Here is a 46,139-nt window from a genome sequence, read left to right as displayed (position 1 = left end):
ATGATGGATTGGACGGACTAGTGGAAAAACGTAAGCTCGGCTATGGGGTTAGCCGGGCTTCGCTTGGTAATGTGATATAGATGTGTACACCGCGCGGATTGGACCGATAGGGCACTGCCTAGAGGAAGTCCGGTTCGATCTCGTAGTACACGCCGCCACACCCACGCTTGTAGAGGCGTGGCCGGCGCTCCGGGTGGATCACGATAAGGGTGCGGTTCTGGTAGACGGTCCATTGCTCGCCGTCCTGCAAGTCCGTCACATAGCCAAACTCTCGACGGAGAGCTGCGGATATCTCGGGCTCAATCTCCTTGGCCGCTTTGATAGCGGCGTGGGCCGCATCGTCGATGTCGGTTTCCGCCAGAGGCTCGCCGAGGTTATCCAAAATCGCCTTCCTTACTTTGCCGAAACTCGCGCTCATGATCGCCTTCCTTCCAACTTTACGGGCAGGCCGCGGTAGCGGGCGAGCCCCGATCGAATGTCGATCTCGATTTCTGCTGACGTCGGCCAGCCATCGCGGGTCATGCCGGCAAGGGCCGTTGCAAGCGACTGAACCTCATGCTCGTATATAACCAGGGCGGCCGGGTTCTCGCGAACGCGGCGGTCACAGACCTTCAAGATATCGAGCGGAAGTGCCCGCAAGATCGGATCGTCCACGGTGATCCTGTTCCCGCACTCGCAAACGAAGGCGTGGGGAATGGTCTCGGGCCGCTCGGAGAAGAAATGCGGACGGCCGCACCTTCCGCAATTGTAGGTCGCGGCGGCTATGTCGGCGGCTCCCCAGTCAACGCCGATGATTGTGAACTCTGCGGCTGGGAGCTTCGTTCGCACCTTGTAGGTTAGCAGGTTGCCGCTGACTTCCTTCAAGGGAACGCCAAAAAGCTTATCCCACATCGTCACCGTCTCCCTTGTCGCTGGTCGTCTCGGATTTCCGCCGCAAGCTCGGCCCGGCCCTCGGTGGTGGTTTCGCGGAACGCCTCCGCGATCCGAGCACACCGTTCGCGCTCGGCAAGAATCGCCTTCGCGAACGCCTCGGTCGTCTCGCTGACGTGTGTGTCGGCATAGTCGCAGTCGCCAGCCAATTCTTTGTAGGCGGCCTGGGCGGCCTCTCTCACGCTGACCGGAAAGTCATCAAGTCCCACTATCGCCGTCCCTGTAACTGGGCGACCACGTAGTTGTAGCAGTCCTTTGAAGAATGCTCGGTGCAGCGCGTCTCAGAAACTTGCTGATGGCAGTGCGGGCATTCGACGGCAAGAGAGCCGGGCTGCGGTTTGAGAACGACGTACTCTCGCCCATCTTCATTGCGGACGGTCTGGGCGACCGCCCCGCTCAGTGTCGTGGTTTCCTCAAGAACTGTTTCGGGCATCTCTACCGTCTCCCCTGTAGCTGCTCGCATTCCTTCCGAGCTGCTGCGCGCCGCTCGTCGATCCACCGGGCGAGGTCGGCCAGATGCACCCCCCGCGCGGCCTTCTGGCTGGTCTCGATCCGGACCACGGGCAAATCGATCTGGCCCGCGGTAGCCTTCCGCGCAAACTCGACGGGCGTCAAGTGGCTGAAATAGTCACGGCACACCGCCTCCAGGGGGATGACGGCTGCGCCGTTGTACTGCGCCATGAGCAGGAACGCGGTGTTCATTCGATCCATCCTCGCCGAACTGCAATGGCTGTGAGATGTGACGTGTTCTTGGCGCTCACGACACGCCGCGCAACCTTGATCCTGGTCGTGATCGAGCATGCCGTAAATCCCGTCTTCCTGGCGATCTGCTTCGCGGTCAGGCCGTCCGCGAGGTGGCGGACAATCTCAACCTCGGTCGCGCTAAGCGGACACTGTTCCTGGGTCATATCTCACGCCTGTAGATTACACCGTTGATTTCGAGAACGTCGGGCATCGCTGGCGGGGCGGCGCTCGGGTCAACTCCGAGCTCCGCGAGGCAGGCCGCGAGGTGCGGGGCTTTAAGCGCCTCGGCATGGTCAAGCCGGTACTCGACCCAAGGACGGTCTTGACCGTTGACCGTGGCGCGCTCGGCGATCTGGATTGCGCTTCCGGACTGTTGAACCAAAACGATCTTGGTCAACACGTCCGCCCCGCCGATGTTGCCGCGCCAGAACCGAGACGCGGATTTCCGCGCCTGGGTCTTGTGGCCGCTTGGCTCCTTGCGAGGGGCTTTGAACACGGTTGCGCCGTCTCGGCGGAACAGTGCGACGGAGGCGAACGGGGTCATCGGATGTCCTGCCAATCACGCGCGCATCGGCATGAGGACGCGCGTCATCGTCTTGTCTTCGTCGAAAATCGAGAACGGCGCTCCGGGCTCGGTCATGCGCATTTCGATCGCACCCTGACAGCCGGCGGCGACGTCGCGCAAATAGCGGCTGTTGAACGCGAACGGCTGCGGCTCAACTTTGCCGGCCGGCCAAGGCGTCGATGTCTTGACCTTGGCATTGCCGAAATCGCCGCTGCGGCGCTCGATCACAGCGCGGCCGTTCTGGTTGCTGAACTTGATCGCCGCTCCGCGCTGCCCTCCGGTCGCTGTCGCCTGATCGATTGCGGCGATGATCTCGTCCCGCTTCAAGTCCAACGTGAAATCGTGCCTGCTCGGCAGGACGCGGCTATAGTCGGGATAGGTGCCATCGATCAGCTTGGTGCGGATCGTGATGCCTGGAGCGACGATGTCGAGCTTCCCGGTATCAACGTCGTAGATCTTCAAGTTCTGGTTGGCGAGGTGGTTGGAAATGATCTTGACCGTTTTGCGCGGAATGATGCGCGAGGCGGGCTCGCCACCTTCGGGGGTGTAGGTGCAGAGCGAAAGCCGGTGGCCGTCCGTCGCGACAAATCGGCGGTCCTGCTTCGTGATGTGCCAGCATACCCCATTGAGGTAATAGCGCGTCTCCTCGGTGGAGATGCTCCCGGACACCTTGTCCAACGTGGCAGTGAGCATGCCATTCGTGAACATCTCGATGAGGTCGCCTTGCTTCCCGCCGATCTCTGGAAAATCGTCCTCGGGCAGGATCTGCAATTCGTAGAAGGCTGCGCCGTCGCCAACGCTGATCCTGGCTTCCATGGCATTGTCGGCCCGCTCGATCCGGACGTCCATCACTCCGGCCGCACGCGCGATGCCGGCGAGCGCCTGCACGCCGATGCAGACCGACCAATCGCCCCCGCCACCGTCGACCACGTCCAGGTCAATATGCGCCTCGATGTCGAGGTCGGTTCCGGTGATCCTCAAGCCTTCGGCCCGGTGCGTGATCTTCGCGTGGCTGAGGATTGGGATCGTGTTGTAACGCTCGACGATCGCGCTGATGATCTTCATGGCCTGCTTGAGCGTGCGGCCTTCGACGACAACGAACTTGGTCATGTGATGCCTGAGGTTAGAGGTGGGCGGAAAGAGTGATTAGGGCGGCGATGGGATTGCGAGGCTGCTGGGCCTGATCGATCAGCACGTCCCATGCGAGCGACGTCGCGTCGGAGATTTCCCCGTCGCGCATGAGTTCATCGGCGGTGATGTTGAACAGATCGCGCGCCGCGGCCGTGGTGCTCTGCCACTCGGCATCTGCGGCGGCGCGAATGTCAGCGGCCCGCTTGTCGTAGAAGGCATTGCCCTGGAATTTGGCGGCGGCGTTCATTGCGGCCTGCCAGATCTCCAGCTGCGGGGCAGTTGCCTGGGCGAAATACCAGAATGCGTTTTCCTCGGCGGACTCGACGCGATCGGCGTGTTCCTGGGCACCTTCGTATCTGCGCCAGTGATTGCGCGCGTAGTCGGCTGATGCGGTCATGTTGCGTCCTGTTGCAGACGTTGTGATAATCACAACACTATGGACGCGTTTAAAACCCTGTCAAGTGGGTGGGTTTATTTTTGGTCGGATCTCTGCGCCTGCTCGGCGCGCGCGAGCTGCTTTGCCTGCTCCTCGGCGGCCTCGGGCGAAAGCCGCCCGGTGATCGCGCGGCGGCCTTCGTTCTCGTCGAAATAGATGAAGGTCGAAACCCTCACCTCGTAGCTTTCTTCGTGCTTGATCAGGCGGACGATTGTTTGCATCCGTCAATCATGCCGTTGCACCGCGGGCAGGGCAACCCCCGCTTTGCCTTGGCCAAGGTTTCGAATATCAGCCACCCTGACAGGTACCCGCATCTCTTGCATCGCATCTGGCATGCCGGCTTTGAGCCGTCACCTGGGCCGGCGTCGACAACGTGCATGAGCCACCGATATGGACGCGGTGGCTTCGGGAACATTTCGAACTGCCGGGCGCGGGTCACCCGCATTCTCCGAAACCTGCCTTGCACATGTCGCTGAGGAACGGCATCACCCATTGGTACAGCTGATAAGCTGCGATCGAGAAGAGTATTCCTCCGACGAAGTAGGCAGTGCGGCCGTCTTTCATATCGCGCCTCTCTTTCTCCTGGCTCTGGTGGTCGGCCGCTGAGCCAATCCGGCGGCCTCAATCTCGGCGATGGTTATTGGCTCGTCGTTCAACGCGTACTCGCTCGCCCATGCGATCCGGCCGGTGCTCCAGCGGCGACGCCATGTCGTGCATCTGAAGCGCCCAATCGGGGTGTCGATGCCAGCAGTGGCGTCATAGGTCGGACCTATGCAGTGTTCGCCGGGGTTGCTTAAAATCTCCCGCTTGATCTGCCACTCGCGGCGCGCTTCGTGCTGAAGTTGGGCGAGGTAGTTCACCCGCGACAGCGCCGCGACCTTGACCGGCTCGGCGGACCGCAAGAGTTTAATCGCGGCGATAATGCGGAGCGCCTGAGCGGTCGGCTGCTCGTCGCCGATCGCATCATTGGCGACGCGAAGGGCGTCTGTGATCGCGTCCTCGCGCGCTATACGGGCAGTGGCGCTCATTCGTCGACCACGCAAGGTTGGGGCTCAAAGCCAACAAAGACGATCTCATAGGTCGAGCCGTGAACACGGGTGATCTGGAACAGCCGGCCCGGCTCGTTGGTCGCGAACCATTTGCTGATGATCTCGCCAACGGCCATCGGTTCGCCGGCCTCGGTCAGGATCGGCGCGTCTAGGATCATGGTCCACGGGTCGCCCGGAGCGAGCGAGCGGAATGCGTATTGAGTGCGGCAGGCTGCGGTCATCGCTTGGTGCCCTTCTGATCTGCCTTGTGCAACTGGATGAGCCACGCCACGGCCTGCCGCCGCGTCGCGAATCCCTGCTTGCGATCGTTTGAGGCGTACGCGAACCAACGCGTCGCGGGCGGCTCGCCTTCGATCTTCATGATGGTGCCGATCCTGACGTTACCGATGAAAATCCCGATCATTGCCGCGTCCTTTTTGCCACCCAATACCGGGCGGTGAATTTTGTGTCCTCGTCCATGTCGCTCTTGTCCCTGATCCACTCCAGGTAATCGAGCGGCGCGGCTTCAAACGTCATCCCCTTGTGCTTGCCGAAATTCATGATCTTGAGCAAGGCAGGGTATTTCGAGATGTGAACCATCTCGTCAGCCGTCTTGAGGTCCAGGAGGCGGACAAACAGATGCGCCGTCACGTAGGCGTCGGGCAACGCGCGATGCGGCGGCGTCGCCCTGGTCGCGTCAAGGTCCAGATCCAGCCAATATCGCAGACCCTGGTTGCTGTGCGTTGGCGCATCCGGCCAGACCACGCGCGCGACCTTGTACGTGTCGATCCAGGCGCGGCCTTCGTCGGGCGTGAAATGCTGCTCAAACTTAGCGTTGTGAGCAACGAGGATATCCCCTGGCGACAGCCCTTCCCAAAACTGGCCCCACACTTCGCGGGCCTCTGGTGCGTCGGCAACGTCGGCCTCGGTGATGTGGTGCACGGCCTTGGTCACTGCCGGGATCGGCCCGCGCGGGCGGCAAAGCGACGTCCAGGGATTGCCGATCCAGCGCGAGGCAATGTGCACGTCGATGCGGCCGAACTCGATGATCTCGGCGTGCTCGTCCTCGGGCGTGCCCGTGGTCTCGTAGTCTATGACGCGAGCGAGGCGGGCGGTCACTTCGCTGCTCCCGGATGATCGGGGAAGATGCGTCTAAGGGCGCGCCTGATGTCTCGATAGAACCTATCCTCCTCAACGTCGTAGAGGTCTCGGATCATGCACGCTGAGACGGATGGGATGGGTTGATCGTCTGCCAGCCAATAGCAATCATCATTGCCCGCGAGCCATTCGACGGCCTCGCGATAACCTGGGCGTCTCATGCGAATAGCTCCCCATGCTCTCTGACGTCTCCGCCCCACTGCCACGCCATGGCCTGGGCGATGCCCTGGTAAGTGCGGCTGCGAATCTTCCACCGGTCGGGGCTCTGGCTTGCCCGGTGGACGTGTGACCACGTCTTGTGCTCGGCGGTGCCCTGCCTTGGCGGCGTGAGCCGGCGCGTCGGCACGAGCGGCGGGAGGTTCTTCAGGTACAGCCCGGTTGCCTTGAAAGCGGGATCTCCGAACCACCATGGCTGAACGGTCTGCGTCGCCGGCTGATAATTCGCGATGCGCTCCTTGGCATGGCGGTGCATCACCGGGTTCTCGACGGCGATCCGCTCGATGGGCGCGTTCCAACACGCGGAGAACAGCGCCGCGCCTTCGTCAAGCTCTGCCCACATGTCCGCCAGCGTGCGGCCGGGCGGCGGCACGGAAAGCCAGCGCACGCCGCTGTTGCAAAGTCGGGTGCAGGGCGGATGCATGACCGCGAGGAAGTCCCACCCCTCGGCGAGGTAGTCGCGGACGTCGCCGATGATATGGCGGTTGCTGCCGTCATCTGCCGGTAGCAGATCGCAGGACCAGACGTCATGTCCGAGCGCGGCGAACGCGCGCCGCACCACACCGGACGTCTCGCAGCCGATGAGTATTCTCATAGCGGCCCCGACACGATGTCTGCCCAGACCAAGACGGCAGCGATGAAAAGGCCGATGACGGCCAGATCAACGATTGCCTCGGTGGCAATTGCAGCCGCGCGGGCGATGGGGTGAAACCCTCTCATTGCGCAGCCTCGCTGTCGCGGCGGTGGAAGCGCGGGAGGAAGCCGCCGGCCAGCTTGCCGGTCTTTCGGTCGAGATGCCGGGCAATCCCGCCGACGTCGTGCATCAGGTTGAAATCGTCGGCCGCGGCGAGCCGCTCGAAGTCCATCGGGCAGCCGTTCGCGTGGGTGGCGGTCAGGTCCATCGACATGTCGAGAGCTGGAATGTCGATCCTGACGGTGAGCAGAAGTTCGCGAGCGCGGCGCGCGATCTTGCGGACCAAGGCAGCGTCGGCCGCTGATATGTCGAAGCTCACGGGCTTGTTAGGAGCCGTTTGAGCGGCAGGAGGTTTGCGTGCCATCGGGTGTCCCATGTGTTGCGATAAACACAACATCTCACAACAGCAGAGGCGCGTCAACGAGGTTTATAAGGGTCAGAAAATTATGCGGAAAATCAGAAATTTAGGGCCGAATTGATACATATGTTTAAACGCTTCTACATTGGCCAAATCTAGTCTTATAAACCTCTCTGTCGCAAATATCGTAATAAAATCAGATATATCATAGTGGCAAAGACTTTTATAAGAAGGATAGCAACTTTTTATTTGAGGCAAGTAGACAGGCTTTTAAAATGTAAACAGAGGTATCGATCACCATTTCAAAAAAGTTTGCCACTCCTTACAAACGTCCTTGCCACTCGGAACCGACACCGCAACAGCCAACCCCGATAGCGTTGTGATCAGAGCAACAACCATCGGTGAATATAAACGCCTGCCTATCGAAACCTTTAAGTGGCAGTCGTGGCGAAGGAACCGAAAAAGCCGAACGAGTTGACGCCTAAGCAGGCGGCTTTCGTGCGCGAATACCTGATCGACCTGAACGCAACGCAGGCCGCGGTTCGAGCCGGTTACAGCCCCAAGACTGCAGGCGTGATCTCGGTCGAGCTGATGACCAAGCCGCACGTGAAGGCGGCAATCGACGCGGCGATAGCGGAGCGCTCAGAGCGCACGGGCATTGATGCCGCGTGGCTCCTCAACCGCCTTGCTGATGAGGCTGAGGCCGATTTGGCGGACATCTACTCCGAGAACGGCGCGCTGAAGCCGGTTCGAGATTGGCCGAAAATCTGGCGTCAAGGTCTCGTTGCCGGTGTCGAGCATATCGAAGTGAAGGACCGCGAGGGCAACGCCACCGGAGACGTCATCGTCAAGATCAAGATCAGCGACCGGGTGAAGCGCCTGGAGCTGATCGGCAAGCACGTGGGCGTGCAAGCGTTCCTCGAAAAGGTTGAGGTCGCTGGCGTGGAAGCGCTCGCCGATCGCATCGCGCGCGCGAAAGCGAAGGCGGGCGGAAAATGACCGCTGCTCGCCTGAGCTGCTGTGTCCCGTTCTGCCGCCGCACCACCGGGCGGAAGCACAGCGAATGGATTTGCGGCAAGCATTGGCAGTGCGTCCCGCTTGCGACGCGCGCCGCGTTCTCGGCTGAACGCCGCAAGGCGCGGAAGGCAATCACTCGCAACCCGCTCGTCTGCGAATATTGGAAGATGCCGCCTGGATCGCCTGAGCGATTGGAGGCTGTCGCTATGTGGCGTGCGCTCGATGCCGCATGGGAGGTGTGCAGGAGGGCAGCCATCGAACGGGCTGTCGGGGTGTGATGGCACGCCACGCGACTAAACGCGCGGGTGTCGGCCACAACCGCGACCCCAACGACGACATAATCGAGCTGGCTGCATCCTGCCAGTTCGACCCGGACGCTTGGTCGCGTCTCGCCTGGGACTGGGGCCACGGCCAGCTTGCCGAGTACAGCGGCCCGCGCGCGTGGCAGCAGGATATCAACCGGGCGATCCGCGATCACCTCGCCGATCCTGCGACGCGCTTTGAGCCGCTGCAAATCTCCGTCGCGTCGGGCCACGGCATCGGCAAGTCAGCAGAGATGGGCATGCTGTCCAACTGGGCAATGTCCTGTTGGGACGATGCCAAGGTGCTGATGACGGCGAACACTGAGCCGCAGCTGCGCACCAAGACCGCTCCAGAGGTGGGGAAGTGGTTCAAGATGTCGCTGACGGCGTCGTGGTTCGACGTCCAGGCCATGAGCATCAAGAGCCGCGACCCGATGCACGGCGATAGCTGGCGCATGGATTTCTTGACGTGGTCGGAGCACAACACCGAGGCGTTCGCCGGCCTGCACAACAAGGGCAAGATTATCCTGCTCCTGTTCGATGAGGCGTCAAAGATCCACGACAAGGTGTGGGAGGTCGCGGAAGGCGCGATGACGGACGAGAACACCGTCATCATCTGGATCGTGTTCGGCAACCCGACGCGCAACAGCGGGCGCTTTCGCGAGTGCTTCCGCCGCTTCCGGCATCGGTGGGTCACGCGGCAGATTGATAGCCGCACCGTTGAAGGCACTAACAAGAAGTACCTGCAGAAGCTCGTTGACGACCACGGCGAGGACAGTGACGTGGTCAAATACCGTGTGAGGGGGCAGTTTCCTGCTCAGAGCGCCATGCAATTCATCTCTGCCGATGACGTCGACAAGGCCCGCGCGGTGCACCTGCGCAAAGAGCAATACGCGTTCGCGCCCGTGATCCTGGGGGTTGACCCGGCTTGGACAGGTGACGACAAGCTTGAGATCATGCTGCGCCAAGGGCTCTATTCCAGGAGCCTCGCGAGCATCGCCCGCAATGACAATGACGTGGAAGTAGCGAACCTGATTGCCCGCCTGGAGGACGAGCACCAGGCCGACGCGGTTTTCGTGGACGCTGGCTTTGGGACCGGGATCGTCTCGGCCGGTAGCGTCATGGGGAGGTCGTGGCGGCTGATCTGGTTCTCGGGCAAGCCGATTGATCCAGGCTACATCAACAAGCGCGCGGAAATCTGGGGCACTGGCAAGCTCTGGATCAAGGCCGGCGGCGCGATCGATCCCAAGGATGAGGATCTGTATCAGGACCTGATCGGTCCAGAGACGGTGCCGCGTTTAGACGGCAAGATACAGCTTGAGTCCAAAGAGGACATGAAAGAGCGCGGCTTGCCAAGCCCCAACAAAGGCGACGCGCTCATGCTGACGTTCTCCGAGCCGGTGGCGAAGAAGGACCGCGGCATCATCGGCGGCACAGTGACGGGGCAGGGCGCGGCAGGCAGCGGGACCGCGGCCGTGGATTACAACCCGCTCTCCTAGCTGTTCGTGCAGGCAACCATTCCAGGGATATGCGTCGAAAAACGCCACCCCTGTGAATGGTGAAATCGATGTGCCTCGTGCCTGACATTCAAGCGCCGTCCATGCCTGCCGAGACGAACGATATGAAGCAGCCGGACGCGGGCGCGGTGCGCTCCAATGTGTCGCGGCGCACTGAGGACCGCATCAAGTCCGGGACGAACACCATCCTGACGTCGGGCTCGGGCGTCACGACGGCAGCCACGACCGAGAAGAAAACGCTTCTGGGTCAGTGAGCCATGGACCCGGCGCAGCAATCGATCGTCTGGGAAGCGCTCGAAGCATCGGCGGTGCCGACCGAGCGCCACGCGAACGCCTCGCGATACGCTGTGCTTGGGCTGCGCGACACGCTGTTGCGCTTCCTGGATGAGCTGAACGGCGGGCTCTCGATCGCTGATGTGCGCGAAGCTCTTGAGGACTATCGATGACCGTCAACGCAGCGCGACACGAGACGCAACTCCAGTATCACCGTCGTCGCGCGGAGGAGCTGAAGAAGGTCCGCCATCCGTGGGAAACGGAATGGCAGGGCGTCGCGGACTTCATCGATCCGACGCGGCTGCGGCTGACGACGCGGGATGAAGGCTCGGTCAGTCGGAAGAACATCATTGATAGCAGCGCGACCTTTGCATATCGGACGCTCAAGTCCGGTATGCATTCGGGCCTGACGTCGCCCGCGCGGCCGTGGTTCCGGCTGACGACGTTCGATCCCGACCTGAAGGACTTCGCCCCGGTCAAAGAGTATCTAGCAGCCGTTGAGCAGCGGATGCGCGAGGTGTTCCAGGGCTCGAACATCTACAACTCGTTCCATACCGGCTATGGCGACCTCGCGTTGTTCGGCCAGCCGTGCGGCCTGCTGATCGATGACGACAAGTCGTTCGTTCGGATGCAGCAGCTGCTCAACGGGCGCTTCTGGATCGCTCGCGATGACGACGGCCGCGCCACGACGCTCTATCGGCAATTCCGGTGGTCCGTGCAGCGCATCGTCGGGCGCTTCGGATATGCGGCCGTTTCGCGCGTCAGCAACTCGATCAAGACCGCGTACGACAACGGACGATATGACCAGATTTATGACGTCTGGCATGCGGTCGAGCCGCGCTTGCAGCGCGAACCGGGGATGATCGACAAGCGTAACAAGCCGTTCCTGTCGAACTACTGGCTCGATGCGACGACCGACAATCACGGCCTGTTGGAGGAAAGCGGGTTTGACGAGAACCCGATCATCTGCCCGGCCTGGGAGCTGGCAGGCGACGACCACTATTCGACATCGCCAGCGCACGACGCGCTCGGCGATACCAAGATGCTGCAGAAGGAGCAGACCAGGAAGCTCGAAGGCATCGACAAGATCGTTCGTCCGCCCATGACCGGCCCGACGTCGATGCGCAACAATCCGGCGTCGCTGCTGCCTGGATCGGTGACGTACGTCGATGATCCCACCGGCAAGGGCTATCGGCCGGCGATGGAGGTCAACATCAGCCTGCGCGATCTGCGCGAGGATATCCGCGACGTGCAAGAGCGCTTGCGGCAATACTTCTATGCCGATCTGTTCCTGATGATCTCGAACATGGAAGGCATCCAGCCGCGCAATGTCGCCGAGATTGCGGAGCGGAAAGAGGAGAAGTTGCTCGCGCTCGGGCCGGTGCTGGAGAACGTCTACAACGGCCAGCTTGAGCCGGTCATTGACCGCACCTATGCCATCCTCAACCGTCACCGCGAATTGCCGCCGCCGCCGCGTGAGATCCAGACGCAGGACCTCAAGATCGAATACATCTCGATTTTGGCGCAGGCACAGAAGGCGGTTGCCACCGGAGCGATCGAGCGGTTCTCCGGCTATGTCGGCCAGCTTGCGGCGGTGAAGCCTGACGTCCTCGACAAGTTCGATGCGGACGAGGCGACCGATCTTTATGCGGACATGCTCGGTGTTCCGCCTTCGGTTGTCGTGCCTGACGACAAGGTCAAGGCCGTTCGCGATGCGCGAGCACAGAAGCAGAAGCAAGCCGAGCAAGCCGAGATGATGGCCACGACTGCGCCGGCCCTGAAGCAGGGTGCGGACGCGGCGTCTGTGCTCGCGACAGCCGGCCAGAACCCCGGCGGTCAAGCTCTGCTCCAGCAAATCGGCATCGGGTGAGGTGATGATGTGGCGCGCAATTCTCGCTGTTCTCTTGGTCTTCGCGTTCCTGGACACGGCCGACGCACGTCCTCGCGCATGGTGCGGGTGGTGGATGGGCCAGCATCTCGGCAATCCGGATCGGGCGCTGTGGCGCGCGCGAAATTGGGCGCGCGTCGGGTCTCCCGCTGATGGGCCGGGCGTCGGCGTCGTGGTCGTCTGGCGGCATCACGTCGGCATCATCACTGGCCGCGCCAATGATGGCGAGTGGTTGGTCACGTCCGGGAACGATGGAGGCCGCGTCCGCGAGCGCCCGCGTTCGCTCGCAACTGTGATCGCGATGAGGCGGCCATGACCGAAGAAGAGATCGGCGAGGAAGAACTCGCGAAGGCCTTCCGCGAGCTGTTGGCGACGGCCGCAGGAAAGCGCGTCCTGTTCTGGGTCCTGGAGCAGTGCGCGATCTACCGGGATGCCTTCTGCGGCGAGATGACCGCCGCGACGAACTACACGCTCGGACAGCAATCGTCCGGGCGAAAGATCATCGCGAAGCTCGATGAGATCGACCCTCGTCTCTATCCGGCGCTGTTAGCGCAGGTGGCTGAGATCAGGGAAATGGACCGTGCGGCGGCAAAGGCAACCGCGGAGAAGAAGGAAAGTGACGATGACCTTGAAGGGTAGCATGCTGCGATATCTGCGCTCGGCAGCGGCGTTCGATGCGGAAGGTGCGGCGGGCGGCGGTGGTGGTGGCGACGTGAAGCCGGCCGCTGACCCCGCCAAGCCGGCGGCCGATCCCGCGGCGTCGGTGCTGTTTCCTGCCGAGGGCGGCGACAAGAAGCCTGCACCTGCTGCCGGTGATCATCCGAAGGCCGACGATCAGAAGCCGGAGGACTGGAAGGAGTACGTCCCCGACCCGAAGAAGTCGGAGGCGGAGAACGCTGCCGCCAAGGTCGAGCACGACAAGACCAAGCCGGCCGCGGCTGATCCTGCTGACACGGTGCCTGCAGATGGCAAGTACGTCCTGAAGATGCCCGAAGGCGTCAAGGTCGATCAGGCCATGGTCGACGCGCTCGGGCCTGACTTCAAGGAGCTGGGCCTCACGAGCAAGCAGGCGCAGAAGCTCGCGGACAAGTTCGTGGAGGTGCAGCAGAAGCGCGCGGCGGACCAGGGCACGGCCTGGGCAGCGCGCGTCGCCGGCTGGGCTGAGGAAGCGAAGGCCGACAAGGATATCGGCGGCGACAAATGGGACGGCACCGTGAAGAACGCGACGCGCGCGGTCAACGCGCTCGGGACGCCAGAGCTCAAGGACTACTTGGAGACGACTGGTGGCGGCAACCATCCGGAGCTTATTCGCTTCATGGCGAAGGTGGGGGCGATGATCCGCGAGGATGTCCCCGCGTCGGGTGGCGCTGGCGGGAACGGGAAGCCTGCCGATGCCGCATACACGCTGTTCCCCAACGATGTCCCGAAAGGCAACTAAATGGCGATCATCGGTAGTTCTTTTCCGACCCTCATCGACGCCCACAAGGGGTCGGCCGAGGGCACGGTGATTGAGATCCTGAACAAGCAGAACCCGGTTCTTGACGACGCGATTGCAACTCAGTGCAACATGGACGCCGTGCATCGGCACATGATCCGCACTGGTCTGCCGAGCGTCGCTTGGGGCCGGCTCTATCAGGGCGTGCCGCAGTCCAAGGCGACGATGCAGCAGGTGGACGACACGACCGGCTTCCTGGAGGCCGCGTCGACCGTCGACAGCCGTCTGCTCGCGATCGCTCCCGACCCGGCGAAGCAGCGGCTCGTCGACAGCGCTCCCTTCCTGGAGGCGATGAACCAGGAAATGGCGACGGGCATTTTCTACCACGACACCGCAACCACCCCGGAGAAGTTCAAGGGGCTGGCGGCGCGTTACTCGCTCTACAATACCAATCGACCTGACCCGTCCAAGCCGAACATCTCGAACCACGTGATCCACGGCGGCGCGTCGGGCGCGAACAACACGTCGATCTGGTTCGTGACCTGGGGCGATCATGCGACCTCGTTGCTCTATCCGAAGGGCACGAAGGCCGGCGTGTCGATCGAGGACAAGGGCGAACAGCGCATTCTCGATGCGCTCGGCAACCCGTTCTACGCCAAGGAAACCATGTTCCGTTGGCACATCGGCGCGTTCGTGAAGGACTTCAGGTACAATTGCCGCATCGCCAACATCGACGTTCCCGCCATGATCAACGGCACCGTCGACATCTGGGCGCTGATGCGCAAGGCGTACTACCGGCTGCAGTCGCGTCGCCGTGACGCGGAGTCGTCGCGTATCGCGATCTACATGAACCGCGACGTTCTGGAAATCCTCGACGCACAGTCGAGCGATCGGGCGCTGCTCGCAGCGAACCCGAACTACACCGGCCTGAAGCCCATGAACGTGGAAGGCAAGGAAGTGCAGAGCTATCGCGGCATTCCGATCCGCGAGACCGACGCGATCCTGAACAACGAAGCGTTGGTCGGCTCGATCGCCATCTAACGCCGTCCTCGCCAGCACGCTGCGCCCTACGGGGCGCGGCCCCATCATCGAAAGGTCCCACCGTGATTTTCGATTTGCAGACGCTTCTCTCGAATGCGCAGGCGATCACCGCGTCCGCCGCGTCCACCAACATCATTGATCTGGGTCCGATTGCGCCCGGCGGCATCGTGCGCGACATCGGCAAAGGCCGCGAGGTCCCGCTGCGCATCCAGGTCGTGGAGGCGTTCAACAACCTGACGTCGCTCACGATCGACATCCAGACCGATGACAATACCGGCTTTTCGTCTCCCGCGACCGTGATCTCTCGCACGATCCCGCTCGCGCAGCTGACGGCCGGCTATGTCGACGTGATCGAGGAGTTCACGCGCAAGACCAACGAGCGGTATGTGCGCCTGAACTACACCGTGACCGGCACCGCGCCGACCACCGGCAAGATCACAGCCGGCGTCACCATGGGCAACCAGAGCAACGCCGAGTAATCGGGAAGGGGTCATCTATGGTGAGGGTTATTGCGACCTCCAAGGGCTATTTCGGCGGCATGATCCGAGACATCGGCGACGGCTTCGAAGTGCCCGACGATCTGTGGAACGACGAAACGCGCCGGCCGCTGTGGGCGGAGCTTCCCGCGGGGAAGGCCGCTCCGGCTGTCGCGCTGGCTCCGGCGGCGGACGACACCAAGCCGGCGGCTGCCTTCGTGGTCCCGGCGGACTGGGAGAACCTGCCCGTGGGCGAGCGGCGGGCGCTCGCGTCCAAGATCAGCGGGCAGGATGTGAAGCGTGCGGCCGATGCCGACAAGATCATCGACGCGTACGCCGCTTCGCTGAAGCCGGAAGTGTTCGGCGATGCGCCGGCGCCTCAGACGGTCGTTGAGGCACAGAAGGCCATCGGTGGCGTCGAACCCGACTGGGTCGCGCCCAGCACGCCCAAGCCGGTGTCCGATTAAACGGAACGGGCGGAGCAATCCGCCCGCTCCATTCCTGTTGTGGGGGACGTCTTGGCCGCGATCTTCAATGAGCAGCGCGTGTTGGGCATCCGGATGGTTGCTGACGGGACGCGCCTCTACAACGGGCAATTTGTGATTGGCGTGGTCGATGCCGGCGCATCGCTGTTCGTCAGCAACATTCGAACGGTAGGCGTCGACGTCCTGGCCGCTGATCAAGCGATCTACAACGAGCGCCCCATGCTCGGCGCTGTCCTGATAGGTGACGGCCGCAAGCTCTACAACAACATGCTTGTGGTCCCGGTGAAGGCATTGAGCGGGGTCCTCGCATGAAGCTGGTCAGCTTGAAACAGAAGTACAGCGACATGGCGAAAGAGCGCCCCGGCGATGCCGAGAGCGACGAATACTATCCCTGCCTCTACCTCGACGAAAAGCAGATGGAAGCGCTCGGCATCGACGCTGCTCCACGCGTCGGGACTGAGATGCAGATGATCGCCACGGTGCGCGTGTCCAGCGTCAGCGACAGCAAGGGCGGCGGGCGCTCGATCTCGTTCGAAATCGCTGAGGCGGCTTTGGCCCCGAAGACGAAAGAACCGGACGCCGCGTCGGTCCTATTTCCGAACGGGTGACGCATGAGTTCGGTCGTCTGGATCTCCAACCTTGCGCTGACGAACCTCGGCAAGGACAATATCAACGCGCTCTCGGAGCCGACCGCGGAGGCGCGTGCCTGCAACCAGTTCTATGCGCACACGCGCGATCTGCTGTTGCAGAGCTACCCTTGGCGCTTTGCGGGCAAGACGCAGTCGCTCGCCGAACTGACGAATGACAAGCCGGGCGCGTGGGGCCACGCGTATCAGCGGCCGTCCGACTGCCTCAAGGTGCGATGGCTGCGCAAGCAGTACTCGGCTTCCGACATGTGCCCTCAGACGACGCAAGAGGAGATCGGCAACCCCTACGAGCTGGAAGGGGAGATGATCTATTGCAACCTGTCTCCGGCCTTCCTCCGCTACACCTGGCGCATCACCGATCCGGCGAAATATCCGTCGCTGTTCATCGACGCGTTGTCCTGGCACCTCGCGGTGCGTCTGGCCATGCCGCTGACGCGAGACCCGAAGGTGCGGGCCGACGCATTCCAACTCGCTATGCGGATGCAGGGAGAGGCACAGGTAGCGGACGCGAATGAAGCCCGTGAGACGTCCGACTTCGAAAGCGATCTTGTCGCGGGGCGCAGCTGATGTCGGAACTGCGGACATATCAGCCCTCGTTCACTGCCGGGGAGCTGTCGCCAGCCCTGGCAGCGCGCGTTGATCTGGCCAAGTATGGGTCAGGTCTCAAGACCGCGATCAATGTGTTCGTCCACCCGCACGGAGGCGCGTCGAACCGTGCGGGCACGGAGTTCATTCGCGAGGTGAAGACGAGCGCGAACAATGGGCGGCTGATACCGTTCCAGTTCAATACGGAGCAATCCTACATCCTGGAGTTTGGAAATCTCTACTTCCGCGTCTTTCGTAATGGCGGCGTGGTGCTTTCTGGAGGTGTGCCGTATGAGGTGGTGACGCCTTACGCGCATGCGGATGTCGGCGACATCGTCGTGATCCAAGAAGCGGATGTGATGTACGCGTTCCATCCCAGCTACCCCGTGCAGAAGATCAAGCGGCTGGCCGATAACAATTGGACGATCGCCGCAGTGACGTTCGCACCGACGATGACTGCTCCGGCAATCAGCAGCATCACGACCGGTGGCGCGACACAGCCGGCGACGACACTGTACCGATACAAGGTATCAGCGATCTCGGACGCGACCGGAGAGGAGAGTTTGCCGTCAGCGTTGGGGTCGATTAGTGGCGACCTGACCGTGAGCGGTGCGTACATCCGTGTCGGATGGGGCGCGGTGGCGGGCGCGTCCAGATACATCGTTTACAAGGAAAGCAACGGCATCTATGGCTATATCGGCGGGACGGAGGGGCTTACCTTCGATGACCGCAACATCACGGCGGACGTGTCGGACACGCCACAGACGGCGCGCAATCCGTTCGTAGGGATTGGGAACTATCCGCGCTGCGGCACCTTCATTGAGCAGCGTCTAGCGCTCGCGTCGACGAAGAATGATCCGCAAGCGATCTGGATGTCGCAATCAGCGAACTATGAGAACTTTGGATTTTCGACGCCATCCAAAGCAAGCGACGCTGTCACCTTCCGGATCAAGGCCCGGCAGGTCAACGAGGTGCGCTCGCTCCTGGCGCTGCGCGGGATGATGGTTCTCACGTCGGGTGCTGAGTGGATCGTTTCCGGCGGCTCGAACTCGGACGCGATCACTCCGACGTCGATCAAGATCGATAATCAGGGCTACCGTGGCAGCGCCAAGGTGCAGCCGATCGTCGTAGGCAACACGGTGTTGTTCGCGCAGCGCAACGGCGGGGTCGTGCGCGACTTCTCGTTTGAGCTGCAGGCGGATAGCTTCGTCGGCCGCGATCTGACGATCCTGGCTCGGCATCTCTTCGAGAACAAGGAAATCAAGGCGTGGGCGTATTCCCAAGCGCCTTACTCGATCGCCTGGGTAATCCTGAACGATGGCTCGTTAGTCTCACTGACCTATCTGCGCGAGCATGAGGTGTGGGCATGGACGCGCCACGAAAGCGGCCCGAGCAATGATGCGGTGTTTGAAGACGTGGTTGTGATTGGTGAGGGGAGCGAGGATGTCCCTTACTTCCTGGTCAAGCGCACCATCGGCGGTGTCTCGAAGCGGTACATTGAGCGGTTGCATACACGCGTGTTCGCGACCATCTCCGATGCGTTCTTCCTCGATTGCGGTCTGACCTATGTCGGATCGCCGGTGACGAAGATCACCGGGCTAGACCATCTGAGCGGACAGACGGTGGTTGCTCTCGCCGATGGCAACGTGGTGCGCAACCTCACAGTCGGCGCGGTCACCGGAGGGATCGGCGTGATGCTGCCGAACGCCGCTTCGAAGGTCCATATTGGGCTGCCCATGATGTCGTCACTGGAGACATTGGGCCTCGATCTCGGTCAGGTGCAGGGGCTCGGGACTGTGCAGGGACGGCAGAAATCCGTCAGCGAGGTTACGTTGCGCGTGCAGGACACGCGCGGAATATTCCTCGGCCCTTATGATGGTGATCGGGATAGCCGGCATCTCGTCGAGTACAAGCAGCGCTCGACGGAGGCGTGGAACGAAGCGATTGCGATGTACACGGGAGACATTCGGATCACGCCGCAGTGGGACTGGAACACGGCGGGTAGCATGTGGGTGAAGCAGTTCGATCCGCTGCCCATGACGATCCTCGCGATTATGCCGGATGTGACCGTTGGGCGGTAGGATCGAGATTGTCCCCGCACGCGCGGCGCACGTTCGGCCCATCGCTCGGCGCATGCGGCAGGCGGACCGCGACGAAGTCATGGCCGCGTCGGGCAAGTCGCCTGCTGCTGCCGTGGCGTTCTCACTGCGACGCTCGGCGGCGGCTTGGACGGCGCTGATTGATGGCCGGCCGGAAGTGATGTTCGGCGTGGCCGATCTCAACATTCTTGCCGGCATCGGAGCGCCCTGGCTGCTCGGGACGGATGCGGTTGAACGTCACAATCGGCAGTTTCTTCGCCGCTCGGTGCGCTGGCGCGACCAACTGTTGCAGCGCTATTCGGTACTCAGGAATTTCGTCGATGACCGGAACACGACATCCGTTCGTTGGCTGCGGTGGCTGGGCTTCCGGTTCTCGGAGCCAGTCATGTTCAACGGGCAGGCATTCCGGGCGTTCGAACTGAGGTCTGAAGATGTGCGATATCACGATGGCGCTCACGATCGGCTCGACGCTCCTCGGGGCGGCCGGGGCCGTGCAGCAGGGGCAGGCCGCGGCGGCGTCTAGCCGCTACACGGCGCAGGTGTCTGAAATGAACGCGACGCTCGCGGACCGTCGCGCGCGGGATGCGCTGGAGCGCGGCGCGGTCGCGGAACAGCGGAAGCGCCAAGAGGCCGCAAGCATCGTCGGAAAGCAGACGGCGGCCATGGCTGCAAACGGGGTCGATATCACCTTCGGTTCTCCGCTCGATACGCTTGTCGATACGGCGGTGGCCGGCGAGCTGGACGCGCTCACGATCCGCACCAATTCGGCGCGCGAGGCCTACGATTACCGGGTGCAGGCCTCGAACCAGCGCGCGAACGCAGGGCTCCAGCGATCACAGGCGGACAGTGCGGAAACGGGCGGATATCTGAAGGCCGCAGGAACGATCCTTGGTGGCGCTGGGAAGGCCTACGGACAGGGCGTGACGGCGTCGTACGGCGGATCGTCCTACGGTGGCACAGGTGATCCGACGCGACTTGGCTCGCTTTACTGAGGTCTGAAAATGGTCAGGGTCCCGGAATATCAGCAGACGGTGGAGCTCCGGCCGGAGTTTCGGCAGGACGTCGACATTCGGGCGACGCCGGAGGCGTTCGGCGCGGATATCGGGCGCGGGCTTGAGAGCGTCAGCAATGGCGTTGATGTCGCGAGGGACGCCCTCGTTCGCGTCCAGCACCTGGAGGACGTGACGCGCGCCAAGGATGCCGACAACAAATATGCGGAGTGGATGCGCAATCGCCAGTACGGCGAAGGCGGGTTCATGACCATGGAGGGGCGCAACGCAGTCGACGGCCGCTCGGCCTTCGAGCGCGAGGCTGCAGAGAAGCGGCGCGAGTTCGGGCAGGGTCTGACGCCCGGTGCGGCTCGGGCCTATGACACGGCGTCGACCGCTCGGCTGCAGTCGACGTTGCAGCAGTCGATCGTTCACACGGCACAGGCGCGCAAGCAGTGGGTCGGCGAGGCGTCGGCGGCGCGCGTGCAGTCATTCGCTGATGATGCGCTCGTGAATTTCGACAAGCCTGACCAAGTCACGAAAAACCTGCGGCTCGGCCTCCTGGAGATGCGCGAGAATGCCCAGCTGCACGGTTGGGATGAGGCGACGCTCGGAGGCAAGGAACGGGAGTTTGTCTCGGGCGTGCACAAGAATATCGCCCTGCAGATCGCGCAGACCGATCCGATCGGCGCGGAAAAGTACATGCAGGACAAGGCCGATTTCATCAGTGGCGCTGACCGATACTCGCTAGAGCACGCGCTCAAGGTGCCGTTGAAAGAGGCGCAGTCGCAGCGGGCGGCGTCCGAATTCATTGCCGGGCGTCAGGCATCTGCGGCCGGCGGCGGCTCGGCCTTCGACATGATCCGCCGGTTTGAGGGCTTCCAGACCGCGCCATATTGGGACGTGAACCATTTCCGCGTGGGCTATGGCTCGGACACGATCACTCGCGAGGATGGCTCGGTGGTCGAGGTCAAGCCCGGGATGCAGGTGACCGAGGCGGACGCTGCTCGAGATCTGCAGCGGAGGATCGCGGCATCTCAGGGCCGCGTCGCGGCCACGGTGGGGCAAGACAAATGGGACGGGCTGTCAGCGCCGGCAAAGGCCGCGGTGACGTCGGTCGCCTACAATTACGGTACGTTGCCGCAGTCGGTCGCTGACGCGGTCCGGACCGGCGGGCCTGCCGAGGTCGCGGCGGCGATCCGCAGCCTGGAGAGCGACAACTCGGGCGTGAACAAGAAGCGCCGCAACCAGGAGGCGGACGCGGTCTTGGGCGTGAACATGACCGCGGCCGGGCGGGACACTCAGTCTTTCTTCACGGACATGGAGGCGCATCTAGCGACGATCAAAGACCCGCAGGTGCAGGAGCTGACGCGGCGTAGGATCAACGCCATGCTCGAAACGCAGCACAAGGCGCAAGAGGCGAACGAGCGGCAAGCGAAAGCCACGCTGTGGCAGTATATCGACCAGGGCAAGACGCCGGATCAGATCCCCATGGAAGTACGGCAGGCCGCGGGCATGGCCGCAGTGTCGTCCGCCTGGGGCTATCTGGAGACGGTCCGGAAGGGGCGCGACATCCAAAGCGATGAAGAGATGCTGTACGGCATGCGCCGTGCGGCTGCCATGGACCCGGAGTTCTTCGCCAAGGTCGATTTGAACGACTATCGCGACAAGCTGTCCCGATCGGACATCAAAGAGTTGTCGTCGCTGCAGACGAGCGCGCTGGCCGATCAGCGCAAGGCGCGCGAGGAAGGGTTGAACCTCACGGCCGCGTTCTCGCAGGCAGAGCAGCAGTTGGCCGCGGTTGGGATTTCAGCAGCCGGGAAGAAGGGCGATCAGCTTGAGCAGGCCAATAAGCGCATCGCTCAATTCAACAACGCACTGTCCGCTCAGATGGACGAGTTTAAACGCGCAAACTCGAACAAGCCGCCGACGCAGGCGGACATTCAGTCGATGATCAACCGGTTGCTCCTGCCGGTCGTCATCAAGACGCCCGGCACATTGTGGGGCTCGAACACCTGGGCTCCTCCTGGCGCGAGCGGCGGGCTGTTCGGTTCTCCCAAGACCTTCGCGTTTGATGCAGCTGGCCGCCCGGACAATTCGACGGTGGAAGGCCAAATCAAATATGCCGATATCCCTGTTGATCTGCGTCGTGGCATTGCGGCGGACCTTGAGCGCGATCTCGGCCGCAAGCCAAGCGAAATGGAGGTGGTCAAGCGCTATCAAGATTTCATGCTCAACCGTTGAACCAATACAGCAGGGTAGGAAGCCGATGCAGCCGAACGCGGTGAGGTCGCGCTTCCGCCCCTGCAACATTCGGTGGAAGCATGGACACGATCGCGGACTATACGGCCTGGAAGGCGAAGCAGCAGCAGACGAGCGTTGAAGCTGCGACGGCGGTTCTCTCCAGTCTCGATGCGTCGCCCGACCAAGTAGCCGGCGATCTGAACCTTGCTAACGACTTTGGCAAGGCGACTGGAAATCCGGTTCCTCCGGCACCGATGGTGCAGGAATATCGGCCGGTGTTTCAGCAGGCGATCGAGCGCGAGAAGAACCGCACCATCCTGTCCAACGCTCCGCGGCTGACGGAATGGCTCCGCAATCCTGAGAATGCAGCCGTGGCGCGCGACGATCTGTCGGGCTTGTCATGGTGGGAGACCGCGCTAGGAGCCGGCCAGAATGCATTGAGCCGTGGCGTCCGCCGCATCCCGCAATCCTTCAACCAGTACTTGGCCGGCGCGGCAGCGCAGCGAGCGCAGGATGCGAACCTGTCATTCGGCGAGATCCTGCGGCAGCAGACGGGCAGCCTGGAGCGCGTCAAGGATGGCCAGCCGACGGGCGAGTTTGTCCAGGAATTTCCCAACCCCGAGACGCTGCCCATTGCTGCGTTTCGATATGCTCAGTCGCGCCTCGCGACGATGTTTGGCATTGATGAGAAGAAGTCTGCCGAAAGCTTGCAGCAGAAGGCGGGCCTGATCGCCAAGCAGATCAACGAGATTGCCCTGTCTCCGGCGGGCGAGACCGGGCGCTCGAATTGGCAGGAGGCCAGCAAAGAGAACACGCTCTCCGCGTACATGCAGGCAATCGCGAAGGACCCCGGGTCCTTCACGGCGTTCGTAGCTGAGACGGCGGCGGAGAGCCTGCCGACGATGGCGGCGGCGATCGGCGTCGCGGCGGTGACGCGCAGTCCTACGGCTGGCGCGGTCACCATGGGTGCGTCGTCGGCGCTGACCGAGGCGGGCACTACTCCGGTCGAATTCTTCAGGGAGAACGGAATTGACGTCTCGACGCCGGAGGGAGCGGCGAAGGCGATCGGCAGCCCCGAGCTGATGCGCGAGGCGGTGAAGCGCGGCGATGTGCGCGGGCTCGTGATCGGCATCATGGATGGGATGTCCGGCGGTGTTGCGAGCCAGACGCTGGCGAAGTCGCACGCCGGGAACATGGTGCTGCAGGCGTTGACGCAAGCCGTGATGGGCTCGGCCGGAGAGTTCGGCGGACAGGTCCTGTCCGGGCAGCAACTCAATCTTGGCGACATTCTGCTTGAAGGCCTGGCCGAATTCGCCGGAGCCCCGGCGGAGGTCGCCGGCATGGCCGGAAGCCGCGTCATGTCCGAGGCGCGGAAGGCGAAAGATGCCGGCGATCGGCGGGCGCTGTTCCAGGCGCTATCGGGGCAGGCTCAGTCATCGCTGCTGCGCAATCGTATGCCGGAGAAGTTCCGTCAGTTCGTGGAAGCCGCGACGGCAAATGGTCCGGTCGAAAACGTGTACGTACCAGCTGATCAGTTCGTGCAGTATTTCCAGGGGCTGGGTGTCGACCCGTATGCGCTGGTTGACGAGCTGGACGGCGTCACGCGCGACGATCTCGACGCAGCGATAGCGGGAGGCGGTGATCTGCAGATCCCCACCGCGACCTATGCTGCGAAAATCGCCGGCTCGGAGCATGACGCGTTCCTGATGGACAACATGCGGTTCGATCCCGACCAGTTCACTGCGAAGGAGGCGGCCGAGTTCAATGCGCGTGCCCACGACGCCTTGCAAGAGGCATACGATGTCGCGGAGCAGGTGAGGCAGGAGGGCGAACAGCTTCGGTCATTCGAGCAGGAGATTTACGACACGATGGTGTCGCGCCTGCGCTCTGCCGGGCGTTCAACTGACGTCGCTACGACTGAGGCGATGCTCTATCCCGCGTTCTATCGCGTGATGGCCGAACGCTCGGGAATGACGACCGAGGAGTTTTTGCAGCGTTATCCGCTGCCGCAGGTGCAGGGCGATATTCCTCAGGGCATCCAGTACAAGGATGTCAACGAGCTGAACCGCACGCTTGCAGAAGCGCGGTCGCGCAAGACGGCGCGCGACAACCGACAGACGCTCCTCGAATTCATCGACCAGCATGGAGGCATCAACGATATCGGCGGCGAGCTGAAGGCGCGGAATGCTGAGACGGTGTCGCGCGGCAAGGGCAAGAAGACGCTCAAGCTCGCACGCAAAGGCATTGTGGCGGGCGCTCGCGATCTGTTCGGCGGCGGCGGTGGCAAGAAGCACAGCGCGGACGAAGTCGCTCGCGCGGCGATCGATGCGGGCTTCCTGGCAGAGGACCCGGTTGCGAACGAGTACCGCAAGGCGATCGCTGAAGGTCACGAAACGCCCGACATCACGGGGGCGTTGTGGGGGGCGATCGACCGCGAATTGCGCGGTGAGCCGCAGTATTCCGCCAATGAGCAGGCCGACGCCGCGGCGGCGCGTAACGCGGAGCTTGACCAGATTGAGCAATATCTATCCGGCCTGGGCGTGACGCTCGCGGATGATGACGCGACGATCAAGCAGGCACTCGAAGGCGCTCGGCAGTATGCACAGGAGAACTCACGCGCGTGGATGGACGCGATCCTAGCGAAGGGTAAGGAACGCAAGCAGCTCGCGGCCGATCTTGCGGCAAGCGGCAAGGCGGTGCGGTTGTCCCATGCTGATGGCCTTTATGCGCTGGCCGGCCCTGACATGTCGAAGCCCGGAATGTTCCGTCTGACGCGCTTCGACAAAGATGGGCCAGTCGGTCACACTGAACACAGGACCCTTGCTGATGCCGTTGAGGAAGGGTTGCGGATGAAGTATTCGCCCCCCTACAACAGCACGCTGCACCTGTTCCAGTCAGAAACCGCCCAGTCGACCGCGCGCGCGTTACTACCGCTCGATGTCCAGGAGTTTGCCCAGACGGTGGTGCACCGTTTCGAGCGACTTGAAGCGGCGCGCGAGCGGCTAAACAGCGTTGCTACGGAGGTTAGTCAGACGCTCGATCAGATCGGCGAGACGGTCGATTATCTCTATGAAGTGTCTGACGAACTAAACGCCTTCTCTGAGGACTTGCAGGCGTTCGCCGAACACTCGCCTGATGCTGTCGACCTGTTCGAGCTGGCGAGCCAAGCCGGCCAGATCATGAGGAGCGCTCGACGTACGGAGCGCTTCACGATCGAGCTTTCGCAGTCCGCACCTGATGAAGATCCTCTGTTCTCTCCGGAGCAGATTTCCAGGGTCGAGGATTTACAACAGACACTCGCCGAACTCTATCCTCAGGTTGAGCAGCTTGCGGAGAGCTATCGCGAGGGCGCTCGCGGCATGATGAAGGACGTGGCAAGCCTGCGGCATGATGTCGAGCAATCTCCGTCTATCAGCGATGAGGAATTCATCCGCCTGAGTGACAGTCTTCCGGATGCGGAGGGGTGGGTGCCGCTGCGGCAACTCGAAGACAAGCTTCGCGAGTTTGCCGGCGAGGTATCTGCGATGTCGGAGCGCGGCGGCGTCGGGCGGCAGTACGGGCAGAGCCAGCCTGCTCTAGATGTCCAGATTGATCCGGATACGGCGGTCCCGGTCGTGAGCGTGCCTCAGGTCGAGGCCAAGTCATGGGCTGACGAAATCGCCTGGATGAAGGAGCATCTTCAGGGCAAGACGTTCGCCGCTCCGGATGGGAGATCGGTCAGGGTATCCCAGCAATCGCGAAAGGCGATCTCGTCGAACCGAGGCGACGCGCGCAAGGCCGCGGTCTTGCATGCCCTGCCACAGGTGATCGCGAACGCTCCGATCTATGCGACCGCTCCTGACAACAGGGGGCGCGAAAACCTGTCGTATGCCTACGCGGCTGGCATGGTCGAGATTGAGGGGCAATCCTATGCGATCGGCCTCCGATACCGCGTTAGCGGTACCGGAGACGCGATCTTCTATCAGCTCGAAGGATATGAATTTGGACCGGGCGGTAGCATTCCTGCCGACGCTTCTGCAGCGGACCCGTCTGCGCAGGCTTCACCCGGCCCTAGCGCCGCTGTCGCCTCGCGCAAAATAGCCGATGTCGTGGACGCCATCAAGGGCAGCCCACTGTTCCAATCCGGCGGTCCTGGACCAAGAGGATCGATCCAGTTCCCGGCGGCCGGCATCGGCAACGGTGACACCGTGATACGCCTGTTTCAGACGGCCGATCTCTCGACGATGCTGCACGAGAGCGGGCACTATTTTCTGACCGTGATGCAGGATCTGGCGGCGCGCGGCGAGGCCGGAGCCGCGGCCGATTACAGCGTGGTCAAGGATTGGTGGAGCCAGAACGCGGCCGATGTCGCCAAGGATGCTATGCGGGTGATGCCTGACGTCCAGGTGACCGCGGAGGACGTCCAGGCGGCGCTTGCGAACGGGACCACCGGCGACGTCATGAAGGACGCCGCGGTTGACGTCGGCATGCAAGAGCAGTGGGCGCGCGCGTTCGAAACCTACCTGATGGAGGGCAAGGCCCCGTCCGCCGATCTGCGGAGTGCGTTTGAAAAGTTCCGGGCGTGGCTGCTGTCCGTCTATCGCCGGCTTGCCGGGTTGAACGTCAAGGTCTCTGACGATATCCGCACGGTGTTCGATCGGATGATTGCGACGGATCACGAGATCGCCAAGGCCGCGCAGGAAACCGGCGACGCTGGCCCGGTGTTCGCCACGGCCGAACAGATGGGTCTCACGGATGAGCAGTATGCGGCGTTCCTGAAGCTGCGCGACCAAGCGCAGGAGGAGGCTAAGGCGCGGCTGCTGCGCGAGACAATGGAGCCGATTAAACGGCAGCAAGAGAAGTGGTACAAGGAGGAGCGTAAGGCAGTCCGTGCCGAAGTCGAGCGCGACGTGAATTCCTACCCTGTGTTCCGGGCTCTGGAATGGATGGGCAATCGGCGGTGGTTCGGCGAGGGCCAGCCGGAGGAAATGCCAGACATCAGGCTTTCGAAAGATGCGCTCGTTGAGCGCTACGGTGAAGGCGTACTGAAGACACTCCCGCGCGGGAAGCAGACCGTTTACACCGTGGAGGGCGGTCTAGACCCGGATGAGGCGGCCGGCTGGTTCGGGTTCGGCTCCGGTGACGAAATGGTCAAGGCGCTCGAAAAGACGCTCGGGCGGAAGGCCGCTATCGACGCGGAGACGGATCGCGTGATGCGTGATCGTCACGGCGACGCGCTGCACGATGGCGATATCGAGGCGCGCGCGCTGGACGCTGTCCACGCGCCGGATAAGCGCGGCCTCTGGATCGCGGCCGAACTGAAGGCTGTCGTGGAAGTCGCCGGCCAAGGCAAAGCCATGACGATGAAGGAGGCCCGTGCCTCGGCGCGCGAGACGATCGCGAAGATGCGTGTTCGCGACGCCATGAATGCGAATCGCTTCCTGTCGGCAGAGCGCAAGGCAGCCGATGAAGCCGCACGTCTTGGCGCTCAGTTGGCGCGTGAGAAAATCTGGCTGGATGCTGCACGCCGCAAGATCGGAACCGCCGCGCGCGCGGTCGTGCGGGGCGAGGCATCGGCCGACGCGGTGGCCAGCGCTATCGAGGCGAACAACGCGAAGTTCGAGACGAAGACCTCGACGTATACTGCCAAGGGCGTGACGCGTAGCTCTACCAGCTTGGGGTACAATGATCTGGTCGCCAAGCTGATCGACGCCAAGCGGCGTCAACTGCTCAACCATGCGTTCTATTCGGAGGCGCGCAAGGTCGCTGATGAAGTCGAGCGGGCGGAAAGGTTCGTCGACAAGCTCGGGAAAAAGGCGCACCGCGAGCGTATCGCCGGGGCCGGTCGGCGCGACAATGCTCAGGTCGATTATCTCGCTGCGATCGACGAGCTGTTGGAGCGCTACGATTTCCGCCAGATGAGCGGCGTAGCGGAGCAGCGGAGGGGCTCGCTTAGCGCCTTCGTTGCAGCGATGACGGCCGCGGGTCGCGAAAACGAGTTGGCCATTCCGGAGAAGGTCTTGGCCGATGCGGCGCGGAAGCCCTACAAGACCTTGCCGGTTGAGGAGCTGCGCGGCGTCGTCGACAGCCTGAAGAACCTGGAGCACATCGCACTTCGCTGGGATAAGCTGATTGATGCGCAGCAAGAGCGCGAGTTCTCGGCGGCGGCCGAGAGCATCGCAGAGGCGATCAACTCGAACCTCCCGAAGCGTCCGCCCGGAGCAGTCAAGAGCAAAGCGGAGCAGGCGCGCAACACGGCGCGGGCGTATCTGGACAGCGTCCTTAATGCGACCACGCTGTTGCGGGAATTCGACGGCTTCAAAGATCGCGGCGCGGTTTACCGCTCGATCAAGGCTCCGATCGATGAGGCGCAGAACCGTCTGATCGTGCGAAAGCAGGAGGCGGCGAAGGCGTTGGAAAACCTGTACGCCGCATATAGCAAGGAGCAGCGCCGCGCCATGGCAGTGCGGGAGCACATGCCGGCGCTGAACATGGCTCTCTCGAAGTGGGAGCGGATTGCCATTGCTCTGAACACCGGCAACGACGGAAACCTGAAGCGCCTCACAGATCCGCGCCAGCGCCGCCCGTTGACCATGGATCAGGTCAACGCGGTGCTCGCCACTCTTGACGCCCGCGACGCGGATTTCGTGCAATCGGTGTGGGACTACATTGGTTCGTTCAAGGCTGATATCGCCGCACGCGAACGGCGCGCAACTGGCGTCGAGCCGGCTTGGGTCGATCCGTCGCCCGTGATGATCGGAGGGAAGCAGCTGGCCGGCGGATACTATCCGATCAAGTACGATACTCGCCTGTCCTCGGTCGCGGCCGATCGCGAGACGGTCGATATCGCCCAGTCACTGGCGGCTGGCAGGTTCGGGAAAGCGCAGACCCGAAACGGGCATCTGAAGGAGCGTGCGGCGGCCGGCGACGGCTCGATTGATCTCGACATGGCCGTGATGCATCGCCACGTCAATCAGGTGATCTATGACCTGGAGATGAGCGAGCCCGTCGCCAATGCGTGGCGGCTGATCCAGGACGGCCGCGTGCGCTCGGCGCTCGATGACGCGGGGCGCTCGTCTGATTTCGACGCTCTGCAAGCGTGGTTGAAGGATGCAGCGGAGGGCGAGCTTGCAGCCACAAGCCCGGTCGGCGCTGTGCTGCGCGGGCTCAAATCAAACTTCACGGCGGCAAAGCTGGCGTTCAATATCTCGAACGCAATCCTCCAGGTTGCCGGCGTGGCGCAGTCCTTCGTTGTGGTTGGCAAGAAGGATATGGCGCTTGGCATCGCCAAGGTTGCTCGCAACCCGGCTGCGGCGGCGCGTGCGGTGGCGGAGAAATCTCCGTTCATGGCGACGCGTCAGACCACCTTCAACAAAGACGTGATGGACTTCCTGGAAGACAGCACGGCCGGGGCCACGGCTTCACGGGTCAAGGAGTTCAAAAAGTCGATTTGGGGTCCGCTATCGTTCTGGCTGATGCAGAAGGTCCAATGGCATTTTGCCGACGTGCCTACCTGGATCGCCGGCTATGAGCAGGGGATGCGCAGGTTCGGCGATGAAGCGGTGGCGGTGGCGCACGCTGACGGCCTAGTGAAGCGCGCTCAGGCCTCGGGTCTGTTCGTGGATCGGGCAGGCGTCGAGCGCGGCTCGCTGTCATCGCGCAACCGGCAGAACGACGTCGTGAAGCTGTTCACGACGCTCGGGAGCTACATGTTCGCCAAGTTCAACGTGGCCTATGAGCGGACCGCGACAGCAAAGCATACGATCCAGGACGCAGGCGTGTCGGCGAAATCAGCGCAGGAGGTGGCGAGCTGGACACTCGACATGGCGCTGCTGTTCACGCTCGAAGCTCTAGTAGCCGCGGCCATCAAGGGGCAGCTGCCTGGGCAGGGTAGCGGTGACGATGATGAGAGCTGGCTTGCGTGGCTTGCGAAAAACACCGCATTCTCGGTGCTCGGGACGCTGCCGTTTATCCGCGACGGTGTGTCGGCGCTCCAGGGCCACGGGGGCGGCGGAGCCTATGGGAGCGTGATCGAGGAGACGGCGAAGGGCCTCATATCTGCCGGGAAGGTCGCGTCTGCCGCGGTGTCATCCGATAGCGAGGTGAAAGGCTCCGATGTCAAAAACATCGTCAACGCAACCGGCGTTGCCACCGGAGCGCCGACCGTGTTCATCAACCGCATAGTAGATGCGGGCTGGCGGCAGTCGGAAGGTGAAAGCGTATCGCCGCTCGAATATGTCTTCGGCAAATTTAAGAAATAACCGTTGTCCTCTCATGTTCCCGCCGTCTCCAAAACGGCGGGAACATCATGACTGTTGCGAGCGAAGTTAGTCGGTCTGGCCCCTATATCGGGAACGGCGTCACGACGATTTTCAACTACGGATTCCGCATCCTCGACGAGAGCCACCTCAAAGTCATCCGTTCTCTCGGCAGCGCGGAGACGGTTCTCACGCTTCACACCGACTACATCGTTTCGGACGTCGGGGCCGCTGGAGGAGGGCAGATCGCTCTCGTGGTCCCGCCGACATCTGCGCAGACTGTCACGATCCTGCGCGACGCTCCGTTCACTCAGGAGATCGACCTCGAAAATCAAGGGCCGTATTTCGCCGATACGATCGAGGGCGCTTTCGATCTAGCTGCAATGCGCGATCAGCAATTGAGCGAACGGCTGGACCGAGCGGTTGTTCTCCCGGCCTCGAATGCCAGCTTTTCGCTTGAGGCGCTGATTGCTGATATCATCGTGTTGGCCTCAAATCTGAGCGCCATCAATGCCGTTGCGGCGATCCCCTCCGGGAATGTGTCGGCGGTGGCTGGCGTTGCGGCATCAATCCCCGCGGTCGCTGCGGCGACGGCCAATATCGCTATTGTCGCACCGATCGCCGCTAACGTTACTTCGGTGGCCGGGGTTGCTGCTAATATCCCGGCGGTCGCGGCGAATGTGACCGACATCAACAATTTCTCGAAGATGTGGCTCGGGTCCAAGTCGACTGACCCGTCGACTGATAACCAGGGCGGGGCGCTGCAGAACGGAGCGTTGTACTGGAACACGACAGACAGGGCGTTCAAGTCTTACGATGGCACGTCCTGGAACAGCGGAGCCGTGTCTGACACTGACCGGCGCAACGCCGCTCTTGCGCTTATCTATCAAGCGAAGCTCTACGGGTTGACGGGCATCGGAACATTCAGGCGCGTGCTCAATCAGATCGCCGACGGCTTCACGACGATCGGCGGCATCAACACCGGGGCGTCCTCGAACTATCGCTTCGACAATATCCTTGGGATCGTTGGTCCCGTCCCTGGGTTTGGTGCCAGCCAGTCTGCTTTTGCAATCGCATCGTCCACGTCTTCGGGAAGCGCGGGGCAGACGGTCGACGGGGTGTTGACGACGGGATGGATTAGCGGCGAGAGCGGCGCTGGTGTTAGCGGCGTCTCGTGGATCGGCCAAAACTTCGGCGCGGCCAACGCAAAGCATATTCGCCAAATCATCATTTACCAAGGCAGCAACGGAGACGCGACTTACTCGGTGACGTCCGGGAAAGTGCAATGGTCCGACAATGGGTCGTCGTGGACGGACCATTCGACGATCACGCTCCTTGCGACCCAGAGCCGGCAGGTGTTCGCGCTGGCGGCATCCGGCCCGCATCAGTACTGGCGCATTCTCGCCAACTCGGCGGCCGGCGCGGCCAACCGCTGGGCGGTTGCCGAGTTGACTATGAGCGAGAGCGCGGATATCGCAACGGCCATGGTCCTGACCACCATCATGCACACGGCAGATGCGAACGTGAACCGGGCGCGGGCGCTGATCGAGTTCGACAATTCGGCAAATCCAACCGTCGGGACCGACGTGACGGTCGAATTGACTTGCAATGGCGGAACGAACTGGCATGCGGCGACTATCGCTTCTGTGTCCACAAACGGCCAGAGCGGCAGGAAAATCATTGAAACCGTCGATCAGGCCTGTACAGTTGGAACCCTTTTCGGAGCCCGGATAAAGACCTTCAACGGGAAGGACTTCCAGATGCACGGTTTACAGCTGGCGGTTCATTGATGTCGGCGGCAGTCAAAACAGCGTTTCTGTTGGCCTGCGCGATCCTGTTCGCAGCATGGAAGGTCTTTATCATGCCGTTCTATCTAAGCAGTAACGTGGTGAACGTGACGTTGATCGGGGACAGCATCATTGCGAACATGGTGCCGTTCAAGGCCTCGATGCCCGCCCCATTCAACAATCACCAGAACCTCGGCCTCAGTGGCGACACAATGGCGCAGATCCGCGCTAGGATCGCCAGCGTCTCGGCGAGCGCTACTCACTTGGTGATCGAAGGCGGGACTAACGATCTTGTCGGATTGAACACCACCGCGGGGATCATCCCGAACTATACCACGATCATCAACGCCTTTGCCCCGGCTATGCGTGTTGTTGTCGTGGGCATTCCTCAGGTGGATGAGGCTGCGCTAGAGATCGCGCATCCTGGATGGTCGCTCTATCTGAACAATCAGAAGATCCGCGACATGAACAACTCGATCTCGGAACTTTGCCGGTCGATCACGAATTGTGTTCCGGCGACGTCCGTAATGTCGCGTAGCATGGTCGGCCGCGCGGGAGACGGCATCCACCCGAACGGCACGGAGAGCATCGAGCGGGTGCGCCTGCTGTTGCCGTATCTCGGCTTGTAGGCGCACCAGAGAAACAACCATCGCGCGCTATAGCCTACGCAACGGAGACGTTGTCAGGCTCGCGCTATGGACCAAGAGATGCGGTCGGAAATCGAAAAACTGCATGAGAGGATTGGCGACTTGAAACAGCGCGTGACAATCCTGGAGACGGATTTGCCCTACATTCGCAGGGGCGTTGACAAGATCGAAAACTCGATCTCGTGGGCCGTGCGAATCATCTTGGGCGCGATCCTCGCGGCGTTCCTTGCCTTTGCTCTTCGCGGGGGTCTTCACCCACCGCTTTAGCCGGCAACTCTTGCGGCGGCATGTATGGGGCCTCTCAACTGGAGGCTTCATATGTTCAGCACTGCTTTGAACGTCACCATCTGCCTTGTGGTCATGGTCGCTGTAACCCTCGGCTATGCGCTCGTCCTGCGGCCCATCCTGCGCCGACTGCCGCGCTTCCAAGCGCTCTACGATGAGGCCGATGGCTTCTGGGCTAAGGCCTGGGTCTACTGCGGCCACTCGCTGACGATCGCTTGGAGCTACATTCTGGCCGGTGTCGGCATCGCATTCTCGCTGCTCGACAAGGCCGGTTTGCTGCTCGGGGATCCGGAGTTGAACCTGCAGCAGAAGACTGTCGATCTGCTGAAGGATCATCCGCAGGTCGCCGGCTGGGTCGTGATCGCGTTCGGCTTGATCACGCTGGCGACTCGCCTGCGCACCCTCGTGAACTAGGAGGGCGCTATGCTGTCGCTGGTTTCCATGCTCGCGCCGTTGCTCGTCAACAAGCTGAGTGACGCGTTCATTGCCTACGAAAAGAAGCAGATCACGCTTGCCGAACTGAATGCTCGGGTCTCGCAAGCGTTGATGGAGTGCTTTACGGAGGTGATGAAAACTCAGTCCGACGCGCTCGCAAAGACGTTCGCCACGTTTGGCGACGTGATGAAGAACTCGCGTCTGGTGCGCGCCGTCTGGGCTACTGTCGTGCTTTCTCAGGTCTGCGTTCTGGTGTTCCAACAGGTCGGAGCGCCTGCGATCGTCTATTTCGGTGGGGGCGTTTGGCCGTCTGCCGGCGCAACGATCGATTGGGCGTACCTGCTGATCGTCGGTCTGTGCGGCCTCGGGCCGGTCGTGCTCAATGCCGGCCCTGGCAAGGTCAACGTAGATAGCCTCAAGCCGAAATGATCTATGCCGCGCGGGGGCGGGTGGCCTTGCACAGCACCTCCCCGCGCGGCAACGATCCTTTGTCCTTCAGGATCGTCAACGCCTTCTGTGGCGGCATGTACGATCGCCGGCCGGGCCGCTGCTGATCATCCTCGGTCTGCCACTGGAGCTCCAGCCGACAAAGCTGCGTCCACAGGTTCATCTCGCTGGCCGTGCTGCGCTCGCGGCGAAGGGCGCGAAACAAGTCGTAGAGTTCTGCGCCGCGCTGCATGCGCCGATTGTTGAATGTCTGCCTGCATGGAGCGGCGCAGAATTCCTGGCCAGCCCGGCGCGCGCTGATCGGGTTCCCGCATTCCTGGCACTTGTGAAGCTTGGTCATGACCGGCGTTCTCCTGATGCAAAAGGGCGCCGCCCGTTTAAATGGCGGCGCCCTTGTGTTGCATGGTGTTGTGAAAAACGCAACAGTAAAATCACGCCTCGATCAGATGTCGTCACCCGGTTGCGGGCCTTCGTTGGAAAAGCGCGGGTCGTTCTGATCCGGCTCGTCCTGGTCGAACACTTCGCCCGTATCCGGGTCGTGATCCGGTTGCGTCTTTGGTTCCGGCTTCGCCTTGGTGGGCGTCACGTCCTTGAGGATCGCTGCCGCTCCGCCGCGCTTCTTCGGCGCGGTGAACTGGGTTGCGGGCGGCGTCTCGCCCGGCTCTGCCGGCTGCTCGAACGTATAGTCGTCGTCGATGCGCTCGGCGGCTTGGTGCAGAGCATCGCGGTCCGTGCTGCTCGGCAGATACTTGGAGATGCGGCGGAACACGGTCTTGCGCGCCATTTCCGCCCAGTCCGTCACCCACGGCGTGGACCTGATCTTGTTCGCCTTGAAGGCGCGGTAGGCGTCTGAGCGGTCGCGGATCGCATTGACGTCGGAGACGTTCATCACCTCGTGAACGATACCACCGCTGATCAACTCCGCGATGGCATAGACCGCATAGGCTTCGCCGCGCTCCTTGCTGTGATCCACCTTGTGGGTGACTGGCTTCTTGGCGTTGGTCGGCTCGTGCGTGAACTTGTCCTTCTCGCGGACAACCTCGACCACAAGGCTTTTGATCTGGCCGCTTTGATACGCCAGTTTCAGGAGCCCGCGCATCATCGGCCGATACTGCACGTCGCCGTTGTGATCCACGACAAGCGCGGCCTCGCGGCCGTCCAGGATCAGGCCATCCGCTGCGGCCTTGGTGCAGGCAGCGAGGAGGGATTGCGGGTTCTTCACCTTGTCGATGTTGCGGGTGAGGGCGATTGCCGTCTGCGCCGTGCGAACAAAGCGCTCGGCGGTGATGTGGCCGGGCAACGCCTTCTTGAATTCCGGCGTCATGCTGTTGAGGTGATCGCGCAGCGTAGGAGGCTTGCGGTCAACCTGGGCCGGTAGTGTTGCGGTCTGCGTCATTGGCGATTTCTTTCATGATGTCGGCAGCGCGGGATTGCACGATGCCTGAGGCAGAAGTGCTGAGATCGGTCAGCACCATGACGGCGGTGGAGCGGTCGCGATCTGGAGCGCGGCGATAGTAGAATGCCGCGCTCCAGAACCGGCGCGCGGTGTCGGCGCTGGTCACCCGGGCAACGCTTCGTCGAGCGCTTCGGGAGCCTGCGTCAGTCGATAGTTCCAGCGCTTGAACGAAAGCTCTTGCACGCCCTCGCCATAGCTCGGCCAGCGGTTCGCCTTGCGACAATCGGCGTAGGTGTTGAGCGCCTTACGCATCACCGCGCGTCCTTCCTCGACGATCGAAGGCGGCAACTCATACACCGCGAACGCGTATGGCGGTTCTTTCTCGAACGAAAGGAAGGCGAAGGCGTCGACCTGCTGGCCGCAGGCTTGCCAGCCATCGGTATAGAATGCCTCCTGCGCGTGGTATCCATAGTTGACGACGCTCTTGGCGAAAGCGTCGGGGTGAGCGCTGGCTGCCGTCTTCACGTCCAAGATCAGCTTGAGATCGCGGCGATATCGATCGGGGCGACATCGGCAGAGTTCGCCAGTGTCCTGGTCGATCCAATACCCCGACGCTTCATTGACACCATCCCCGCCGGTGATGATGCTGTTGACCCATGGGTCTGCATGCACGGTATCGCGGACCGTGAGGACGCCGTCATAATCCCCGGAGGTGAGAAGAAGCTTCTTGTCGACCTTGCAGATTTCGGCGACGTCCTTCCACTTATTCCCGCGCCGATCCTCAGGGCCTCGAACTACCATCTGTTCGAATTCGTTGGGCTGGAGAATGGCAAGGTGGCACGCATGGCCGAAGTCGAATGGCTTGGTCTCTTTGCGCAGACCGAACTTGTAGTGAGCGGGAGACCTGGTTTCGATAGTCCAAAGACCGGACTTCGATACTCCTTCGCCGGAATGGTAGGCGTCTTCGCTGAGCTTGAGGTACACCCCCGGCTTCATGCCGGGGGGCTTGGCTTGGATGTTCATGTGTTGCGACCTCGTGTTGTGAAGTCCGCAACACTGATCGCAACACTATGCGGCTGTCAAGCCGATTTTGGGAAGTTAACGGCTAAGCAGCCGCTGTGACAATCTGTCGCTGTAAGGTTGAGTTAAGGGATAATGGCAATCACTGGGGTAGCGGTATCGAGAGCAAATTCTTTCACCTTGCCGTCGACACACACCACCCGGGCTTCGCCCGTCTTCCTGGCCCGCTCGATCTTGGCCAAGATCTGTTCTCCCTGGTTCGACCGGCAAATTGCGAGCACTCCGATAGCTGCGCGCTCGACGCCCTCGGTGTGGCCGAACAGCACTACTGCATCGTCCAGGAAGGTCAGGGGACCTTGCGTCGCTCTGATCTGCGCTGCGAGGATGCGGCTGTTCCCCGTCTCCCGCATGGAGATGGCGGCGTTCGCGCGGTCGATTATCTGCTGTGGAAGTGGTCGCGGGTCCTTTAGCCGTTCAATCTGGCCTTTTTCATTGATCGCTGCCGCGAGCATGATCCGCGTAGGTTGCCCATCAATATCAACGGACACGCCTGCGTGCTTGAGGACTTCGCTAACCGGAGCCCCAAGGAAGTGAGCAATTGCACTTGCTTCGTTCATCTTCATTTTCCGTGATCCAGAAAACATCCTGGAGACGGCTGAGACATCGAGTTCTAGGTGTCTTGCCAGCCCTCTCATAGACAATTGTTTTTCTTCTAATCTTTTAGTGAACCACGCCCCATCAATCTCCTGATCGGACATTGCTGCAATCCCTCGTCTTGTTTACGCGTCACCTGTTATCCCCTGTTTTGTTGCACGATCCGCAACAGGAGACAATGCCGCTGGAAACAAACGGTGTTCCGGTATGCTGCGATTGTAGGCATTCCGGTAAGGAACGATGCTACTCGCCCTTGACGTTGTGAAAACAGCAACGTATGTTGTGAAAACAGCATCATAGAAGGTTTCCTTAAAGTGAGCAGGACCGAACAAGCCACGCCCTGGCAGCGTGTCTATGCCAAATTTGGGCTCTCACAATCTGAGTTTGCTCGCACGCTGAACCGCCATCGTTCGAAGGTCAGCCGCGCGCTCAAGGACCGGAAGGGGCTTATCGGCGGGCGGGACCAGGAACTGATCCTTGAAGCAGCCAAGGCCTGTAACGTTACAATCACTCCTGACGACATGATCCCGAGTGGCAGATGAGCGACGCGGCTGCAGCGCCGCGCTCGCCGATGACCATCGGACAGCAGGCGGAATTCCTCGATTACCTGATCTCGCGAACGATCGGCCGACGCGGAGACGTCGCGGTCGAAACTACGATGCTGCTCACGGCTGAAGAAGTCGAGACGCTGTCAGGCATTGCGGCGCGGCTGCATCGGATCGCGCCGCATGAGAAGGCGGTTCGCCGGATGGTGTCAGAGCGATGAGCAGTCTCGTTCTCCGCCCTGATCAAGAGGACGTGCGGGCCAAGCTACGCGTGGCGCTGCGAACCTACCTCTCGGTGCTTGTGTTTGCGCCAACCGGGTTCGGTAAGACGGTCCTCGCCGCAAAGCTGATCGAACTGCTATTCGCTGCGAAAAAGCGCGTGATCTTCTGCGTTCATCGCGTTGATCTGATCACGCAAACCGCAAAGACGTTTGAGCGCTGCGGCATTCCATTCTCATACATTGCATCAGGTTATCACTACAACCCGCATCACCGCGTTTATATCGCCTCGATCGCAACGTTAAAGAACCGACTGGGAAAAATCCCAGCTGACTACATTATGGTTGATGAAGCGCACCTAAGCGCCGCGAGCGGATGGGCCAAGGTGGCTCACCACTACAAAGGCGAGGGGACGCGCGCCATCGGACTGACCGGGTCTCCTGAGCGTTTAGACGGTAAGCCTCTCGGCGACGTCTGGGACGATATGGTCATGGGGCCGTCTGTCCGATGGCTGATCGAGCAAGGGCACCTCTCGCGCTACCGGGCCTTCGCTCCTGCTGGTATCGATCTCGCCGGCATCCACTCTCGCAATGGCGATTACGTCGCATCCGAGATCGACGACTTGATGTCGGGTAAGGCGGTGCTCGCCGGCGCGGTTCGGCACTGGCGAAAGTTCGCGGGTGGCAAGCGCACGATCGCGTTCGCTCCTTCAGTCGCTCGTGCGGAACAGCTGGCTGCGGAGTTCCGGGCAAATGGCGTGATGGCTGTCGCGCTCGATGGCGAGACGCCGCAGACCGATCGCCGGTCCGCGTTCATCGGCTTCGCTGACCGGCAGATTGAAGTCATCGTGAATTGCCAGTTGTTCTGTGAAGGGTTCGACCTTGCCGCTCAGGTAGACCGCGACGTGACTATTGAGGCGGTCTTGCAGTACTCGCCTACGCAGTCGCTCGCGAAGCATCTGCAGCAGCTTGGGCGCGGCCTGCGCAAGAAGCCGGAGCCGGCTATTCTGCTCGACCTCGTCGGCAACCTATCGCGGCTCGGCCTGCCTGACGATGAGCGCGAATGGTCGCTCGAAGGGCGCAAGAAGGATGCCCGCACCGTCGAGAACCTGACGTGTCCCGAATGCTTCGCGACGCATGCGCCGGCTCGTCAATGCCCGGAATGCGGACACGCTTACCCGGCGCAGTCGCGCGATAGCCTCGGCGTCGGCCGGGTGCTCGGCGAGGTAGAGGGCGAACTCGAAGAAGTCGACGTGGCGGCGCTGCGGCGTGAACGGGCGCGAGAGCAGTCGCAAGCGGAGACGCTTGACGATCTGGTCAAGCTCGCAATGGCGCGCGGCTACAAGTCTCCGGAGAAATGGGCCGGCCATGTGTGGACCGCACGGCAGGCCAAGACAGCATCGCATGACAGGGGGGTGTGATGATGAGCGTCACCAAGCCGATCGAGTGCCCGTGTTGCAAGCAGTCTGTTCGCGTTCCGTCGCTCGACATCGTGATTGACCATTACAAGGTCACGCCGCTGGAGGCGCGAATTCTCGGTGCGATCTGGAAGGGTAAGGGCCATCCCGTCATGCCCGAAAGGATCTTCGATGCGATGTACGTTGACGACCCGGACGGCGGGCCGTCTCCTACGCGCATGTATTCCGCATTCAAGGTCGCGCTCTGCCATCTGCGCACGCGGCTGGAGGGCTCCGGCATCTCGATTGAGAACGTCGGTTATCGCCGGGGATACCGGCTCGTCATTGGAGGGTAGGGGAATGGCAGGGCATCTCAATCAGGTCCAGTTGATCGGGAACGTTGGCGACGATCCCGAAATCAAGACGCTGTCGAGCGGCAGCGTCGTTGCAAACTTCTCGATCGCCACGTCCGAAAGCTGGAAGGACAAGAGCACTGGCGAGAAGAAAGAGCGCACGGAATGGCACCGCATCGTCGTTTGGAACGAGGGCTTGTGCAACGTGATCGAGCAGTTCGTTCGGAAGGGGAGCAAGGTCTTCGTTCAGGGCGAACTACAAACCAGGAGTTGGGAGAAGGACGGCGAGAAGCGCTATTCGACGGAAGTTGTTCTGACCGGCTTCAAGTCGCAACTGATCCTGCTCGGTGACAGCGGTCGCGGCAAGAACAGAGACCCGAACGGAAACGCGGAGCGGCCGGGCAACAGCTATTCGGAGGCGACTGGCCGCGCTCCGCGCGAAAGCGCAGCACCACGCCGCGATCCGATTTCGACGGGCCGCCCGCACCCCGACGATGACATTCCGTTCTGAGGTGCGCCATGCCGGTCTTTGTCGACGATATGCAAGCCCCGTTCGGCAACATGATCATGTGCCACATGTGGGCTGACAGCGACGCCGAATTGCTCGCGATGGCCGATAAGATCGGGGTGCAGCGGAAGTGGATACAGGGTCACCCGACACTGTCGCTGCCACGGTTCCGGAAGGCGTCGTGGATCCACTTCGATATCGCGAAAAGCAAGCGCGCTCTCGCGGTCAAGAACGGCGCTATCGAGACCGATCGGTACGGGCCGCTCGAACATGAGGCTAAACTCGATCTCGCGTCGGGAGTTGCCGCCCGCGTCGAGCGAGGCAAGAAGCGCCTGGAGCGAATCGCTGGCGCAAGGATGGTTGGCGATGTCTGAGGCCGATCTGATGCGGCTGCTGCAACGTCGCGCCTCGCAACTCGGGGCGCGGCTGTTTCGGCAGAATGTCGGTCAGGCGTGGACCGGGATGCTCGAACGCGGCAACGGCCGCGTGGTCCGGCTCGGGCCGGGCGATGTGGTCTTGCGGAATGCGAGACCGTTTCATGCCGGCGTTTCCGGGATGTCGGATCTCGGCGGGTGGTTGCCGGTCCAGGTGACGCCCGACATGGTCGGGTCAACCATCGCGATCTATGTGCAGGTGGAGGTCAAGGCCGGCGGCCGGCCCACAAGCGAACAGCTCGCATGGATTGCCGCGGTCAACAAGGCAGGCGGCCGGGCCGGGGTCGCCCACAACGAAGCTGAGTTATCCGAGATAATCAACGGGTTGCTCTGAAATTCACTTGACCTTTATCTGCTCTGTGTTGTGATTAACGCAACACGCAAATCACCCAGCATCGCGGGTCGTCATGTCGTCCGATGTCGAGCGCCTGAGGCGCGACGTTTCACTGCCGGATACCGCTTCGTCGTTCGGCGTGAAGCTCGAAAAGGACGGCGACGAATTCGTTGGGTGTTGTCCGTTCCACGCTGAGAAGACGTCGTCGTTCACGATCTTCGTGGGGAAGGACCACGTTCAACGCTTCCACTGCTTCGGCTGCGGTGAGCGCGGCGACGTGCTGGACTTCGTCCAAAAGATCAAGGGCGTTGGTCTGCGCGAGGCGATCAGCATCCTGGGCGGGGCCTCGGTCGGTCCGAACGTCACACCTCGGCAAGTCAAGGCGCGCGACATCTACGAAGGCATTGAGCCGATCGAGCCGCCCGCAAACCTGATTGAGGTGGGAAAGCGCGTCCGGATCTACAATCCGAAGCGCAAGGATGATCCGTCCGAGTGGGGCGGCTTCGCGCCATCCATGGTGTTTCCGTATCGGCGTGTTGATGGCTCGCTGTTCGGGTATGTGCTGCGGCATGAACTCGGGGAGGGCGGCAAAGAAACCCCCATGATAATGGCGGTTCGCCTGCCCGATGGGCGCGAGTGCTGGTCTCGATATCCGTTCCCCAAGCCGCGCCCGCTGTACGGTCTTGACCGGATTGGCGACGCGCGGCAAGTGATCGTCGTTGAAGGCGAGAAGTGCGCGGACGCGCTCGCGAGCGAAACCGGCCGGGTGGTGCTGTCGTGGGCCGGCGGAACGCAGGGCGTGAAGCATACCGACTGGTCGCCACTGTCCGGGCGGAACGTTGTGATCTGGCCGGATGCGGATGCTCCAGGCCTGAGCACCGCCGACGAAATCGCAACGATCCTCGTTGGGCTCGGCTGCACGGTGCGTGTGATGGATGTCATGCGCGACGATCCACCGAAAGGTTGGGATTGCGCTGACGCGATACACGACGGCTGGGACAAGGCGCGCGTCGATCAGTTCATGCGCGAGACGGTGCGGCCGTGGGCACGTCCAGAAGCGGCACAGCAGCCCGCGGAGAAGCCCACGCCTGTTGCCGGTCCTGCGCCGGCCGCGCCGGCAAAGCCGATTGTGGAGGCCCGCACGGTCCAGCAAGAGCAGGAGCAGCCGGCGACGGTCACCGACATCCGGACGCGTCGCACGGTCGCGGCCGATGATAACTGGATGCTCGGGCTGGTCTGCAACGAAGAAGGCAAGATCAAGCCGGGGGCAACGAAGAATTGGGCGCTGTTCCTGGAGAACCACCCCGACATGGCCGGCGTGTTCGCCTTCGACGCGTTTAAACTTCGCGTCATGCTGATGCGCCGGCCGCCCTGGGAAGCCGGCAAGGCTTGGGATGTGCGCAGTATCCAAGACCGCGACTACAGCGAAGCTGTGATGTGGCTGGAGGCGCGGCAAATGTCGCCGAAAGCCTCGAACATTGCAGCCGTGATCCAGACGATTGCCGAGCGCTCCAGCTTCGATCGGCTCCGTGAGTATCTGGAGGGACTGAAGTGGGATCGCCGGCCGCGCGTCGAGAAGTGGGTGACGTACTACATGGGCGTTGAGGATACGCCGTATGCCCGCACGGTCGGCCTGCGGTGGCTCGTCTCGGCCGTGGCGCGCGGGCTTCGCGCGGGCTGCAAGGTCGATACGATGCCGATCCTCGAAGGACCGCAGGGCGCGCGGAAATCGACGGCGCTGCGCTTCTTGTACGGCGACGAGTTCTTCACGGACGAGCTGAGCGATGTTGGCTCGAAAGATGCCAAGATGGAGATGCAAGGCGTCTGGGGGATCGAGGTCGCGGAGATGCACAAGTTCTCCGCGGCTGAGGTCAACGCCGTCAAGAAGTTCCTGACGCAGCAGACGGACAGGTTCCGTCCGCCCTATGGTCGCACCGTCATCGAAGCGCCGCGGCGCGTCGTGCTGAACGGCACGATCAACCCGGAAGGGAACGCCTATCTCCGAGACCCGACCGGAGCACGCCGCTTCTGGCCGCTGACTGTCGGGAGTATCGACACCGATGCAATCGCGATCGATCGCGATCAGCTATGGGCCGAAGCTGTCGAACTCTACCGCGCGAATACCCCGTGGTGGGTCCAGGAGGAGGAGCAGCAGGCAGTCGAATTCGAGCAAGAGAAGCGCACCGATGTCGACGTGTGGGTTGATAAGATCGCGCCGCTGATCAAGGGGCAAACGTCCATCGCTCAGATCGATATTCTGGGCCACCTCGGTATTCCGATGAAAGACGCGGATTGGCGTCACGCTGGCCGCGTCGGCCGGATCATGAAAAAGCTCGGGTGGGCAGTCGGCCGCGATCGACGCGGCAATGAGGACCGCGTGATGTTCTACGCTCCGCAGCGGAGCGAGGCGGCGGGCGGAGACGAGCAAAAGACGCTGGATTGGTGATCGCTATGTTCAAACTGATAATCGAACCCGGCAACATATCTCGCAGCATTACGCGGGAGCAGTGGTGCGAAATTTATCGTTGGCTGCGGCTATCGACGAGGATCATCAAAGACGCGATGGGACAAAAAGAAAGCCCGGTCTTGCGACGCGGGCTCTTGAAGTCTCACGGGAGGTAACGGCTAGTTGTTGTCCTCGGGCAGCGGGATGCGCGACCCGGCCGGCGCGAATACAGCCTTGTAGAACTGCATGAATGCTTTCTCCGCGTCGGTTACGCCGATCGCGATGCGCCGCTGATCCGCCGCTGCGCCCATGCTCTTGAGCCGGTCGGCATAGCGCAGAACGCGCTCCTCCAGCTGCTTGCCCTCGTTCACGATGTCGATGCTCTCTTGCGATTGCGTCGGCTGATAGCCCGCGACGGGTAGTCCCTTATGGTTCATGGCTTGTCCTCTTGCCGGTTCGTTCGCCACAACCATCAAGAGGCAATGGTTGTTGTGTAAACCACAACAGAGGATATCCCTCATGACCATTCGCTTGACTACCGAGGCAATGCGAGCGCTGTTCCCGCGCGCTCCACAAGCCGTGCTCGATGCGTTCGTGGCGAAGCAGGACGCGGTTCTTACGCCCGCCGGCATCAACCACACGAGACAGCGTCTCAAGTATTTTTTCGCCAACATCGAGCACGAGTGCGGCGGGTTCACGATCCCGCGGTTGACCGAAAATATCAACTACACCGCTGAGCGCATGGCTGCCGTCTGGCCCAATCGTTTCAGTTCGGCGGCGCATGTCCGCGAGAAGTACGGCACCGCACCGGGCTGGCAGCATGGGGCGTTCGATGACATCTACGGCGGTCGCATGGGGAACGTCCCTGGCACGCACGATGGGTCAACGTTCATCGGCCGCGGTGGTCCGCAGTGGACTGGGCGCGGCGGCTACGCTGAGTGTCAGGACCGAACGGGCCTGCCTGCACTGTCACAGCCGGATGTGATCTGCGGCCATGCTGTGCAGCCGGAAGTGTGCGCGGCCTTCTGGTCGTGGAAGCGCTTGAACGCGAAGGCTGACGTCGGCGATTTCAAGGGCGCGGTGCGCCTCTGGAACGGTGGTACGAACGGGCTCGCGGACCGGCTCGCCCAGATGAAGGGCAACGATCCGATCATCGATCGCTTGAACAACTCGGACGCGATCGAGAGCACCGTCAACCAGCTGCCGGGCAAGCCGCCGACTGCGACGCCTCCCAAGGAGGTCATCAACGAAGCGACGGCGAAGGAGCGGAAGGCTCGCAAGGCAGCGGCGGGGGCGGGCGCGGCCGGCGCAGGCAATGAGGGCGCGAAGACCTCGGGAACTGTGGCCCACGACGCTCCGTTGCTTCCGTCGATCGTGGCCTATTCCGTGCTCGGCCTGGCTGTCGTCGTCGCGGTGGTGGCCACGGTGATGATCGCGAAGAAGCGGGCGGCAGTGGTCAAGAATTGGTTCTAGCCGTCACCTTGGCTAGCCACTTCCACCCCGCGTATTTGTCCCCGCGCTGCCGCAGTTGAGTGTATCGCTTAAGGCTGTTCCATGAGCGATGACCGGATACTGCGGCGGCGTGCGGGATGGTGTATCCCCGCTCGAACAGCCACGACACGCCGTCATGGCGCAAATCGTGGAAGTGCAAGTCGTCGATCTCGAGGAGCGCGCATGCGCGCGTGAATGCTGCGCTGATGGCGTCGGCAGAGTAGGGGAATATCTCGGGGCCAACCTTTGGCATGGCCTTGATGATCTGCATGGCCGGCTCAGGCAGATCGCACCATGTATCATTCCCGTCCTTCTGGCCCGGGTGCTTCATGTCGCGTACCAGGACTCGGCTATGTTCTTCGTCCAGGTCCGACCATGTGATGCGCGTGATCTCTTCCTGACGTCTGGTCGAAAAAACCGCGAACGCGATTAAACGGCACATTGGCGCGGAGGATGGGCGGCGTTTCTGGCGCTCCTCGAAGTGCGCCATGAGCCGGTCAAGCTCCTCTATGGTCGGCCGCCTATCGCGCTCCTTGCTCTTTGAGATGATGCCGAGCTTGCGCAACACGACCTGGGCTTCTTCGATCGCCGCGCGGTCGAGCGGGTAGCGCCACATGGGTTTCGCAACGGCAAAGATCGCGGCGAGGTGTGAGAGGTAGTTGCCACGCGTCTGCGGTGCGCAGTCCAGTTGCTTCGCAAAATCGGTGATCGCGGCCGTATCGATCTCGGAGCAACGCTTGCCGGCAATGCCAAAGGTCTTGATCGTTCGGAGCACCTGCGCCTTGGTCCGGCCGATCTCCTTTTCGCTCTCGGCTATGTACTGGTCGATGACCGCGGAGAGGAGCGGATCGTTTGCCGAGATCTTTGCGCGCTCGATCGCGCCCGGCTTTGAAAGCTCGTCCTCGCGTCGGCTGATCCAGGCAGCGGCGGCGGGCCGGCGATCGAATGTCTGCGTTTCGCGGAGGACAGTCACGCCCTCGCGCTTGATGATGATCTTTGCCATATAGGCTGTTCCGCCCTTCTTTCGGGGGCGCTCGACGATGGTTCCCATTTCGGTATCACATGGCTCCAGGCGGGATCACATTGTGATACTAGCAGACGATGAATGCTCCGCAATGCGGGCAAAAACACAACAAGCCACAACATGTTGCGCAACGATCGCAATGGTAAATGACAGATAAATCAATGAATGCAGGGGCTAACGACAGGTGGCGGTTCTGCACAGCGCCGATGATGGATTGGACGGA

At 62.0% G+C, this 46,139-nt stretch carries 53 protein-coding genes; 31 read left to right on the top strand and 22 right to left on the bottom strand.

Annotation, left to right across the window (positions count from 1 at the left end; all coding sequences use genetic code 11):
• Positions 1 to 118: 118 nt before the first annotated feature.
• The 15 genes from ACQR1I_RS36080 to ACQR1I_RS36010 form a co-directional block, all read right to left on the bottom strand.
• Positions 119 to 418: a hypothetical protein gene (locus ACQR1I_RS36080; RefSeq protein ID WP_434888938.1), complete on the bottom strand. Its 300-nt coding sequence runs from the start codon at positions 416 to 418 to the stop codon at positions 119 to 121.
• Positions 415 to 891: a hypothetical protein gene (locus ACQR1I_RS36075; RefSeq protein ID WP_434888937.1), complete on the bottom strand. Its 477-nt coding sequence runs from the start codon at positions 889 to 891 to the stop codon at positions 415 to 417. Before ACQR1I_RS36075 ends, ACQR1I_RS36080 begins: the two co-directional genes overlap by 4 nt.
• A gap of 2 nt (positions 892 to 893) precedes the next feature.
• The gene (locus ACQR1I_RS36070; protein WP_434888936.1) at positions 894 to 1,139 is read right to left on the bottom strand and encodes a hypothetical protein; all 246 of its coding nucleotides are present in this window, start codon (positions 1,137 to 1,139) and stop codon (positions 894 to 896) included.
• Positions 1,139 to 1,363, bottom strand: a complete 225-nt coding sequence (locus ACQR1I_RS36065; RefSeq protein ID WP_434888935.1) for a hypothetical protein — start codon at positions 1,361 to 1,363, stop codon at positions 1,139 to 1,141. Before ACQR1I_RS36065 ends, ACQR1I_RS36070 begins: the two co-directional genes overlap by 1 nt.
• A gap of 2 nt (positions 1,364 to 1,365) precedes the next feature.
• Positions 1,366 to 1,632 (bottom strand): pyocin activator PrtN family protein, encoded by a 267-nt coding sequence (locus ACQR1I_RS36060; RefSeq protein WP_434888934.1) that lies wholly within the window; start codon positions 1,630 to 1,632, stop codon positions 1,366 to 1,368.
• Positions 1,633 to 1,834: 202 nt separating this feature from the next.
• Positions 1,835 to 2,218, bottom strand: a complete 384-nt coding sequence (locus tag ACQR1I_RS36055; RefSeq protein ID WP_434888933.1) for a hypothetical protein — start codon at positions 2,216 to 2,218, stop codon at positions 1,835 to 1,837.
• Between the two features lie 15 nt (positions 2,219 to 2,233).
• On the bottom strand, positions 2,234 to 3,349 hold the full coding sequence (gene dnaN / locus ACQR1I_RS36050; RefSeq protein WP_434888932.1) for a DNA polymerase III subunit beta: 1,116 nt from the start codon (positions 3,347 to 3,349) through the stop codon (positions 2,234 to 2,236).
• Between the two features lie 13 nt (positions 3,350 to 3,362).
• On the bottom strand, positions 3,363 to 3,767 hold the full coding sequence (locus tag ACQR1I_RS36045) for a hypothetical protein (RefSeq protein WP_434888931.1): 405 nt from the start codon (positions 3,765 to 3,767) through the stop codon (positions 3,363 to 3,365).
• 74 nt (positions 3,768 to 3,841) lie between these two features.
• Complete coding sequence (locus ACQR1I_RS36040; protein WP_434888930.1) at positions 3,842 to 4,027, bottom strand: hypothetical protein; 186 nt, start codon at positions 4,025 to 4,027, stop codon at positions 3,842 to 3,844.
• 339 nt (positions 4,028 to 4,366) lie between these two features.
• Positions 4,367 to 4,834, bottom strand: a complete 468-nt coding sequence (locus ACQR1I_RS36035; protein WP_434888929.1) for a hypothetical protein — start codon at positions 4,832 to 4,834, stop codon at positions 4,367 to 4,369.
• Positions 4,831 to 5,076: a hypothetical protein gene (locus ACQR1I_RS36030; protein WP_434888928.1), complete on the bottom strand. Its 246-nt coding sequence runs from the start codon at positions 5,074 to 5,076 to the stop codon at positions 4,831 to 4,833. The genes ACQR1I_RS36035 and ACQR1I_RS36030 overlap by 4 nt, the downstream gene beginning before the upstream one ends.
• Positions 5,073 to 5,258 carry a hypothetical protein gene (locus ACQR1I_RS36025; RefSeq protein WP_434888927.1) on the bottom strand — a complete coding sequence of 62 codons (186 nt, stop codon included), beginning with the start codon at positions 5,256 to 5,258 and terminating at the stop codon, positions 5,073 to 5,075. Before ACQR1I_RS36025 ends, ACQR1I_RS36030 begins: the two co-directional genes overlap by 4 nt.
• A complete protein-coding gene (locus ACQR1I_RS36020; RefSeq protein WP_434888926.1) occupies positions 5,255 to 5,953 on the bottom strand; it encodes an exonuclease domain-containing protein in 699 nt (232 codons plus the stop codon). Before ACQR1I_RS36020 ends, ACQR1I_RS36025 begins: the two co-directional genes overlap by 4 nt.
• Positions 5,954 to 6,149: 196 nt before the next feature.
• Positions 6,150 to 6,803, bottom strand: a complete 654-nt coding sequence (locus tag ACQR1I_RS36015; protein WP_434888925.1) for a hypothetical protein — start codon at positions 6,801 to 6,803, stop codon at positions 6,150 to 6,152.
• Positions 6,804 to 6,924: 121 nt separating this feature from the next.
• Complete coding sequence (locus tag ACQR1I_RS36010; protein WP_434888924.1) at positions 6,925 to 7,266, bottom strand: DUF6874 family protein; 342 nt, start codon at positions 7,264 to 7,266, stop codon at positions 6,925 to 6,927.
• A 438-nt stretch (positions 7,267 to 7,704) separates the two neighbouring features.
• On the opposite strand from ACQR1I_RS36010, the gene ACQR1I_RS36005 reads away from it, so the two are divergent.
• The 22 genes from ACQR1I_RS36005 (at position 7,705) to ACQR1I_RS35900 (ending at position 34,078) form a co-directional block, all read left to right on the top strand.
• Positions 7,705 to 8,259 (top strand): terminase small subunit, encoded by a 555-nt coding sequence (locus tag ACQR1I_RS36005; protein WP_434888923.1) that lies wholly within the window; start codon positions 7,705 to 7,707, stop codon positions 8,257 to 8,259.
• A 295-nt stretch (positions 8,260 to 8,554) separates the two neighbouring features.
• Entirely contained in the window at positions 8,555 to 10,078 is a 1,524-nt protein-coding gene (locus ACQR1I_RS36000) for a terminase (RefSeq protein WP_434888922.1), read from the top strand.
• Between the two features lie 101 nt (positions 10,079 to 10,179).
• Positions 10,180 to 10,350: a hypothetical protein gene (locus tag ACQR1I_RS35995; RefSeq protein ID WP_434888921.1), complete on the top strand. Its 171-nt coding sequence runs from the start codon at positions 10,180 to 10,182 to the stop codon at positions 10,348 to 10,350.
• Between the two features lie 3 nt (positions 10,351 to 10,353).
• Positions 10,354 to 10,542, top strand: a complete 189-nt coding sequence (locus tag ACQR1I_RS35990; protein ID WP_434888920.1) for a hypothetical protein — start codon at positions 10,354 to 10,356, stop codon at positions 10,540 to 10,542.
• On the top strand, positions 10,539 to 12,239 hold the full coding sequence (locus tag ACQR1I_RS35985; RefSeq protein WP_434888919.1) for a portal protein: 1,701 nt from the start codon (positions 10,539 to 10,541) through the stop codon (positions 12,237 to 12,239). The genes ACQR1I_RS35990 and ACQR1I_RS35985 overlap by 4 nt, the downstream gene beginning before the upstream one ends.
• A 330-nt stretch (positions 12,240 to 12,569) precedes the next feature.
• Complete coding sequence (locus ACQR1I_RS35980; protein ID WP_434888918.1) at positions 12,570 to 12,896, top strand: hypothetical protein; 327 nt, start codon at positions 12,570 to 12,572, stop codon at positions 12,894 to 12,896.
• Complete coding sequence (locus tag ACQR1I_RS35975) at positions 12,880 to 13,695, top strand: hypothetical protein (RefSeq protein ID WP_434888917.1); 816 nt, start codon at positions 12,880 to 12,882, stop codon at positions 13,693 to 13,695. Before ACQR1I_RS35980 ends, ACQR1I_RS35975 begins: the two co-directional genes overlap by 17 nt.
• Positions 13,696 to 14,733: a major capsid protein gene (locus tag ACQR1I_RS35970; protein WP_434888916.1), complete on the top strand. Its 1,038-nt coding sequence runs from the start codon at positions 13,696 to 13,698 to the stop codon at positions 14,731 to 14,733.
• Between the two features lie 62 nt (positions 14,734 to 14,795).
• Positions 14,796 to 15,212 carry a Bbp16 family capsid cement protein gene (locus ACQR1I_RS35965; protein WP_434888915.1) on the top strand — a complete coding sequence of 139 codons (417 nt, stop codon included), beginning with the start codon at positions 14,796 to 14,798 and terminating at the stop codon, positions 15,210 to 15,212.
• A 59-nt stretch (positions 15,213 to 15,271) separates the two neighbouring features.
• A complete protein-coding gene (locus tag ACQR1I_RS35960) occupies positions 15,272 to 15,676 on the top strand; it encodes a hypothetical protein (RefSeq protein ID WP_434888914.1) in 405 nt (134 codons plus the stop codon).
• A gap of 51 nt (positions 15,677 to 15,727) precedes the next feature.
• Complete coding sequence (locus tag ACQR1I_RS35955; RefSeq protein WP_434888913.1) at positions 15,728 to 16,006, top strand: hypothetical protein; 279 nt, start codon at positions 15,728 to 15,730, stop codon at positions 16,004 to 16,006.
• Positions 16,003 to 16,302, top strand: coding sequence for a capsid staple protein (gene gp10, locus ACQR1I_RS35950; protein WP_434888912.1), 300 nt, complete (start codon positions 16,003 to 16,005; stop codon positions 16,300 to 16,302). The genes ACQR1I_RS35955 and gp10 overlap by 4 nt, the downstream gene beginning before the upstream one ends.
• A gap of 3 nt (positions 16,303 to 16,305) precedes the next feature.
• The gene (locus ACQR1I_RS35945) at positions 16,306 to 16,908 is read left to right on the top strand and encodes a hypothetical protein (RefSeq protein WP_434888911.1); all 603 of its coding nucleotides are present in this window, start codon (positions 16,306 to 16,308) and stop codon (positions 16,906 to 16,908) included.
• On the top strand, positions 16,908 to 19,007 hold the full coding sequence (locus tag ACQR1I_RS35940) for a hypothetical protein (protein WP_434888910.1): 2,100 nt from the start codon (positions 16,908 to 16,910) through the stop codon (positions 19,005 to 19,007). Before ACQR1I_RS35945 ends, ACQR1I_RS35940 begins: the two co-directional genes overlap by 1 nt.
• Before the next feature lie 52 nt (positions 19,008 to 19,059).
• The gene (locus tag ACQR1I_RS35935) at positions 19,060 to 19,548 is read left to right on the top strand and encodes a phage protein Gp13 family protein (RefSeq protein ID WP_434888909.1); all 489 of its coding nucleotides are present in this window, start codon (positions 19,060 to 19,062) and stop codon (positions 19,546 to 19,548) included.
• A complete protein-coding gene (locus tag ACQR1I_RS35930; protein WP_434888908.1) occupies positions 19,457 to 20,017 on the top strand; it encodes a virion core protein, T7 gp14 family in 561 nt (186 codons plus the stop codon). Before ACQR1I_RS35935 ends, ACQR1I_RS35930 begins: the two co-directional genes overlap by 92 nt.
• A gap of 9 nt (positions 20,018 to 20,026) precedes the next feature.
• Positions 20,027 to 22,258, top strand: coding sequence for a lysozyme (locus tag ACQR1I_RS35925; RefSeq protein ID WP_434888907.1), 2,232 nt, complete (start codon positions 20,027 to 20,029; stop codon positions 22,256 to 22,258).
• A gap of 80 nt (positions 22,259 to 22,338) precedes the next feature.
• The gene (locus tag ACQR1I_RS35920) at positions 22,339 to 30,498 is read left to right on the top strand and encodes a hypothetical protein (protein WP_434888906.1); all 8,160 of its coding nucleotides are present in this window, start codon (positions 22,339 to 22,341) and stop codon (positions 30,496 to 30,498) included.
• A 47-nt stretch (positions 30,499 to 30,545) separates the two neighbouring features.
• Positions 30,546 to 32,285: a discoidin domain-containing protein gene (locus tag ACQR1I_RS35915; protein ID WP_434888905.1), complete on the top strand. Its 1,740-nt coding sequence runs from the start codon at positions 30,546 to 30,548 to the stop codon at positions 32,283 to 32,285.
• Positions 32,285 to 32,911 (top strand): SGNH/GDSL hydrolase family protein, encoded by a 627-nt coding sequence (locus tag ACQR1I_RS35910; protein ID WP_434888904.1) that lies wholly within the window; start codon positions 32,285 to 32,287, stop codon positions 32,909 to 32,911. The genes ACQR1I_RS35915 and ACQR1I_RS35910 overlap by 1 nt, the downstream gene beginning before the upstream one ends.
• Before the next feature lie 336 nt (positions 32,912 to 33,247).
• Positions 33,248 to 33,628, top strand: coding sequence for a hypothetical protein (locus tag ACQR1I_RS35905; protein ID WP_434888903.1), 381 nt, complete (start codon positions 33,248 to 33,250; stop codon positions 33,626 to 33,628).
• A gap of 9 nt (positions 33,629 to 33,637) precedes the next feature.
• Positions 33,638 to 34,078: a hypothetical protein gene (locus tag ACQR1I_RS35900; protein WP_434888902.1), complete on the top strand. Its 441-nt coding sequence runs from the start codon at positions 33,638 to 33,640 to the stop codon at positions 34,076 to 34,078.
• 1 nt (position 34,079) lies between these two features.
• Here ACQR1I_RS35900 and ACQR1I_RS35895 read toward each other — a convergent pair whose 3' ends face one another.
• The 5 genes from ACQR1I_RS35895 to ACQR1I_RS35875 all read right to left on the bottom strand — a co-directional run bounded on the left by ACQR1I_RS35895 (position 34,080) and on the right by ACQR1I_RS35875 (position 37,270).
• On the bottom strand, positions 34,080 to 34,436 hold the full coding sequence (locus ACQR1I_RS35895; RefSeq protein ID WP_434888901.1) for a transcriptional regulator: 357 nt from the start codon (positions 34,434 to 34,436) through the stop codon (positions 34,080 to 34,082).
• Positions 34,437 to 34,538: 102 nt separating this feature from the next.
• Complete coding sequence (locus tag ACQR1I_RS35890) at positions 34,539 to 35,492, bottom strand: recombinase RecT (protein ID WP_434888900.1); 954 nt, start codon at positions 35,490 to 35,492, stop codon at positions 34,539 to 34,541.
• Complete coding sequence (locus ACQR1I_RS35885; protein WP_434888899.1) at positions 35,458 to 35,658, bottom strand: hypothetical protein; 201 nt, start codon at positions 35,656 to 35,658, stop codon at positions 35,458 to 35,460. The genes ACQR1I_RS35890 and ACQR1I_RS35885 overlap by 35 nt, the downstream gene beginning before the upstream one ends.
• The gene (locus tag ACQR1I_RS35880) at positions 35,655 to 36,515 is read right to left on the bottom strand and encodes a PD-(D/E)XK nuclease-like domain-containing protein (protein ID WP_434888898.1); all 861 of its coding nucleotides are present in this window, start codon (positions 36,513 to 36,515) and stop codon (positions 35,655 to 35,657) included. Before ACQR1I_RS35880 ends, ACQR1I_RS35885 begins: the two co-directional genes overlap by 4 nt.
• Positions 36,516 to 36,637: 122 nt before the next feature.
• Positions 36,638 to 37,270: a helix-turn-helix domain-containing protein gene (locus ACQR1I_RS35875; protein ID WP_434888897.1), complete on the bottom strand. Its 633-nt coding sequence runs from the start codon at positions 37,268 to 37,270 to the stop codon at positions 36,638 to 36,640.
• A 210-nt stretch (positions 37,271 to 37,480) separates the two neighbouring features.
• Here ACQR1I_RS35875 and ACQR1I_RS35870 point away from each other — a divergent pair, with 210 nt between their 5' ends.
• The 8 genes from ACQR1I_RS35870 (at position 37,481) to ACQR1I_RS35835 (ending at position 43,401) form a co-directional block, all read left to right on the top strand.
• Positions 37,481 to 37,708: a hypothetical protein gene (locus tag ACQR1I_RS35870; protein ID WP_434888896.1), complete on the top strand. Its 228-nt coding sequence runs from the start codon at positions 37,481 to 37,483 to the stop codon at positions 37,706 to 37,708.
• Positions 37,705 to 37,932, top strand: a complete 228-nt coding sequence (locus tag ACQR1I_RS35865; protein WP_434888895.1) for a hypothetical protein — start codon at positions 37,705 to 37,707, stop codon at positions 37,930 to 37,932. The genes ACQR1I_RS35870 and ACQR1I_RS35865 overlap by 4 nt, the downstream gene beginning before the upstream one ends.
• Positions 37,929 to 39,350 carry a DEAD/DEAH box helicase gene (locus tag ACQR1I_RS35860; RefSeq protein ID WP_434888894.1) on the top strand — a complete coding sequence of 474 codons (1,422 nt, stop codon included), beginning with the start codon at positions 37,929 to 37,931 and terminating at the stop codon, positions 39,348 to 39,350. The genes ACQR1I_RS35865 and ACQR1I_RS35860 overlap by 4 nt, the downstream gene beginning before the upstream one ends.
• On the top strand, positions 39,350 to 39,682 hold the full coding sequence (locus ACQR1I_RS35855; protein ID WP_434888893.1) for a hypothetical protein: 333 nt from the start codon (positions 39,350 to 39,352) through the stop codon (positions 39,680 to 39,682). The genes ACQR1I_RS35860 and ACQR1I_RS35855 overlap by 1 nt, the downstream gene beginning before the upstream one ends.
• Before the next feature lie 4 nt (positions 39,683 to 39,686).
• Entirely contained in the window at positions 39,687 to 40,190 is a 504-nt protein-coding gene (ssb, locus tag ACQR1I_RS35850; protein WP_434888892.1) for a single-stranded DNA-binding protein, read from the top strand.
• Positions 40,191 to 40,198: 8 nt separating this feature from the next.
• Positions 40,199 to 40,561 carry a DUF4031 domain-containing protein gene (locus ACQR1I_RS35845; protein ID WP_434888891.1) on the top strand — a complete coding sequence of 121 codons (363 nt, stop codon included), beginning with the start codon at positions 40,199 to 40,201 and terminating at the stop codon, positions 40,559 to 40,561.
• Entirely contained in the window at positions 40,554 to 40,955 is a 402-nt protein-coding gene (locus ACQR1I_RS35840) for a VRR-NUC domain-containing protein (protein ID WP_434888890.1), read from the top strand. The genes ACQR1I_RS35845 and ACQR1I_RS35840 overlap by 8 nt, the downstream gene beginning before the upstream one ends.
• Before the next feature lie 73 nt (positions 40,956 to 41,028).
• Positions 41,029 to 43,401 (top strand): VapE domain-containing protein, encoded by a 2,373-nt coding sequence (locus tag ACQR1I_RS35835; RefSeq protein WP_434888889.1) that lies wholly within the window; start codon positions 41,029 to 41,031, stop codon positions 43,399 to 43,401.
• Positions 43,402 to 43,580: 179 nt separating this feature from the next.
• Here ACQR1I_RS35835 and ACQR1I_RS35830 read toward each other — a convergent pair whose 3' ends face one another.
• Positions 43,581 to 43,922 carry an Acb2/Tad1 domain-containing protein gene (locus ACQR1I_RS35830; protein ID WP_434888888.1) on the bottom strand — a complete coding sequence of 114 codons (342 nt, stop codon included), beginning with the start codon at positions 43,920 to 43,922 and terminating at the stop codon, positions 43,581 to 43,583.
• On the opposite strand from ACQR1I_RS35830, the gene ACQR1I_RS35825 reads away from it, so the two are divergent.
• On the top strand, positions 43,921 to 44,874 hold the full coding sequence (locus ACQR1I_RS35825) for a glycoside hydrolase family 19 protein (protein WP_434888887.1): 954 nt from the start codon (positions 43,921 to 43,923) through the stop codon (positions 44,872 to 44,874). The two genes, ACQR1I_RS35830 and ACQR1I_RS35825, sit on opposite strands and share 2 nt — an antisense overlap.
• Here the strand turns inward: ACQR1I_RS35825 and ACQR1I_RS35820 are convergent.
• Positions 44,858 to 45,943, bottom strand: coding sequence for a site-specific integrase (locus ACQR1I_RS35820; protein ID WP_434888886.1), 1,086 nt, complete (start codon positions 45,941 to 45,943; stop codon positions 44,858 to 44,860). The two genes, ACQR1I_RS35825 and ACQR1I_RS35820, sit on opposite strands and share 17 nt — an antisense overlap.
• Between the last annotated feature and the right edge of the window lie 196 nt (positions 45,944 to 46,139).

This window comes from Bradyrhizobium sp. HKCCYLS2038 (genome assembly GCF_051167655.1).
In the GTDB taxonomy this organism is placed as follows: domain Bacteria; phylum Pseudomonadota; class Alphaproteobacteria; order Rhizobiales; family Xanthobacteraceae; genus Bradyrhizobium.
This window is presented reverse-complemented; position numbering and strand designations above follow the sequence as displayed.

What these genes read in the sequence shown, in the direction of transcription:
- ACQR1I_RS36080 (WP_434888938.1), bottom strand. Translation starts at nt 418, where the DNA reads ATGAGCGCGAGTTTCGGCAAAGTAAGGAAGGCGATTTTGGATAACCTC.
- ACQR1I_RS36075 (WP_434888937.1), bottom strand. Translation starts at nt 891, where the DNA reads ATGTGGGATAAGCTTTTTGGCGTTCCCTTGAAGGAAGTCAGCGGCAAC.
- ACQR1I_RS36065 (WP_434888935.1), bottom strand. Translation starts at nt 1,363, where the DNA reads ATGCCCGAAACAGTTCTTGAGGAAACCACGACACTGAGCGGGGCGGTC.
- ACQR1I_RS36060 (WP_434888934.1), bottom strand. Translation starts at nt 1,632, where the DNA reads ATGAACACCGCGTTCCTGCTCATGGCGCAGTACAACGGCGCAGCCGTC.
- ACQR1I_RS36055 (WP_434888933.1), bottom strand. Translation starts at nt 2,218, where the DNA reads ATGACCCCGTTCGCCTCCGTCGCACTGTTCCGCCGAGACGGCGCAACC.
- dnaN (WP_434888932.1), bottom strand. Translation starts at nt 3,349, where the DNA reads ATGACCAAGTTCGTTGTCGTCGAAGGCCGCACGCTCAAGCAGGCCATG.
- ACQR1I_RS36045 (WP_434888931.1), bottom strand. Translation starts at nt 3,767, where the DNA reads ATGACCGCATCAGCCGACTACGCGCGCAATCACTGGCGCAGATACGAA.
- ACQR1I_RS36040 (WP_434888930.1), bottom strand. Translation starts at nt 4,027, where the DNA reads ATGCAAACAATCGTCCGCCTGATCAAGCACGAAGAAAGCTACGAGGTG.
- ACQR1I_RS36035 (WP_434888929.1), bottom strand. Translation starts at nt 4,834, where the DNA reads ATGAGCGCCACTGCCCGTATAGCGCGCGAGGACGCGATCACAGACGCC.
- ACQR1I_RS36030 (WP_434888928.1), bottom strand. Translation starts at nt 5,076, where the DNA reads ATGACCGCAGCCTGCCGCACTCAATACGCATTCCGCTCGCTCGCTCCG.
- ACQR1I_RS36025 (WP_434888927.1), bottom strand. Translation starts at nt 5,258, where the DNA reads ATGATCGGGATTTTCATCGGTAACGTCAGGATCGGCACCATCATGAAG.
- ACQR1I_RS36015 (WP_434888925.1), bottom strand. Translation starts at nt 6,803, where the DNA reads ATGAGAATACTCATCGGCTGCGAGACGTCCGGTGTGGTGCGGCGCGCG.
- ACQR1I_RS36010 (WP_434888924.1), bottom strand. Translation starts at nt 7,266, where the DNA reads ATGGCACGCAAACCTCCTGCCGCTCAAACGGCTCCTAACAAGCCCGTG.
- ACQR1I_RS36000 (WP_434888922.1), top strand. Translation starts at nt 8,555, where the DNA reads ATGGCACGCCACGCGACTAAACGCGCGGGTGTCGGCCACAACCGCGAC.
- ACQR1I_RS35995 (WP_434888921.1), top strand. Translation starts at nt 10,180, where the DNA reads ATGCCTGCCGAGACGAACGATATGAAGCAGCCGGACGCGGGCGCGGTG.
- ACQR1I_RS35990 (WP_434888920.1), top strand. Translation starts at nt 10,354, where the DNA reads ATGGACCCGGCGCAGCAATCGATCGTCTGGGAAGCGCTCGAAGCATCG.
- ACQR1I_RS35985 (WP_434888919.1), top strand. Translation starts at nt 10,539, where the DNA reads ATGACCGTCAACGCAGCGCGACACGAGACGCAACTCCAGTATCACCGT.
- ACQR1I_RS35980 (WP_434888918.1), top strand. Translation starts at nt 12,570, where the DNA reads ATGACCGAAGAAGAGATCGGCGAGGAAGAACTCGCGAAGGCCTTCCGC.
- ACQR1I_RS35975 (WP_434888917.1), top strand. Translation starts at nt 12,880, where the DNA reads ATGACCTTGAAGGGTAGCATGCTGCGATATCTGCGCTCGGCAGCGGCG.
- ACQR1I_RS35970 (WP_434888916.1), top strand. Translation starts at nt 13,696, where the DNA reads ATGGCGATCATCGGTAGTTCTTTTCCGACCCTCATCGACGCCCACAAG.
- ACQR1I_RS35960 (WP_434888914.1), top strand. Translation starts at nt 15,272, where the DNA reads ATGATCCGAGACATCGGCGACGGCTTCGAAGTGCCCGACGATCTGTGG.
- gp10 (WP_434888912.1), top strand. Translation starts at nt 16,003, where the DNA reads ATGAAGCTGGTCAGCTTGAAACAGAAGTACAGCGACATGGCGAAAGAG.
- ACQR1I_RS35945 (WP_434888911.1), top strand. Translation starts at nt 16,306, where the DNA reads ATGAGTTCGGTCGTCTGGATCTCCAACCTTGCGCTGACGAACCTCGGC.
- ACQR1I_RS35940 (WP_434888910.1), top strand. Translation starts at nt 16,908, where the DNA reads ATGTCGGAACTGCGGACATATCAGCCCTCGTTCACTGCCGGGGAGCTG.
- ACQR1I_RS35935 (WP_434888909.1), top strand. Translation starts at nt 19,060, where the DNA reads ATGCGGCAGGCGGACCGCGACGAAGTCATGGCCGCGTCGGGCAAGTCG.
- ACQR1I_RS35930 (WP_434888908.1), top strand. Translation starts at nt 19,457, where the DNA reads ATGTGCGATATCACGATGGCGCTCACGATCGGCTCGACGCTCCTCGGG.
- ACQR1I_RS35925 (WP_434888907.1), top strand. Translation starts at nt 20,027, where the DNA reads ATGGTCAGGGTCCCGGAATATCAGCAGACGGTGGAGCTCCGGCCGGAG.
- ACQR1I_RS35920 (WP_434888906.1), top strand. Translation starts at nt 22,339, where the DNA reads ATGGACACGATCGCGGACTATACGGCCTGGAAGGCGAAGCAGCAGCAG.
- ACQR1I_RS35915 (WP_434888905.1), top strand. Translation starts at nt 30,546, where the DNA reads ATGACTGTTGCGAGCGAAGTTAGTCGGTCTGGCCCCTATATCGGGAAC.
- ACQR1I_RS35910 (WP_434888904.1), top strand. Translation starts at nt 32,285, where the DNA reads ATGTCGGCGGCAGTCAAAACAGCGTTTCTGTTGGCCTGCGCGATCCTG.
- ACQR1I_RS35905 (WP_434888903.1), top strand. Translation starts at nt 33,248, where the DNA reads ATGTTCAGCACTGCTTTGAACGTCACCATCTGCCTTGTGGTCATGGTC.
- ACQR1I_RS35900 (WP_434888902.1), top strand. Translation starts at nt 33,638, where the DNA reads ATGCTGTCGCTGGTTTCCATGCTCGCGCCGTTGCTCGTCAACAAGCTG.
- ACQR1I_RS35895 (WP_434888901.1), bottom strand. Translation starts at nt 34,436, where the DNA reads ATGACCAAGCTTCACAAGTGCCAGGAATGCGGGAACCCGATCAGCGCG.
- ACQR1I_RS35890 (WP_434888900.1), bottom strand. Translation starts at nt 35,492, where the DNA reads ATGACGCAGACCGCAACACTACCGGCCCAGGTTGACCGCAAGCCTCCT.
- ACQR1I_RS35880 (WP_434888898.1), bottom strand. Translation starts at nt 36,515, where the DNA reads ATGAACATCCAAGCCAAGCCCCCCGGCATGAAGCCGGGGGTGTACCTC.
- ACQR1I_RS35875 (WP_434888897.1), bottom strand. Translation starts at nt 37,270, where the DNA reads ATGTCCGATCAGGAGATTGATGGGGCGTGGTTCACTAAAAGATTAGAA.
- ACQR1I_RS35865 (WP_434888895.1), top strand. Translation starts at nt 37,705, where the DNA reads ATGAGCGACGCGGCTGCAGCGCCGCGCTCGCCGATGACCATCGGACAG.
- ACQR1I_RS35860 (WP_434888894.1), top strand. Translation starts at nt 37,929, where the DNA reads ATGAGCAGTCTCGTTCTCCGCCCTGATCAAGAGGACGTGCGGGCCAAG.
- ACQR1I_RS35855 (WP_434888893.1), top strand. Translation starts at nt 39,350, where the DNA reads ATGATGAGCGTCACCAAGCCGATCGAGTGCCCGTGTTGCAAGCAGTCT.
- ssb (WP_434888892.1), top strand. Translation starts at nt 39,687, where the DNA reads ATGGCAGGGCATCTCAATCAGGTCCAGTTGATCGGGAACGTTGGCGAC.
- ACQR1I_RS35845 (WP_434888891.1), top strand. Translation starts at nt 40,199, where the DNA reads ATGCCGGTCTTTGTCGACGATATGCAAGCCCCGTTCGGCAACATGATC.
- ACQR1I_RS35840 (WP_434888890.1), top strand. Translation starts at nt 40,554, where the DNA reads ATGTCTGAGGCCGATCTGATGCGGCTGCTGCAACGTCGCGCCTCGCAA.
- ACQR1I_RS35835 (WP_434888889.1), top strand. Translation starts at nt 41,029, where the DNA reads ATGTCGTCCGATGTCGAGCGCCTGAGGCGCGACGTTTCACTGCCGGAT.
- ACQR1I_RS35825 (WP_434888887.1), top strand. Translation starts at nt 43,921, where the DNA reads ATGACCATTCGCTTGACTACCGAGGCAATGCGAGCGCTGTTCCCGCGC.
- ACQR1I_RS35830 (WP_434888888.1), bottom strand. Translation starts at nt 43,922, where the DNA reads ATGAGGGATATCCTCTGTTGTGGTTTACACAACAACCATTGCCTCTTG.
- ACQR1I_RS35820 (WP_434888886.1), bottom strand. Translation starts at nt 45,943, where the DNA reads ATGGGAACCATCGTCGAGCGCCCCCGAAAGAAGGGCGGAACAGCCTAT.